This window comes from Arthrobacter sp. P1_B3, from assembly GCF_056406615.1.
In genome coordinates this window covers 1-57671 of the sequence record NZ_JBFTZV010000024.1, presented here as the reverse complement: position 1 = coordinate 57671, position 57671 = coordinate 1, and the positions used below count along the sequence as shown (strand labels likewise).

Sequence of the window (57671 nt, the reverse complement as noted above, 5' to 3'; positions counted from 1 at the left end):
TCACTGCCGACGATAACACCGGCCGGGCCGCGCTTCCCGGGCCGGCATCAATCTGGACGGACCCTTAACACCGGCCGTTGCGCGGTCTTCACCGCGAACTCATGGAGCCGCGGGCGGGGATTTCGATGTAGAGGATGGATCCGGCGGCGGGCCGCAGGTACCGGTGTTTACGGTGTCGTGCGGGCCGGTAGAGGTGTCCGAAGGGGTCCTCCACACGGGCTTGCTCCAGCCGGTCCTGGCTTGCGAGCCTTTGGTCGATCTCCTGAATGTTGGACGGGTGTGATGCAAGGCCGTCAATGTTCAGAGACCAGGCGCCCGCGGCCGGTGCTGTCCCGCGTTCCAAGCCGAGGGTTTCGAACAGGTCCGAGACCACTTCGTGACGGGTAGCGGGGTAGAAGCGCCGGAGCCGGTGCCCCTCCGGGTGCGCGTTTTGCGCGTCCAGCCACGCGTGGCGGAGCCAATGGAATTCCACCGGGCCGCGGGAGGGTCCCAGGATCAGGTGGCGGTTCGGATCCAGGGCCAGGCGGTAGGCGGTGCCGCTGCGGTCGATGATGCACGCAGCTTCCCCAACGTACTCAAAAGCCGACAGCAGATCCTGTTCGGACCCCAGATGGCGTGAATAACGTCCCGGCGCTCACTCGCCCATCTGCGTCAGCCGCCGACGCGCCGGGGCAAGGATCTGCGGTGCGGGCCGGTGTGCCGGTTGCGCTTTCGAGTTCGCCCCGCTGAGGCGTTCGCAGGGCCGGTCACTTGGATCCCGCGGAGCGCGGTGGTGGGGTCGGCACGCGTGGGAGCAAACATGCGGTGAGGTTGCGGACGGTAATGCCGGTATGTGTCGCGGGCACAAGCAGCGCGGAGGCGAGAGTATGGCCGCGTTGGCTCGGGCCGCTGGCTTTGCGGTGGCGGGTTTCGTAGGCGCGGAAGGCGGCGGCGTGGTCCTCGGGGGTGACGGCCAATGTCTCGGCCAGGGTGGTGGCGCCGATCATGGCCAGGCTGGATCCGTCTCCGAACAGGGACATGCAGGAGGCGGCGTCTCCGAGCAGCGCGACCCGGCCGCGGGACCAGGCCGGCAGCCGGACCCGGCTGACCGAGTCGAAGTACAGGTCGTCGGCGGCGCGCAGGCGCTCGAGCAGCTCAGGCAGCACGGGTGGCGCGGGTGCCGGCCAGCCGGCGTAGGCGTCGAGAGTGATCCGCTTATGGGCCTCGACGTCGCGCCGGTCGAGCCCGGGCCGGTCCGGGCCGCGAAAGATGAACGCGGCCCCCTCGCTGCCCCGCACGGGGTGCACCGTTAGTGACCGGCCCGGCGCGTTGTACATCAGGATCGTGGCCGGATCTGCCGCGAGGCGGTCGAGCGGCAGTGTGGCGACGTACAGCCCGAGGTGGCGGACGAAGTCCGCCTCCGGGCCGAACACCAGGGTGCGCACGCTCGAGTGCAGCCCGTCGGCGCCAACCACCAGGTCAAACCGGCGCGGGGCCGCGTGCTCGAAGGTGACGTCGACTCCCCCGGCGTCCTGGCGCAGCGCGGTGATCGAGTCGCCGAAGACGAACTCGGCATCGTCGCGGGCGGCATCACAGAGGATCGCCGATAGGTCGGCCCGGGGCACCTCGACCTCGCCGCGATTTGACCGGCCCAGCCTTAGCGGACCGATCCGGCGGCCGGAGGGTGTGACAAACGCGAAGCCGGTCGCGTCGGTGGCCGCGTCACGCAAACGCGGCAGGATTCCCATCCGGCCGGCCACCTGGGCGGCCCCGCGACGCACATCGACCGGGTTAACGCTGGAGCGCAGTCCCCGGGCGCGTTCGACGACCGTCGGGCGGAATCCCTCCCGGGCCAGCCAGTAAGCCAGGGTCGGGCCGGCGATACCGGCACCGCAGATCAGCACTGTGCCTAGCCCCATACCCGCCATCCTAACGATTTCGAAGTGCCCAAGAACCTGGCTCAGCCCGCGGCCACTGATGTGCGCGCCGCGGATCATCTAAGCGCCAGCCGTGGTCCGGGGCGGTGTTGAGGGCCCCGGCCGGCAAGCGTCTGGCCCCTGCACCTATGCCGGCCCCCTACCGCAACACCCTCCGACCGCTCCCCCGCCGCGAAAGACTCATCTAAATTGTTCCCGCACAGCCGCGCGCAGACGGAACCGCAAACCGCCATTTCAAGCCGCGATTTGACCGCCCACTCTCCCAGACCAGCGGCGAAGGCCTTAGAACCGTCCCGGAGAAAGAGTGGCCCGGTATCCGAAGAACATGCATGCTTATCTGCAGCGGCAACTCGCAAGTCAGTCCACTTCAGCAGCAAACTTTTTATGCGAGTCCGCCTGGTGCTGAGAGCCACTGTTCGTTCTAGAAGGAACAACGGGGCCAGCCCGCTAAGGAGGTCCTCTCGTGGGAGGAAAAGTGAGGCGGTGAGTACGTCTGGCCGGCTTCTGGGCTGGCTGCTTGGCCTTCCACCGGTTCGGTCGCCATCCGTAGGGGTGCAGCGCGATCTGGCGATCCCGGCGCGGGATGGGGTGGTGCTGTTGGCGGACCGGTATTTTCCGGTGACCGACGCCCGGGCGCCGGTGGTGTTGATCCGCACGCCGTATGGGAGGGGGTCAGCCAACATCCTCGTGTCGCGGCTGATCGCCGAGCGAGGCTACCAGGTCCTTGTCCAGAGCCTGCGCGGCACCGGCGGATCCGGCGGGACCTTCAACGGATTTGTGATGAACCGCGACGACGGCCTGGCGATCATCGAGTGGATGCGGGGCCGGGACTGGTTCCCCGGCGCGTTCGCCACGTGGGGCGCCAGCTACCTCGGGTACGCCCAATGGGACTTGGCCTCCCAGGTGATACCCGAATGGAAAGCGGCGATCCTCGACGTCGGTCCATCGGATTTTTATCACACGTTCATGTACCCCGGAGGTGTCTTCGCCCTCGGCAACGCCCTCGGATGGGCCCAACTGGTGAGCAGCATGTTTAGCCCGGACCAATCTATCCGGACCCGGACCGTGTCGGCGCTCACGGCCAAGGCCCGGTTGACGCGCGCCGCGAACCAGCTGCCGGTCAGTGGAGCGGACAGGGTCGCCACGGGTGACCGGATCGGATACTTCCAGGAATGGATCCGGCACGAGCGTTACGACGAATACTGGGCGGCAATGGATTACCGCCCCAACGCCTCGAACATGCCTCCGGTCGTGCATCTGGCCGGAGCGTGGTGGGACTTCTTCCTCCCCAACGTCCTTGCCGACTACGCAGCGCTAAGTCGCCCGGGACGATCCGTGCGGCTGTTCATCAGCTCGGCGGCTCACGGCCGGAACATGGCACTCCGGTCCTACCAGCGCGATGCGTTCGCCACGCTTGACCGCGCGCTCGGAAACCGACGCCCGTCAGAACCTGCTCTGCCGGTCAGGGTGCGGGTCACCGGCACCCGCCACTGGGCCGAACTGCCCGGCTGGCCCCCGGCGACCGGCCGTCCGGCCCGGTGGTACCTGCAGCCTGCCGGAATACTCGACATGCGGCCGGCCCCGCCCTCGCCCCCGTCCCGTTACGTCTACGACCCGGCCAACCCGACACCCGCGGCTGGCGGCAGCGTCGTCGGCTGGGGCGCCGGCAGCCAGGACAACAGGACACTCGAAGCCGGCACGGACGTCCTGACCTTCACCAGCAACCGGTTGGAAACCGATCTCGACGTCATCGGCCCCGTCACCGCGACACTGTACATCCGCTCCAGCCTCGAGCACACAGACTTCCATGCCAGGCTCTGCGACGTGGATCCGCACGGCCGGTCACTAAATCTCTGCGACGGGATCATCCGCCTGCACCCAGGAAACAACCTCCCGGACCCCGAAAGAATCCGAACCGTCCACATCCAGCTCTGGCCGACAGCCCACCGCTTCCGCAGCAGCCACCGCATCCGGCTACAGGTCTCAAGCGGCGCCCACCCGCGCTTTAACCGCAACCCCGGGACAGGCGAGCCGCTGGCCACTGCCATCGAGCTGCGCGTCGCCCATCAGGAAATACTCCACGACCCTCCGCACCCCTCTACCCTGAATCTTCAGGTCGTCCCTCACCCAGGCGGCGCAGCCCACTATTCTCATGACGGACGCCACACCCATCTGAACTGCGTCTCCGTACAAAAGGGGCAGCTGACGGCAGTCCGACGGCGGCGGGTCTCCGGCGAGGGGTCCCGCCGTCGTCGTCCATGCCCCGCAGGGCCGGCATGAAAAAGAAAAAGGAGTTTCCGATCGGAGGGTAACCTTTCGGGCTACCCCCTGCTTGGGCCTCTGCCGATGGGCGGATTACGTCACGCCGTTGAGGCTGCTGTTGCCTACCGGCACAGGCCGGGTGAAGGGAACTGCTTGGGCATAATCACTATCTGTCTCACAGAAGATAGCGGCATCAAAACCGGGACGGTTCACGGACAGGTGGGTTCGATCCCAATGCCATTTCGACAAACCACCGCCGCCTACGGGTAGCCTTGAGCCATGGCCTCATCCGCACCCACCCTCGCGACGCGCTGGGAACCCCTGCCCCCGCGAGTCATAGCGGAGCTGCTCGGGCCGTCATCGGCGCGTTGGTGGCTGTCCGGAGGGGTGGCGCTCGACCACTGGCTCGGCACTAACACTCGCGAGCACGACAATGTCGATGTCAGCACGACGATCGCCGACCTGCCCCAACTGGTGCAAGACCTGCCGGCGCCGTTTAGCGCGTGGGCTCCGTCAGGCGACGGCGTTCTCCCTTGGGCAGAGGCTGATATGGATGCCGATCTGCAGCCGATCCGTATCCATGACGACGCGACGGGCGCATGGGTACTGCAGGTCGACGTCGAGGACGGCACGGATCGCGTCTGGGTTTATCGCCGAGATCCCCGACTGCAACTGCCGTGGGATCGTGCAGTGATCGACGTCGACGGCATCCCGACCGGGGCGCCCGAGGTGCAGCTGGTCTGGAAGGCGCTGCGTCCCCGTCCGGAGGACGACGCCGACAAGGATGCGGTTCTACCGGAGCTCTCAAACGAAGCCCGCGCCTGGTGGGAGCACGCGATTCTGACGATCCACCCGCACTCGTCATGGTCGATCCATGTGCGTAGCCCGTTCGCTCCGGGTAAGGCCAGCTGGAACAGGACGAAACGCTAGCGCTCCGCTTGGACCGGCCGGCGATGGGAAGCCTGACTGTCCTGCCTGTGTCGCGTCGATGAGGTGGCCTACGATCCAGCCGATTCTCAAGAGCGAGTGGTAGCACCCTGCAGGACATGGTCGGGCCTTCTCCCAGGTCATGCTGCCAGTGCCGTGAATAACAGGTGCCTTCATTACAAGAACCTCACAATCTCGAGGTCGACTGGCGACACCGCGTCGCACCGTCCCCACCGACCTCTTCAGTTGCGCCGATGCAGCGTGAGCGGCCTGTCCGATTTTGAGACGCCCGCAGACGCTTACGACTACGACCTGTATTCATCCGCCGCAACCGCATCAAGCACCAGCGAGCGGAACCATCGCTGCGCCTGCGAGAGGCTGGCCTCGCGCCGCGTGTACAACTCCACCGGCGTGCTCTGCCCGGACCAGGGCAGCTCGGCGATGCGAAGGCCGGGAAACCAGCCGCAGAACACCCCCGCTACATGTCGAGGCAGCAGGACGACCAGATCCGTCGCCTCGAGCACGGCGGGCACGGTGCCGTATTCCTCCATGGTCAGCACGACCTGGGACATCAAGTCGTGTTCGGTCAGCGCCTGCACAGGATAGACGTGCCCGCCACGGGCGGAAACCCGCACAAAGCGCCTCCCCTCGAACATGTCAGGCCCGGTCGCGGGCAGTGGATGGGACCCGGACGACAGCGCCACGTATTCGACCGAACGCACGTGCGTCCTCCACAGCCGCGGTGTGCTGATCCGCGACACGGTCAGTGCCAGATCGATGGTGCCGCGGATTAGCCCGCCCTCGACCTCGTCTGAATCGAGCCGTTCTACCTGAATCCGCGGATCGGCGCCGACCCGCCCGAGGGCGGTCATGATCGGTGGGAGGAACGTCTGCTCGCCGATCGAGGTGAGTCCGAGGACGAGTTCGCCGCTGAATCCGGTCGGTTCGAACACGTCCGATCCCATGACGGTCGCGTCTATTTGTGCCAAGGCGTTGTGTAGGGGCCCAAACAGTTGCGTCGCCTTCGCGGTCGGCACCATGTCGTTCCCTTCGCGACGGAACAGCTCGTCGCCGAACCGCTCCCTGAGCCGCTTCAGGGAATAGCTGACCGTGGGCTGTGTCACGTGCAGTCGCCTGGCGGCGCCCGTGACGCTGCGCAGCTCGTAGAGCGTGACGAATGTCCGGAGCTGGTTGAGGTCGGTGAACGTCATCTCATAGATCCTATCTATGGCTCTGTCTTTGCATATCTATTGGATCACAGTGGCAAACACCCCTAAAGTCAGTTTGGGGCAGCACTGATTCAACGACGTGCAGCTGCTCTCGCACCGCTTACACCCAGTGACAAGGACGACACACGTGATTATCGACATCCACGGCCACTACACCACAGCTCCAACACAGCTCGGAGCCTGGCGTGACCTGCAGATCGCATTCACTGAAGGACGCGCGGACGCTCCTGACCCCGCGACCCTGCGCATCAGCAATGACGACATCCGTGAGACCATCGAGGCCAACCAGCTCAAGCTCATGAACGAGCGCGGCAGCGACGTCACCGTATTCAGCCCTCGTGCCTCGTTCATGGCGCACCACATCGGAGACCTCGCTGTGAGCGAGACCTGGGCCCGGATCTGCAACGACCTGTGCGCCCGCGTCAGCGAGCTCTATCCCGAACACTTCCTAATGGGGGCGATGCTCCCCCAGTCCCCCGGTACGGATCCCGCGACGAGCGTTGCCGAGCTTACTCGCGCCGTCGAGGAACTCGGCGCTGTCACCGTGAACCTCAACCCCGACCCGTCCGGCGGCAACTGGACGTCCCCGCCGCTGACCGATCGCTCGTGGTACCCGATATACGAGAAACTCGTCGAGTACGAGATCCCGGCGATGGTGCACGTCAGCACGTCGTGCAACCCGGCCTTCCACACGACCGGAGCGCACTACCTCAACGCCGACACCACCGCGTTCATGCAACTGCTCCAGGGCGACCTGTTCCGCGACTTCCCCGAGTTGAAGCTCGTAATCCCTCACGGCGGCGGCGCCGTTCCCTACCACTGGGGGCGCTTCCGTGGACTCGCAATGGCGCTGGGCAAGCCCGTAATCGAGGAGCACCTGCTGAACAACGTGTTCTTCGACACCTGCGTGTACCACCAGCCGGGCATCGACCTTCTCACCAAGGTCGTCCCGACCGAGAACATCCTCTTCGCGAGCGAGATGATCGGCGCCGTGCGCGACGTCGACCCGCGCAGTGGACACTACTTCGACGACACCAAGCGGTACGTCGACGCCACCACGAACCTGAACGACGCACAGCGCGCGCAGGTGTTCGAAGCCAACGCCCGCCGTGTCTACCCACGGCTTGACCGCGCCCTTACTGCGCGCGGACTCTGAGAGGACCATCAAATGCGACTGAACAACCTCGGCATCGTCCGCACCAACATCGAACGTCCGGATCCCACGGACGTCGAACGGCTTTCGCAGTTCGGCGTCGCCACTATCCACGAGGCGATGGGGCGAGTCGGGCTCCTGCGCCCCTACATCAGGCCGGCCTACACCGGCGCCAAGCTCTGTGGTCCGGCAGTGACCGTGCTGCTGCAGCCCGGTGACAACTGGATGTTCCACGTCGCGGCCGAGCAGGTGCAGGAGGGCGATGTGATCGTCGCCGGCTGCACCACCGAAAGCGAGGACGGCTTCTTCGGTGAGCTGCTCGCCACCTCGCTGACCGCCCGCGGCTGCAAGGGCTTGGTGATCGACGGTGGTGTCCGCGACGTCGCCGATCTGGAGAAGATGGATTTCCCGGTGTTCTCCCGCGCTGTCAACGCCAAGGGCACGGTCAAGGCCACCCTCGGATCGGTGAACATCCCCGTAGTGGTCGCGAACGCCGTGGTGAACCCTGGCGACGTGGTCGTGGCCGACGTCGACGGCGTCGTGGTTGTCCCGGGCGAGCTTGTCGGAGCGGTGGCAGACGCCAGCCAGAAGCGCGAGGATAACGAGGAAGCCAAACGCGTGAAGTTCCGTGAAGGCGTCTTGGGCCTGGATATCTACGGCATGCGCGAGCCTCTCGCCAAGGCCGGCCTGGAATACGTGGAGAACTGATGATGACACACGGCGATACCACCGGAGATTTCGAGAAGTCGGAGGGCTGGCTCGACTGGTATGACGGACCGAGCACACCGACGTTCCGGCTGCCAGAGGGCTCTGTAGACGCCCACTGCCACGTGTTCGGGCCGGGCGGGCAGTTCCCCTACGCACCTCAGCGCAAGTACACCCCGTGCGACGCCTCGGCGGACCAGCTGTTCGCCTTGCGAGACCAGCTGGGATTCGACCGCAACGTCATCGTACAGGCGACATGCCACGGTTCCGACAACCGGGCCCTGGTCGACGCATTGCAGCGTAGCGGAGGTCGCGCCCGCGGCGTTGCGACCGTCCGCCGTGACGTGACCGACGACCAACTCGCCGAGTTGCATGAGGCCGGGGTACGGGGCGTCCGGTTCAACTTCGTGAAACGTCTGGTCGACCGCGTGCCCACCGACTCGCTCGAGGAGATCGTGACCAAGATCGCGCCACTTGGATGGCACGTTGTGATCTACTTCGAGGCCGAGGATCTGCCCGAGCTGTACGACTTCTTTTCGTCGATCCCGACCGACTTGGTCGTCGATCACATGGGACGGCCCGACGTGACCAAGGACCCGGACGGTCCCGAGTTCGAACTGTTCCTGCGATTCATGCGTGAGAACACTAACGTGTGGACCAAGGTCTCCTGCCCTGAGCGTCTGTCCGTCACCGGCCCCCGCGCTCTCGAAGGCGAACAGCACGCCTACCGCGACGTCGTGCCCTTCGCCCGCCGCGTAGTCGAGGAGTTCCCCTCCCGCGTCCTCTGGGGAACCGACTGGCCGCACCCCAACCTCAAGGACCACATGCCCGACGACGGGCTTCTGGTCGACTACATCCCGCAGATCGCGGCGACGTCGGAACTGCAGCAGCAGCTGCTTGTCGACAATCCTCGCCGCCTCTACTGGCCCGAAGGAGTATGACATGGCACTCGACAAACCGTACAAGAACGTCCCTGGCACCACCATCTTTGATGCCGAGCAGGCCCGAAAGGGCTACAACCTAAACCAGTTCTGCATGTCGCTGATGAAACCGGAGAACCGCGAACGGTACCTGGCCGACCGCGGTGCGTACCTGGACGAGTGGCCTCTCAACCCGGTGCAGCGCCAGGCGGTGCTCGACATCGACCTCAACACCTGCATCGCCGAGGGCGGGAACATCTACTTCCTGGCCAAGATCGGCGCCACTCACGGCCTGAGCTTCCAGCAGATGGCCGGCTCGATGACGGGCATGTCTGAGGCCGCGTACCGAGACATGATGATCGGCGGTGGGCGCCGCCCGGAGGGAAACCGCCTCAAGGATCTCGACGGATGGACGCCTCCTGAGCCCGGTCAGAAGGCCGAGACGATGCGGCAGGATGCTCCGGCGCAGTACACCTCGGCACTATTCACCTCGCACGTGCCGGCGATCGGCGCGGCGATGGACCTCGGCAAGACCGAGGAGCCGTACTGGAAGAAGGTGTTCTCCGGGTATGAGTGGACGCGAAAGTGGGCCAAGGAGAACCTGCCCGACGTCGTCATCCTGGTGTACAACGACCACGCCACGGCCTTCGACTCCTCGATCATCCCGACCTTCGTACTCGGCACCGGCGCGGAGTACCCGGTCGCCGACGAGGGCTATGGCCCCCGCCCGGTGCCCGACGTCAAAGGCTATCCCGAGCTGGCCGCACACATCGCCCAGTCCGTGATCCAGGACGACTTCGACCTCACGCTCGTCAACGAGATGGTCGTAGACCACGGCCTCACGGTGCCGCTGTCGCTCGTGTATGGCGATGTCGAGGAATGGCCCGTCAGGGTCATCCCCCTCGCCGTAAACGTTGTGCAGTACCCGGTGCCGTCCGGACGTCGCTGCTACGAACTCGGGCGTGCGCTCCGCCGTGCGCTGGACAAGTGGGACGGTGAGCCGCTCAACGTACAAATTTGGGGAACCGGCGGCATGAGCCACCAGCTGCAGGGCCCACGCGCTGGCCTCATTAACGAGGAGTGGGACAACGCATTCCTGGACCACCTCATCGCCGACCCCGTGGGCCTGACAGAATGGCAGCACATGGAGTACGTCGACGAGGCCGGGTCCGAGGGCATCGAGCTCGTCGACTGGCTCATCGCGCGCGGTGCGATGGATGATCAGTTCGGAGGCGAGAGCCCCGAGGTGAACCACCGCTTTTACCACGTGCCCGCGTCGAACACCGCCGTAGGCCACCTTGTTCTCACGAACCCGACCGACTGACCGCATCCGCAACAAAGGAGCCCCCATGACTGACAAGATCCGTGTGGCCGTCGTCGGCGCCGCAGGCGCCTTCGGCATGAAACATCTCGACGGCCTGATGAACATCCCCGATGCCGAGGTGACCGTCGTCAGCGGCACGCGGCTCGAACCGACCCAGGCGGTCGCCGAGAAATACGGCGTCGCGAACGCCGTTGTCGGCCTGGACGCCGTGCTCGAGCGCGACGACGTCGACGCGGTGATCCTTGCGACGCCCACGGGGCTCCACGCGTCTCAGACCCAGGCGGTGCTCGCCGCCGGCAAGCACGTGCAGGTCGAGATTCCGCTGGCCGACTCGCTCGTGGACGCCGAGGCAGCGCTCGAGGCGGCTGAATCATCCAATCGCGTCGCAATGGTCGGCCACACCCGCCGCTTCAACCCCTCGCACCAGTTGGTACATAACCGGATCGCCTCGGGCGAGTTCCACGTGCAGCAAATGGACGTGCAGACGTACTTCTTCCGCCGCACCAACACGAACGCGAAGGGCGAGGCCCGGTCCTGGACCGACCACCTGCTGTGGCATCATGCCGCGCACACCGTCGACTTGTTCGCCTACCAGGCAGGCAAGATCGTGCAGGCGAACGCGATCCAGGGCCCGATCCACCCCGAACTCGGCATCGCGATGGACATGTCGATCCAGCTCAAGAGCGAGTCGGGCGCGATCTGTACGCTGTCGCTGTCGTTCAACAACAACGGGCCGTTCGGCACGTTCTTCCGCTACATCGGCGACACCGAGACCTACGTCGCGCGCTACGACGATCTCTACAACGGCCGTGAGGAGTCGATCGACGTGTCGCACGTCGCTGTCAGCATGAACGGTATCGAGCTGCAGGATCGTGAGTTCATCTCGGCTATCCGCGAGGGACGCGAGCCGAACTCGTCGCTTCGCCAGGTGATCGACTGCTACCGCGTGCTCGGCTCGCTTGAGAAGCAGCTGGCGTGAGGCTGCCCTCCACCGGGCTCGGCTGCATGTCGCTGAGCCACGCGTACGGCGTCCCCCCGTCGCGTGGCGAGGGGCTGGCGATGCTGCGCGCGGCTCTTGACGAAGGCATCGGGATGCTCGACACGGCGACGCTTTACGGCGGCGGCCGCAACGAGGAACTTGTCGGTGCCGCGATCGCGGGGCGCCGCGACGAGGTGTTCCTGGCGAGCAAATGCGGGATGGCGTCCGTCGACGGCGTGAAAGTCATCGATGGACGCCCCGATACGCTGCGCGCACAGGTCGATGCTTCGCTGAGCCGGCTCGGTGTCGACTACATCGACCTGTACTACCTGCACCGTTGGGACAAGAAGGTGCCGATCGGCGACAGCGTCGGCGCGCTGGCCGAGATGGTCGCCGCGGGCAAGATCGGCGCAATCGGCCTGTCCGAGGTGTCGGTGGCGCGGCTGCGCGAGGCGCAGGCAATCACCCCTATCGCGGCTGTGCAGAACGAGTACTCGCTGTGGAGCCGCAATGCCGAGCTTGGCATGCTCGACGCCACTCGCGAGGACGGCGTGACTCTGGTTGCGTTTTCCCCGGTGGCACGGGGCTTCCTGGCCGATGCGATCAAGGACCCGGGCGAGATGGCCCCGAACGACATCCGCCGCAGCATGCCGCGCTTCCAGCCCGAGCACTGGGGTGCGAATGCGGCACTGCTGGACTTCTGGMGAGAGCTGGCCGCGGAGGCCGGTTGCACGCCCGCACAGCTCGCACTGGCCTGGCTGCTCTCCCGCGGCGATCACGTTCTGCCGATCCCGGGAACAACGAGCGTCGCGCACCTGCGCGAGAACATGGCGGCGGTCGGCATCTCTGTCGACGGCGCGCTGCTGGCGCGGGCCGGCGAGCTGATTGGCACGGCCACCATCTCTGGCGCGCGCTATGCACCGGCATCTGCCGCCGAAGTCGACGCCGAGACCTTCGAGGATGCCGCATGAGGGCGATCTCGTCGATGGCCACCCGCCACGTTCTCGCCGACCTCGCTGAAGCTGCCGCCGCGGCGGGGCTACCGCTTCTGCAGCTCGAATCCGTCGGCGGAGTGGACGCCGCCCAGCGGGTTACCGTCGGCGAGCCGTTCGACCTTGTGTTCCTCGCCGTGGACGCTCTCCAACGCCTCGCTGCCGAGCGGCACGTCGATCCGGCATCCATCGCCCCGATCGTCCTGTCGGAGGTAGCCGTAGGCGTGCCCACACGCAGCCCCGATGCAGCCAAACGTCCCGAAGGCACGGCCTTTGCGAATGCCGATGAGCTTCGCAGCGCCCTGCGCACGGCATCCCGCATCGGATACTCCACCGGTCCGAGCGGAACCGAACTGTTGCTAATGATCGACCACTGGGGCATGACCGATGAGGTCCGCGACCGGCTGGTGCAGGCCCGTCCAGGCGTGCCCGTGGCGCGCCTGCTCGCCGAGGGCGAGGTCGATCTCGGCCTGCAGCAGCTCAGCGAGTTGGTCGGGCAGCCCGGCGTGCGCATCCTCGGCGTCCTCCCCGCCGACTGCGCGATCAGCACGGTCTTCGCGGGTGCTGTCGCGACATCCTCCAGCGACGCGGCTCGTGCTGCGGAGGTGTTGGCATTCTTCCGCTCCGACCTCGCGGCATCCATCAAGTCGTCGCACAGTTTTCGCGCGCCCTGAGGCCCTGCCGTGACGGATTGACCGATACGGGTCCTGCAGACGTTTAGACCGATGCGAGGCGCACAGACGACCGTGGAGAACGAACGGGCGAAGCGCGGTCCTGTCCACCTCGCGCCGGGGTCCTCGGCGAGCTGGTGACCTGCCAGAATGTCCCTTTGACGCCGCGCCTCACGGGCGCGGCGATGTCCGAGCTCTTCCCGCGGCTTCGGAGTCGCGCATAACGTGGTCATGTCCCGTAAGGTGGAACCGCTTCGCTCTTGTCAGCCAGATTTGGCGGAGGTTACCGGCTACTCGTTCGCACCGGCGCTCTATGTCCGACATTGCCTCTCAGCGCCAACAGCACCGAAGGCGCCTCGTGCGACAGGGCCGATGCTGCAACCGGCTTCGATTGGAGGGACCTTGTGAGCAGGCCCGCTCTTCGGCCTATCGAGACCTGCCGCTTTGGGCGCTCCCTGTTGACTGAATGTGGCGCTGTCCTTGGGATTATTCCTCCGTCATGGCCTGGGCGATGGACGTAAGACGGGCAGTCCGCGTCGACGTCGTGGATATCCGATGTCGTACCGGAAAGGCTTTCTCTGCCTAGATGAGTGAGTCCGTATTCGTTTAGTGGTCGTAGGCGATGAGTGAGCGTTTGCGGGGTGCGTCGATGTGCCAGTTGTGCCAGATGCCGGCGGCGAGTGCGAAGAGTCTGGCCGCGACTCTGGCATAGACTCCGGCGAGGGCCCGTCCGCCGTGCTGTTCAAGGGTGAGTTGGCCTTTGAGGGTGTCGAAGACGGATTCGATCCATTGCCGGATGCCGCCGAAGTTCCCGAAGCGGGGCTTCTCGTCTTTGCGGTCCGGGCGGATCAGGTGCGCGCCGAGGTCCTCGGTGATGAACCGTTCGAACTCCCGGCCGGCGAAGCCTTTGTCGCCCGCCTGGCTCAACGAGCTTGGTGGGGGTCCTGGACCGGTGGACAAATCATGAGGAAGACAGCGTTCGCACGCGTCAGGTGGGCGACGAGTCACGCCGGTTCAGGACCTTTACCATCATTACCGTGGGCGAGAGGCTACCGTGGTGGTGAGGCTGTTCAGTCCTTGCCGACGCCGACGCCGACGGCGTCAGCGTGCTCCGGCACGTTGCACGCTTGCGCACGCGAAGCTTCTTCTCGGGTTCGCTGAGGCCGGCCGAGCGCAGTTCGTCGGCGGTCCAGCCAGTGTTCCAGAAACGCACTCATCACCGCAGCCCAGCCCGACCCGACGACAGCCGGCACCCGCTGAGGGGTGCCGGCTGTCGTCGGGTCGGCCTGGGGATGCCGGGCCGCGGGGTTCCGAGAGTGCGGTGCGGCTCAGGCCGGATCCGCGGGGGTCGCCACCTCGGGCTGGGGATCCGAGAGGGTCTTCGGGACCGTGTCCTCGAACTGCGGGAGGCGGTTCAGGTACTCCACCACCGAATCCGTGGACTCCACGTCACCGAACTTGTTGTCGATGTCGTAGAGGTTCCACTGCACGACGCCCGGGACGCGGTCGCCGATGGTCTCCCGGGGGATGATCGGGCGGAAGCCCTTCGCGATCGCGTCCTCGACGGTGTGGCGCACGCACCCGGCCGCGGTCGCACCGGTCACGATCAGGGTGTCGATGCGGTTGGAGGTCAGGAAGAGCTCCAGGTTCGTCCCCGGGAACGCCGAGGCGCGATTCTTCTCGATCACGACCTCGCCGGGCGCAGGCGCAATGCGGTCGTCGATCTGCGCCCAGTAGGAATCCGCCGGAAGGGTCTCCGTGGGGATCTTCGAGTACCACAGACCCATGTCGTTCGTCCCGGAGGTGGCGTCGCGGTTGCGATACACGTTCGTGGTGTAGAAGACCGGGACGCCCTTGGCGCGCGCGGCCTCGTTGATCCGCTGGACGTTCGGGATGATCTCCTCCATGCCCGGGCAGCTGAACGGGTGGCCCGGACGGGTCCAAGCGTTCGCGAGGTCGATGTGGATGACGGCGGGGCGGTTGCCGTAGCCGATCCGACGCTTGAATCCTCGCTCGTTGTAGATGCCCGTGCCTGCTTCGAACGCCTCCTCCAGCACTGCTGCAAGACGGGCTTCGATGTCGTTGGACGTCTCTGTCTCTGTTGTCATGGTTCTCTCCACTCTCTCGGCTGTTGTGTTTCTACGGTAGCAACGAGGTTGCTGTAGTGGATACTGTAGCGCACGAACCGGCACAGCACCAGAGGTGCCCGGAGTCCGCATCTCCACCGCACCAACTTTCGATAGGGCGAGCATCGGCGAGTGCGTCACTCCGGCAGCCCGGCGAGGGTCCGGTTCGCGGCCGCGGCGGCACTGCTGACCACGATCCGGGCGCGATCAGCAGTGCCTGCCCGGGGGCCGCCCGCCGACCCCAGCTGCACGGGCTGAGGCGTCCGCAGTTTTCCCGGCGGAAACATTCGTGCCACGCGATGACAACATCCCCCGGTTTCTCTGATGAGGCTCCCATTGCTCCACGAGCAACATCGTCGGCCCGCCTGGTCAGGTATATCGGGTGGATAGAGCGCACAGTAGGCCTATGTGCGTTGCTCCTGTTGTGACTATGTTGCTAGCAAAGCAGCCCCTTCGGGACAAGGCAAAGGCAGGGAAGCCTGCCGAAACTCGGATGTAGTCTGAGCGGAACACTTTGAAGGCCCGCCAAGGCGGGCTTTCTGTTCGTTAATCTCACGTCCGCAGTATGGAACTGACAACCTCAGTGAGGCGGGTACAGTTTGCGGCATATGATGGCCCCAAAGAGTGGCGGGATAGTCACGTAGCGCGAAAGGATGAAGGTGGCAGGCAGGCCGAGGCAGGACAACGGGCAGGTCCAAGGAGCTGCGGCGTCACTGTTGAATGGTCTTGCTGTACTGGAAGCCTTTTCCGTTCAAAGTCCGGTTCTTGGTGTGACTGAGGTTGCTCAGCGTGTTGGCCTCCACAAGAGCACGGTCTCACGCATCCTTAGCGGTCTAACAGAAGCTGGATATGTCCAGCGGGATGAGGAGACGGGACGGTATCGGCTCGGGCTGGGCCTCCTCGCGTTATCCGCCCCTTTGCTGGCGGATCTGGATGTCCGCCGTGCTGCGGTTCCGTATTTGGAGAGGTTAACCGAAAGCACCCAAGAGACCAGCGCTATCTCGGTCTGGAATGGTCACGAGGCCATCGTCGTGGAGCAGGTTGCCAGCCCGAATCAGGTCAAACACACTGCCACCATCGGAACCCGGTACAACAAATTCGAGAGCTCTTCGGTGCKGGTTTTCCTGGCGGAGCTGGCGCCGGCTCTCGCGACCGAACTGATCGAATCCGGGCAGATACTACGCACGGCAGGAGATGGTTTGCCGTTGGACCACACCGCCCACCTGCAGGAAGTCGCCCGGCAGGCATACGCCGTTAACGACGGTTCGACTACGGAGGAGGAGTTTGGGGTCTCCGCTCCGGTTCGGGATTACCGGGGCAAGGTGGTTGGGTGCATCACTGCATCCGCCCCCCGTTCCCGTGTGCACAAGCACGCCACCAAGGATGCTCTGGTTCAAGCCGTACAACAGGCTGCCTCGGAAGTATCCACCCGCTTGGGCTGGGCGGCCTCGCTTCCGGGGTGATTCATCCACGCGGCTAGGCGAACGTCAGCAACATCGTGTATTCGACCGCATTCAGATCGAGACGCTTGACCGCGCTGTCGCACTTGGAAAAAGTCTTCCGAGAGGGAGCAGCTGCCAACTTCGAGGGGGTGGCCCTGCTTGAGGTTCCGTCGGTCCCTGCTCTGGCAAACCATCGAGGATCACGACTCGCAGGCCCATCGGCTCCTGCTCGGATCAGCCAACAGCGCCGTCAGCGACCTGGATCTGTTTCCCCGGCAGGCTGCCCAACCGTGTAGACACCCGCGCCGCGGCCTCTAGCACGGCATCGCGCAGGATCGACTGACTCTGCATGTACTGCACTCGGGATCTGGGCGCGCTGGCTGTGATGCAGCCGACGACTTCGCCCCGGTAGTCCCGCACAGGAGCGGACACGCCGTATTCCTCGTAAGTGGTCTCGCCGTCGTTGACGGCGAAGCCGTCGTCCCGCACGCCGACGAGCTGTTCGTGGGCCGGGTCTTCGAGACCGAGGTAGCCCTCCCGCAGGACCGTACGGTCGGCAAGCAGACGGTCGGTCTCCTCGGGCGGCAGTTCGGCGAGGAACACGCGGACTGAGGAACTGGCGAACTTGTTGTAGCGCGTGCCGATCGCCGCGCTGTGCTTGACCTGGTGGGTGGAAGCCGTTTGTTCCACGACAATCGCGTTGCTGCCGTTCCAAACGGCGATCGCGGCCGTTTCGCCGGTGGCCTGTGTGACCTCTTCGAGGTGGGGCAGGGCGGCACGGCGGACGCTAAGCTCGGCCAGCAGTGGTCCGGCCAGGCCGATCATCCCGAGCCCGAGGCGGTATCGCCCTGTTTCCTCGTCGCGCTGCACGTAGCCGGCTTCGTCCAGGCCGCTAAGCATCCGGGAGACCGTGCTCTTGTGCAGGCCAACGAGCTCGGAGATCTCCGTGACGCCCAGGAGGGAACGCTTGGCGACGGAGAAGGCTTCGAGCACGGTAAGACCGTTGAGCAGCGATGCTGCCGCCCCTTGCGGTTTGTCAGTGGTTGTTTGTGGGTCAAGCATGGGTTCTCCCTCTCCAGGCGCTACGCGCAGTCACCGTAGCCATCGTACGGTGTGCCCATCCAACCTCTCTCGTCGGAGGACAAATCATACCTGTCCCGGCACGCCGCAGTGCGGCCCAGGAGATCCGGGGCCGCGCTGTGGCATTGAGGGTCAGATCAGGCGACGGCAGCCCTGGCGACCGGGATCGCCGAGGTCGGGACGGTATCAGCGAAGTCGGGCAGGTTGTTCAGGTACTGGATGACGTTCTCCAGCGGCTMCACGTCGCCGAACTTGGAGTCCATATCGAACAGGTTCCACGCCACGACTCCTGGCACGCGGTCGCCCACGGCCTCCTTGACGATGATCGGGCGGAAGCCCTCGGCGATCGCGTCCTCCCCCCTCCCCACCTTGCTTGGCAGAGCCTTGCCGAATCCTTCCGCAAGCTGCTCTCCAACACTTTGGGAGGCGCACGTCCCCTGACGCAAAAGGGGAAGTCCCAAGAAATGAACGTCAAAAGCATTGCGCGTTGTTCATAAAGGAACTAAATTGCTTTCTAAGCAACGATGTGAGCTACCGCACATCGGATTGCGGGACCGGACCCCCGGCCCAGCGGACTAGCTCCAATCCCGGGTGAATCCGGGCCCGGCCGAGAGGCCCCCGTCTTTACCTTCAACCCAGTCCTGAACCAAACTTTCGAAAGGACCCCCTTATGAAGCGCATCGGAGTAGACGTCGGCGGTACATTCACCGACTTGTATTTCTCGGACGACGACCAGCGCATCGCCGTTGTGGAGAAGGTTCCCTCCACCCCGCACGATCCGTCTGAGGCCGTGATCAACGGCATCATAAAGCTCTGCGCGAAGGCCGGTGTGTCGCTTTCGGAGATCGACCAGCTGGTGCACGGAACCACTGTCGCCACCAACACCGCGCTGACGCACACGGGTGCGGAGGTCGGGATGATCACCACCGAGGGTTTCAGGGACATCCTGCACATCGCCCGTCACAAGAAGCCGTACAACTTCTCCCTCCAGCAGGATCTGCCCTGGCAGACCAAGCCCCTGATCAAGCGCCGCCACAGGCTCACCGTCAAGGAGCGCATCACCGCACCGAACGGCGAGGTCCTGGTTCCCCTGGACGAGGACGAGGTCCGTGAGCGCGTGCACGAGCTGAAGGCGGCCGGAGTCGAAGCCATCGCCGTCTGCCTGCTGCACTCGTATCTGAATCCCGCCCACGAGCAGCGGATCGGGGAAATCGTCGCGGAGGAGTTCCCTGAGGCCTACCTGTCCCTTTCCAGCGAGATCGTGCCCCTGTACCGGGAGTATGAGCGGTTTTCCACCACGGCGCTGAATGCCTATGTCGGGCCCCGGGTCTCCCGTTACCTCTACCGCCTGCAGGAGCAGGCAGAAGGATTGGGTTACAAGCGGGAGATCCTGCTGATGCAGTCGTCCGGCGGTATGGTCCCGATCAAGGAAGCCGCCAAGCGGCCCGTCACACTGATGATGTCCGGACCGGTCGGCGGCCTGATCGGCGGCATGTGGGCCGGTCGTCAGTCCGGCTTCGAGAACGTGGTCACTCTGGACATTGGGGGGACCTCAGCGGACATCGGTGTGGCCTACCAGGGTGAACTGCGCATGCGCCACCTGCTGGACACCAAGATCGGCGACCACCAGGCAATGGTCCCGATGGTGGACATCGACACCATCGGCGCAGGCGGCGGCTCCATCGCCTACGTCGACGCCGGCGGGGTCTTCCGCGTCGGTCCGCAGTCTGCCGGCGCCGTCCCGGGCCCGGTCTGCTACGGCCGCGGCGGGACGGAGCCGACATCAACTGACGCCCAGATGCTGCTGGGGCGCATGCGTCCTGACCGCGTCCTGGCAGGCTCAGGCATGGATCTGGATCTCGATGGCGCCCGAAAGGCCATGGAAGGTCTGGCGGAAAAACTCAACATGTCCGTGGACCAGGCCGCCCTCGGCGCGCTGCAGATCCAGAAGTTCGGCATGACCCAGGCGATCGAGCAGAACTCCGTACGCCGCGGCTACGATCCACGTGACTTCACCCTCGTCGCGGCAGGCGGCGCCGGCGCACTGTTCGCCTGCGAGATCGCCGCGGAGCTGGAGGTCCCGAAGGTGCTGATCCCGGCCCACCCGGGCATCATGGCTGCGACCGGCCTGCTGGCTACCGACGAGAAGTATGAGTTCGTCGCCACGAGGCGGTTCACGTTCGCCAGCGCGGACCCCGCCGCCATCCAGGGCTCCTATGAGCAACTGGAGCGCGAGGCCAACGCCCAACTCGATGCCGAGGATGTGCCAGCCGGACGCCGCAAGCTCGAATGGCTCGCCGACGCGCGCTACGAGGGCCAGGGGTACGAGATCCGCTTCACTGCGCCCGCCGGACCGGTTAACCAGGCCTGGCTGGAAAAGGCCGAGGCAGCCTTCCACGACGCCCACTTCGAGGAGTACGGGCACCGCTTCAAGAACGGCACTGTGGAAGTCATCAACATCCGCGTGGAGGCCAGCGCCCTGATGGATGACCTGCCCACGCCGGAAGCGATCAAGTCCGGTTCCCTCGATGACGCCCTGGTGGAAACCCGCCCGGTGACCTTCGAACAGGATGGCAAGCCGGTCACCTTGGACACCGGCTTCTACGACCGCGACAGGATGGGCGTGGGAATCACCTTCACCGGCCCCGCCATCATCGAGCAGTACGACTCCACCACAGTTATTCCTCCGGGATTCTCCGGAGCGGTGGACGCAGCCGGCAACCTCGTCATCGACTGCCCGGCCGCCACCCAGAGCGCCGAGAAACTGGCCACCCCGATCCTGATGCGCGTGATCGGCGGCGCCCTGAACTCCGCAGCCAAGGAAATGGCATCGGTGCTCTTCCGCATGGCCTACTCCTCGATCATCCGTGAGTCCGAGGACCTCGGTGCAGGGCTCTTCGACAAGGACGGCAACGTGCTGGCCGAGTCCGACTCCACGCCAATGTTCATGGGCTCGATGCCCAAGATCGTCAAGGGTGTGATCTCGGTCCTCGGCGACGACATCCACGACGGTGACATCATCCTGCACAACGATCCGTACCTCGGCGCCACGCACTCCCCCGACGTCGCGATCATCGAACCGATCTTCCACGACGGGGAACTCGTCGGCTTCGCCGGCGCCTCGGGCCAGCTGATCGACAACGGCGGTGCGTACTCCGGACTGATGGTGGACATCCAGGACATCCAGTCCGAAGGCACCATCTTCCGGGCAGTGAAGATTTCCGAGAAGGGCGTCCGCCAGGAATCGCTGATCCGGCACATCCTCAACAACACCCGGACACCCACCTCCAACGAGGGCGACTTCCAGGCGATGATCGCCGCCTGCGAGCTGGCCAAGTCCCGCTATACCGCCCTCATCGAGCGGTACGGCTTCGGCGCGGTCCGCGAAGCCGGCCAGAGCTGGATCGACTACTCGGAGCGGATGCTGCGCCAGGAGATCGCCAAGATCCCCGACGGCGTCTACGAGACCGAGGTCGGCTACCTGGACGACGACGGCCGCAACTACGGCAAGAAGCTGCCGATCGTCGTGAAGGTGATCATCGAGGGTGACGAGATCACCTACGACCTCACCGGATCCTCCGAACAGGTGCCCACCGCCTACAACTGCGCATTCGAGGGCACGACGGTCTCGGCATTCACGTTCATCACCCGGATGATATTCCTGGACGAGGTCGCCTTCCCCGTGTTCGTGCCCCAAAACGAGGGCATGCTCAAGCCGCTGAAGGTCATCGCCCCGGAGGGCACCATCTTCAACCCCACGTACCCGGCCGCAACCTTCTCGCGGTTCTCCCAGGTACAGCGGGCCGTCGACCTGGCCCTGCGGGCCCTCGCCCCCGTCATCCCCGAGCGCGTCACCGCCGGCAACTCCGCCCACATCCACTTCATCTCCTACTCCGGATGGGACGAGAAACAGGGCGAGTACTGGGTCTACCTCGAGGTCAACGAGGGCTCCTACGGCGCCCGCGCCACCAGCGACGGGCCGGACTCCGTAGACAACCTCATCGCCAACACCCGCAACAACCCGATCGAGGAGCTCGAGTGGCGGTTCCCGATGCGCACCGACCGCTACGAACTGCGCTCCGAGCCGGCGGCCGCCGGTGAATTCCGCGGCGGCATCGGCATCGTCCGGGAGAACACCTTCCTGACCGACACCGCGATCACCTGCGAGGGTGAACGCCACGAGTCGGACGTGCCATGGGGCGCCTTCGGCGGCCATGACGGCCTCAACGGCTCGCTCGTGAAGAACGTCGGCCGGGCGGGCGAGGAGTCCTGGCCGTCCAAGGTCACCGGACGTCAACTGCTGGCCGGTGACTCCCTGCAGATCACCGTGCCCAGCGGTGGTGGCTTCGGTGACCCGCACAAGCGGGACCCGCTGAAGGTCCTCGAGGACGTGCTGGACGGCTTCACGACCGCCGAGGCGGCCGCCCGTGACTACGGTGTGGTCCTCAAGGAGGTCAGCGGCCAACTCACGGTCGATCTGAGGTCAACCGCCGAACGCCGCGAGGTTTTGGTCGCCGAGCTCAGTTCCGCAACCTAAGCCAGTAAACGCAGTAAAAGGGGCGGCCTGGAGCCAGTTATTGACGCTGGTCTCCAGGCCGCCCCCTTCGTTCCCTACTGATCACACCCCCACCATCCCCGTGAATTAGGAACCGTTATGACCACTGCCCCAACCTTTCAATTTGTCGAGTCTGATGTCACGCCCAAGGACGTCCGGCTGGCCACCTGGATTTGCTTCTTCGCCTGGACCTTCGCCGTCTATGACTTCGTCCTGTTCGGCAACCTCCTGCCGGTGCTGGCCGCAGACCTCGGCTTGAGCGCGGCCCAGTCCACGGGGATCAATACCTGGGTGACCGCCGGCACTGCACTCGTGGCCTTCGGGATCGGCCCGATCGTCGACCGGATCGGCCGCCGCAAGGGCATCCTGATCGCCGTCGTCGGTGCCGCCGTCGCCTCACTGCTGACCGCCACTGTCGGCTGGGTTGTGGGCATCGCTGCCGGCCTGGGACTCGTCTTCCTGGTCCTCGTGCGTTCACTGGCCGGCCTCGGCTACGCCGAACAGGCCATCAACGCGGCCTACCTCAACGAGATGTTCGCCCACAACAGCGATCCCGCCAAGGCCCGCCGCCGCGGTCTCATCTACTCACTCGTCCAATCCGGCTGGCCGGTCGGCTCCGTACTTGCTGCCGGGTCCGTCTACCTGCTGTTCCCCATCGGCGGGTGGGCGCTCTGCTTCGCCGTCGCCGCCCTCCCCGCCGTCTTCATCGTCATCGCCGGACGCTGGCTCAAGGAGAGCCCCCAATTCGCCCACCGTCACCAGATCGACAAGATGATCAAGGACGGCCGGATCGAAGAGGCGCAGCAGCTCGGAAGCAAATACGGAATCGACGTCTCGGAGAAGGCCAGCCCACTCGTCTCGGTCTTCCGCGGAGAGTCGCTGAGGTCCACCCTGACGATCGGCGGAGCCTTCCTCCTGAACTGGCTCGGCGTCCTTGCATTCGCGATCCTCGGCACGTCGCTGCTTACCGCACCGGACGGCAAGAACATCGAGTTCGACAACGCGCTGCTGGTACTCATCATCTCCAATGCAACGGCCTTCGCCGGCTACCTGTTCCACGGCTGGCTCGGCGACCGGATCGGGCGCCGCAACGCGATCGGAATCGGCTGGATCCTGTGTTCCGCCTCCTTCTTCACCATGCTCCAGGCACCGAACGGGAACTTCCCGCTCATCATCGGGCTGTACAGCGCCGGGCTGTTCTTCCTCATCGGCCCCTTCTCCGCCCTGCTGTTCTTCACCGGCGAAAGCTTCCCCGTCCACACCCGGGCAACCGGAAGCTCCATCATCAACGCCTCCGGCCAGGTCGGAGCGATCATCGGCGGCCTGCTGATCACCGCCGCCCTCGCCGCCGGCGCCGGCTGGATCAACGCCACCCTATGGTGGGGCGTCCTCCCCATCCTGGCCTCCGGCCTGCTCATCTTCGCCGCCCGGAACGTCGACCCCAGCAACGTCCGCCAGGACTGACAGGGACGAACCCGCACCACAAACACCATCCGCACGGCGGGAACTCCCTGAACACCAGAGAGCTCCCGCCGTGCCTATGACTTTAATAAGGCAGGTTCCCTTATCGGGTGGACCACCTAACGGCGAGGTCCTCACCGCCCTCAAGCACTGGCGCTGACACCGCCTGATCCATGAATGCACCCCCGTCATCTACCGGTCCAGCGGGTTTGCTGCTGCACCGTTTCCCCGCCTGGGTGAGCAGGAGGTGGCATGCCGAGGTTGCCGAAGAGGGCTGACGGGCCGCTCGTTCCGCTAAGCTTCCTTGCGCAGCTTGGCCTGCTCCACCAGCTCGGTCATCCACGGCCGGTGCCCGCGGTGATGCCCCGACGCGTGCCGATAGCGGCTATCACGCAACGCGGAAGTGATCCGAAGGGGCCCATAGGTGGGCAGCATGGACGCTGCAACCGGGACGGGCAGGCGGTGACTCTGGGACAGCTTCAGCTCTGAGCTTGCTGGGTTTGGAAGATCCTGTCGCTGACACTATTGCCAAAACTATGGAACCGGCTTCCGTTGCCGTTGACCGTGCCGTCCAGGACGTTGAAGCTCCGTCCGGCAACCTGGCCTCGCTAGGACGTCCACTCTCCTCCCCAGCCCTGTCCACAACTGGCAACGTCAGGTCCGGAGGAAAACTAATTCATCGACGACGGCACCTTCTGCCCAGGATTCCAGTTCCTCCCGGCGGACAGCTCCGCCCGACGGCAGTTGAGCTCTTTGAACGCGCGATGGAACTGAAGATCCCGCACAACCACTTCACGGTCTGGATGGTCATCCCGCCCCGGGAACCAGGCGGATCTTGGCCCGTTGTTGCGAGAGTGGTTCAGTCGTTCAGATGGCACTCTTCAGCTACGGGGCGGGGATCCTGCTCGATTTCGTCGTACCGGGTAGTTTCAGCTTCAATGGCTACATGCCTCCCGTCTGGTCATTGCGCCAAAGCCTTCCCTCTGACGCATCATGGATTGCCGAGCTCCGCGCTCAAGTCATGCGTCCCGATCTCGAGCGCCTCGGACGCTGGGATCCGGTGCGCGTCAGACAGCGCTTCCTCACGGGCTTTCACCCGGCGCATACGTTTGTTATCGACGTCGGAGCCTCCGCGGCGGGTGTCATTGCTGTCCGCCCCGAATCGGATGAGAAATGGATCGAACACTTCTATCTGGCCCCCGAGTATCAAGGGCAGGGTCTGGGGAGCGCGGTGCTGCGCCACGTATTGGAGGCGAAGCGCGATCACCGGCCTTTCCGGCTCAACGTCCTCCAAGGCAGCCCGGCGAGACGCCTCTACGAACGCACCGGATTCGTCCACGAGCACGAGGATTCGATCGATGTCTTCCTCGTCGCCGAAACGGACCGGAAGGTCGTGCCCAGGAGAACCCGCTCCCGCTGAACGACCCGCTTATTGGACAGGCCAATGGTCAAGCAAACTCTCCGCAGTCCCCCGGAATTAGTGCCTCCGCCGCCTGCCGCGGGGATGCCGGCCGCCGGTCAGTGGCCGGTGCGCATCCGGTCACGTGCGCACCTCACAACGGCGGACAAGTCCAGCCCGTAGGTCGGCCCGTCGCCGGAACCGTACTCCTCTAGGCGGGCCGCACCGCGCTCGAGGAGCCGGATCGCACCAATGCTGTTCCCCCGGGCGGCGTGGGTGAGCCCGACGCAGATCTGGGCGAGACCTTGCCAAAGGTTGCGTTCTTCGGCCGGCCCGGCTTTCCACCGGGCCTCGAGTACCTCATGAGCGGCGAAGGGCCGGCCTGCCTCCACCAGACTCCGGGCCGCAACCAACGTCTCCGCCGGCGGCAGCGGCTCCTCCGAGACCGGCTCGACGCCAACGCTCCCGTACGCCAGCGGCCGGCCAAGAGCGTCACGCGGCCGGGCCTGCCGCGGGCGCCTTGCAGCATCCCGATCCCTGTCACCCGTCATTGCCGTCTCCGCCCTGAGCGTGCCCGGAGCCTACCGACCTTCATACGCCCAATCCTAAGACCCGGCCCTTCGAACATCCGCTCCGCCGCTAGGATGCCGTCGGGACAGCGGCCGCGAGAGAAGAAATGATCACTGCTGGTCGCAAGCGGCGCAATCTGGCATGCCGACCCGCGAAGGTACGTCAACTGGATCGTTTCACGGCGCTCGATTGGTGCCTGGGCCGATCGGGTGACGGCGTCCTCATCAGATGAACAGGAACTTGGGAGAGCGCGCACCATGAGCAACGAATGAACAGCCCCCGACGTTGCAGTGGACGTCCGGTTCACCCTGGCCGGTACACCCCTGACCGTCCGGCATAACGGCCAGGGGCTGGAAACCTGCGAGTGGCTCCCGACGCCTCACTGGCCCCACGGCGCGCTGGCGTTGCTGTTGCCACGGAATTTTCCAAAGAGGATCCTCAATGTCATAGGACTCCACGGTGTACGTCAAGACCGAAGCCATGACCATTGTCAGCACCGTAGACACGATCCCAGCGGTGAAGGGTTTGACTATGGCCGCCAGCACGCTCGAAATAGGGCGGACTGCTTTCGGGAGACAGGCATGGGCGAATGCGTTTGCCGAGCTGTCAGCCGCAGACCGTGGCGTGCGGTTGGAACCCGATGATCTCGAATTGCTCGCCACGTCAGCCTACTTGATAGGCAGGGACGACGTCGGCGAACAGGTCCTGGCACGCGCGCACCGAGAGCGATTGCGTCGTGCGGATCGCTCCGGCGCAGCCCGGTGCGGGGTTTGGCTCGCAATACACCTCGTGCTGGGCGGCGAGAACGCCCGGGCCGGGGCCTGGCTCGCGCGCGCCCGCCGATTGCTCGACGACGTCGGACATGACTGTGCCGAGCAGGGATACGTCCTAGTGTTGGCCGGACTCGAAAGCCTGGCGGAGGGCAACGTACCAACTGCGCGCGCCACGTTCAGCCTTGCCGCTGACTCAGGCGACCGCTTCCGTGACCCCGATCTGATGGCGCTGGCCCGGCTCGGGCTCGCGCAGTCCCTGGTAGGTGCGCGTGAAACGACCCGGGCCGTAGAGTTGCTGGACGAAATTATCGTCCCTGTCACTGCCGGGGAAGTGTCCCCAGTCGCTGCCGGAATCGTATATTGCGCCGTGATCGAGGCGTGTTTTGACGTGTTCGACCTGCCTCGGGCGCAGGACTGGACGGCGGCTCTCAGCCGCTGGTGCGCGGCCCAACCGGATTTGGTCCCGTACAGAGGGCAGTGCCAAGTGCACCGGGCCCAGATCCTGCAACTCCATGGTGCCTGGACGGATGCCGTGATTGCCGTACAGGCCGCCTGCAGGCGGCTGGCCGACCCGCCGGACCAGCCCGCACTCGGCGCAGCGTACTACCAACTGGGCGAACTGCATCGCCTGTGCGGCGAATATGCAAAGGCCGAGGCGGCCTACTTGCATGCCAGCCGATGGGTGCGGGACCCGCAGCCAGGACTCGCGCTGCTTCGGCTTGTCCAAGGGCAAATCGAGGCGGCTGCCGCGGCCATTCGCCGGTCGCTTAGCGAAGCAGGGAACAGTGTGGACCGCGCCAAGCTGCTCGGCCCTTGTGTCGATATTATGCTCGCGGCAGGTGATGTGCCGGCCGCCCGGGCGGCGACCGACGAACTCCAGGGAATCGCGGAGGGATTCGGCGGGTCGTGGCTAGGCGCGCAGGCGGCGCAGGCCTCTGGAGCCGTACTCGTCGCAGAGGGGCATTCGCAGTCTGCAATGGCGGCGTTGCGCCGCGCCTGGACGGACTGGCAGGAACTCGACGCACCATATGAAGCGGCCCGTGTCCGGGTCCTGATGGGACTGGCATGCAGCGGCCTCGGAGACGAACACTCGGCGGAAATGGAGTTCGACGCCGCCCGGTGGGTGTTTCAAGAGCTGGGCGCCCTGCCGGATGTGGCCAGGATAGACACGTTGCAGCCAGGAGTTGGCCACGGGAGCGAAATCCCGCTGACGGTCCGCGAGAGGGAGGTGCTGCGCCTGGTCGCGAGCGGGCAAACGAACCGGGCGATTGCTGCCGACTTGTTCCTGAGCGAGCGGACAGTGGCACGCCACGTCAGCAACATTTTCACCAAGCTAGACCTATCATCACGCTCTCAAGCTACTGCCTTCGCCTACGAGCATGGACTCATTCAGGGCGGTAAGCCCGTGGCCTGAATTACCGGGTGCGGAATTGGGCAATTCTACCGATGCGCCGCGTGGCCACCGCTGCCTAATCTCGTGTGCACAAGCAGCAGCGACACAAGCCTGAATGGAGCGAAACAATGTCAAGGCACCTGGTGGAAAGGGAGTCCAACGGCGGGCGAACCGTGATCGCCGGACTCGACGGCGGCGCGGTTCACCTGAAGGACGACCAACTGGAGGGACTGGCCTCCGGCATTGGACGGCCGCTCCTGCGGCCCGGCGTTGACGGCTGGGCGGCAGCGGTCATGCTGTGGAACGCCGATGTGGCCAAGGCCCCCGCGCTGGTGGTCCAGGCCGCGTCTGCACAGGACGTCGCGGCTGCCGTCTCCTTTGCCCGGGACAACCGCCTGCTGCTCAGCATCAAGGGCGGCGGCCACAATATCGCCGGAACAGCCGTGGCCGAAGGTGGATTGATGCTCGACATGTCCGGAATGAACGCCGTCAGCGTCGATCCGGAAGCCCGGCTCGCACGGGTCGGTCCGGGATGTCTGCTGCAGGACGTGGACCGGGCCACACAGGAATACGGGTTGGCGACCGTGCTTGGCTTCATCTCCGAGGTTGGCGTCGCAGGACTGGCCCTCGGTGGCGGCCTCGGCTATCTGACCCGCCGATTCGGCTGGACGGTCGACAATTTGGAAGAGGTCGAAATCGTTACAGCTGACGGTCAGATCCGCACCGCCAACCGTGCCGAAAACGCCGACCTGTTTTGGGGGGTGCGCGGAGCCGGGGCCAACCTCGGAGTCGTCACCCGCTTCACGTTCCGGCTGCATGCCGTCGGCCCAATCGTGTTCGGGGGCTTCATCGCCTGGCCCTCCGAGCGGACAGATGAGATCCTCCGCGCCTACCGGACAATGACGGGCGACGCGCCCCGGGAGCTTGCCGTGTGGCTGCTCCTCATGCAGGCGCCACCGGAGCCGTTCATCCCGCTGGAGTGGCAGGGCAGGAAGATCTGTGCCATGACCGTCTGCTACACCGGTGAGCTTGACCGCGTCGACGAGGTGCTCGCGCCGATCCGCGCGCTCGGCAAACCCATCGTGGACCTGCTTTGCGAGCAGCCGTATACCCAGATCCAGTCCTACCTCGACGACGGTGAGCCCAAGGGCCTGCACTATTACTGGAAGACCGAGTTCGTCGCCGCTCTCAGCGACGGGCTCCTCGCGACCGTCGTGGACCAGTTCGCCGAGTGTCCGGTCCCGGGCGCGGAGCTGGGGTTCCTCCACCTCGGCGGAGCGCTCAACGAACGCGCCGAGGACGACGGCGCGGTCGGGAACCGGAACGCGCAGTATGTGCTCGGCGTCAACGGCATGTGGGAGCCGAACGAGCCCCGGGCGGACGCGTACCGCCAGTGGATCCGCGACGCCTGGCAGCGGCAGCGCCCCTTCGCGACCGGCCGCACTTACATCAACTTCCAGACCGCAGACGACAGCCAGGAGCGTGTCCGCGCGAGCTACGGCGCAAACTACGCGCGGCTCGTGGACATCAAACGCAGATATGACCCGGGAAACCAGTTCCGGGTGAACCGCAACGTCGTACCCACAGCCGTTCCGGAAAGCGGATGACGGGCGGGGCGCTGGTCATGCGCGGCGGCAGTGTGGCCCGCGGTGGAAATCAACTGCCTGCTGCCGGCTAGGGCGAGCCCCGCTACGCCCGCGGGGCCGCCATGGGTCGAAAGCCGCGATTTGGCATACAACCAGGCCACGACTCCGGCATCGCCCAAAGGTCGATGCGGACGTTGTCGGGAGGACTTCGTCCAACAATCGCACTCACCACGCCGCTTCTTCATGCAGTCGCGTCAGGGCGTACGGCCCCCGCACCAGTCGGAGGTCCACCGCCGCCCCGTAAGCCGGTCCGCCACCACAACATATCCTGCCCGTTCCCCCCACCGCGAAAAATCCCATTCAGATACCGGGCTCACAAGTTGGCGCGTGCCCCGCCCGGGCCTGCGCGAAGCCTCGCCGCGGTCAGTGATGGCGCCACGCCTGTCATCACCAAACTCGACAGGCTCGCCCGATCCCTCCCGGAACACCTGCGCCTAACGGGTCGGACCAAGTTGACCTGAGCCGCCCCTGAGCCGTCGTCAGCGGCCCCGAATCGGACAGGGAGACAGCCCTATCCCCGGAACGGCGCGTTCCCCTTCTGGAGGGCTATCGGACGAGCGGGAATTCGTCAGCGCCGCAATCCACGAGTGTTTCGGCGATGGCCTGATCGAGGGGTGTTCCCTCTTCGGTCAGCGGACGTCCATCGGGGCGGCCGTACATGTACACGTTCTCCATGCTGACCAGACGGGCGCCGGTGCCTTCGGCGGCGGCCAGTACCCCGGACTGCAGGGCTTAGAACTGTGTGTTCCACTCAGGGTATGGCGGGTTCAGGGTCTGATAAACGACGGCGCCCCGCGGGCTGCTTCGGCGGCGAATGCGGTATCGCTGGCGTCCCCGGCGGCAACTTCCACGTCGTTGGGACCGCGTGCTCGTCCTGACCGGTTCACGAGCCGGACGGTCCGGCCGCGGCTCCGGAGGGCGTCGTACGTGGCGAGCCCGATGGCTTCGGTACCGAAGATGACGTGCAGTCCCGTGCTCACGCTGCTGCTACCCCGGCCGTCTCGCCGGGGCGCYGTTCCACGGCGGGCCGGCGAGACCACGATGCTGACGCCGAGTGCAGCCACCCACAACCCCCAGCCGGTGCTGCCGAGGAGGCCCGCAAGGTCCCAGACGGGGAAGCCCGGGAGTGCGGTGGCAATGATGTCGCCCTGATTCAGCAGGTAGATCATGCTGACGGCGAGTCCGACGGCACCGAGCCAGCGCGGAAGGACCCCGCTGCGCAGGATGATCACGCAGAGTGTGACCGACCACGCGATGACAAGCAACTGACCCAGATGCTCCCCCGGCAGCGCTCCGCCGAACTGATGTTGGGCGGTCCAGGCGGCGTCCACGGCCGCCCGTGTCGTGGCGTCGCCGCTGACATAGGAGCCGGCCAGGGGCGGAACGACGAACACCCAACGCAGGAATCCTATGAGAGACAGCAGCACCGAGGCGGCACCTGCGTACGTGGCGACCCGCAGGACCGGATCCTGGCGGAGGCCGAGCGCCGCGGGCAGTAGCAGAACCGGTACGGCAAGGAGCCCGTACGCCCAGGCCGTCGCAAACCAGATCCAGACCAACCTGGGACCGTCGGCTGCGAATGCCGCCAGCACCACGCTGGCCGGCTCCCGCAGGATGTCCGGCCAGTCAAACGTTACCGAACGTGTGGTGGCTGCCGCGGCGAACGCGAGGGCGCACACAACGAACAATCCGCCCGTCACCCAGCGAAGGTTCCTGTCCGAGTACGTGAATGTCACGACGGTCAATGTTCAACATCCAGTTTCCGGCCGGGCATAAGTCAGTCCAGTATTTCCATCTGGAAGCCGCCGCCGCGGCGCCGGACCCTGGTGCGCGGATACACCTCCAGGGGCACGTCACCGAGTTGTTCGGTTGACGCCGAGGCGTACATCCACACACATTGGCCGGGTGGACATAGAGGAAGCCGCATTCAACGCAGGCCCCATCATCCTGCCTCCGCCGGCATCACGGTAGCTCTGCGCCGGGACGCTGACAAGGACACGGCACACCTCGGCCAATTGGCTCCGCCCTCGCGCACCCCCCGCTGCCGCCGTCCCGAAAATCGGCAAGTCGGCGGTGTTCCCCGGGGCACTCTGGAAGGCCTGCCTTTCAGGGCTGTGTTGCGTCGAAGAAACGCTCGTCCGGTCCGGTTGCCGTGATCTGGCCTGCCCGGGACCGGATAAAATCGCGGTCTTCCTGTGAGAGCGTAATCTCGCCGTGCTGGTCACAGTCGGCGCTTCCGCCGGTCGCCTCACAGATGGTGGCCACCATCGTGCGCGGGAGGATCAGGCATCCCGGGTTGTCGACCAGCCATTGCCGCGTTTCGGGCCTGAGCCTGTGCCAGTTGTCCTTGACGATCATCTCCATCGATGCTGCCTTCCTGTGGTGGCCACGGCCGAAGCGCCAGGTCCGGGTAGTGGATCGTGCTCAGCCTACGCCCCGCGATCGGAGAATGACACGGCGCTCGGAGCTGAATGGTCGCATGGAGGGAACGGACTTACCGGCACGTACAGAGGCTGATCCTCGAGCGTGGAAGCTTGAATGCAGTGGCGGCCACGATGACTCCGGCGCCGAATTCAACAGCCACCTCAGAGGTGGCGGAGGAAGGGCGCGCGGCTCGAATAGGCGCTCTAAATGGACAGCCTGACCTATGCAGTGCGGGCAGCGCGAATGCTCAACCGAGGTAACCCCGCCGATTCCGCAGGCCGCGCCAATCGCCACGACCTGTGTCTCAATCGGCGGCTGAGCGAACGACACACCACTCGTTGCCTTCCGGATCCTGCAAGACCTGGAATGTGCCCACTGAATCGGCATGGATTGCGCCAACCATTACAGCGCCAAGGGCTACCGCCGCAGCGGCAGCGCCAGGCACGTCATCCACGTGCACATCTATATGGAGGCGGTTCTTCACCTGCTTCGTCTCGGGCACGCGCTGGAAGGCTAATCGCGTCCATCCCGGCGGATCGATGAACGACCATTCATTGCTTCGATGCACGGGAGTTCCGCCAAGGACAGTGGCCCAGAACTCAGCGAGTGTGGCTGGATCTTGGCAATCCACCACTACCTCGTCAACGCTTCCAATCATTTTCGGAGCATACCTGAGCAACGCGTCCGCCGGTGTCCGACCCACAAACGACCAAGTCCGAAGCCGAAAGTGTGGACAACGAACACACCCCCAAAATTGTCCTTCTGAGCACGCCGAACGCCTCCCGCGCTCCCCATTGAGGGGCGCGGTTCTCCTTTGACCTGGCAAGAGTGGGGACTTCCCATACGGGTTCACGCCGTCCAAGTTTCTAGGGCACGGCACCCCGCAATCAACGGAGCTTTCAACGACTGGGAAGCCGAACTGACAACGAACAACTCCATGGCCACGACACCTCCTTCGCGCAGCCCATGAGCTCCCGCCGGGCTCTTTGCCGGGACCTGCTGCGGTGCCAGTTCCGGGTGGTGCAGGTCCCAGGCGGGGCGTTCGGGCTCACCGTTTCCCGCATGCCGGTCCCCCATCGCGACATCCTCGGCCCGCACTGGCTCTGCGAGAAAACCCGACACAGTTGCTGGGACCCTTGATTCTCGTACATCCCGCCCGCAATACTGTCCCGCTCTACTTGGACAATCGCGATAGTTGCACCTGCCCGCGCAGATCTCCGGCTACGCCCGGGTCTCCACCAACCAACAAGACCTAACAACGCAGCGCAAGGCACTTACGAGTCTGGGCGTCCTCGAGGGCCTAATCAATGGTGACCACGGCGTGACCGGAGAACGGGAACGGCCGGGACTGAACGAAGCCCTGGCGGCCGTCCGGGCCGGCGGCACCCTGATCGTCACCAAACTCGATAGGTTCGCCCGGCCCCTACCCGATGCTCGAGAACATCATCGAGGACAGGAGTTCCGGCCGCCGACAGGGACGATCATGAGAATTTGATCCCAAGTCACAGCAAGTCATGCAGTTTCCAAGCGCTCCCAGCCATGAAGGTGTACCCAGCAACACCGCTGTCCACGTCAAAAGAAGGAGCCGCCAGACCGCAACGGCCACCAACAAAAATGGGCCCCGGGGCCCATAAAGGAGATTTGTACACATTCAGAGGACCACAAGCCCCTGAACAGTGAAAACACGTGCCCGAGGTGGGACTCGAACCGCATTCCCTCCCACGCAAACACTGGACTCCCCCGGAAACATGCGGAATCCGACCCGAACCGACCTAGGTACGACCCAGTCCGACGGCCAAAGTGTGCACTTTGAGCACACCACTTTCTTCACGGACACGAATGTCCCGCTATGGCAAATGCGCCCCGTCCGACCAACCGGGCAACCGTCTCAGTCGTCCTGTCCGTCCCCTTGCGACATCCAGTAATCATTGATCGCCTGAATGGCCTGCTCTTTCGTCATCCCGGCAACATCTCGTTCATCTATTCCAACAGTGTGGGTGAGTTGCCAGACCAGCGCTAGGGGAATAGCCGAAGTGCGAGGGGCTGCCATTCCGCGGCCAGGCAGTACTCCGTCATCGACACATGCCCAAAACTCATCCTCACTGACCTCAAGCTGGTCTTGGAGAATATGGTTCCATGTCGAATTCGAATACATTGTTCGATCCACCGGGCGGGATATCCGGGTCCGCAGGATCCGACCATCTTGCAGAATCAACCGGTAGGTCGCGTGATGACGCACTGGTTTCCCGCGGGCATTCGTCACCAACTCCCAGCGCTCGGTTAGACAGAACTTCTCATGGTCGTCCCGTCCGCCTACGCGTCGGACGCTCATGCCACCGAGCCGGTGAGCCAGGCGGTCAATTGCTCATCGGTGGACAGGTCAATGAGCTGAACCAAGGCCCAGTTCTCGCGGTGATTGGGCGCCGCGTGCAAATGGTCCTCCCAATCCTCCGCGTAGTCTCGCAAAGCATCGACAAAGTCCGCCAGGGCTTCACTCAGCTCCGTGGCCTCAGCGGCAAAAGGCTGCCCTGGCATGAAGACAGCCCATGCTCCGTCTTCACTCACGACCTGGACATTGGCGACGACCGTCAATTCCAGATATCGGCGCAGGCTCTCGCCATTGACGACGGCGGCCGTGGCCCGGTCGGGCCGCCGTATTGTGGACAGTCCTCCCCGCTCGCTGAAATCCAGGATCATCTTCAACGAATCCCGCGCCTGGGTAAACCCGTAGACATGTCCACCGACCGTGTCGTGTGTGGGGGTGCTCATACATCAATCATCCGTACGTACACCAGGTACGTCAAGTACGCAGTCCTTCTCTTCCGACCCATAGTCGTCGAGGAGGACCATTTGGCGGCTTGTGCCGTCGCAAGGTCACCGAAGACTGTTCCTGCGGGGATGACGGCCTCACGTGCTTGATAGTTTCCGCGGATCAGTGAACCCGAGCGAGACGTACCCCGGCGCCCGCTTGTTCAGTGAAGCTGCCAGCACCGGAGTGGACTCGTCATGGTAGTCGTGAACGGTCGCGATCGTTTTTCCTGGGTATGGTCGGATAACTCGGCCAGCGTATTGGACCAGCCTGCCCTTGAAGGAAATGGGTGCCGCAAGGAACAAGGTATCCAGCTTCGGACAATCAAAGCCCTCGCCAATATACGAGCCGGTTCCCAGTACCAGCAGCGGCTGTGCGTCATCGGAGTTGGAAAGATGGTCGACGGCGGCATGCCGTTCCTTTGCGTTCATTGCGCCGGTGAAGGCCACCGGCTTCAGACCAGATGCCTCGAACCGGGACCTGAAGGAATCAAGATGGGCTTTCCAGGTCGTCAGTAAGAGGATTCGCGAGTTGTGTTCGTAAGCCGCCATGACGTCGTCGTAGATTTGCTGCAGGCGATCCTCGTTGGCGATCAAGTCCTTGTAAATGGCGGACATCCCGCCAGGCCCGCTGGGGTCAGCGCCGCCATTGTAAGCGTAGGACGTCCGATGCAACTTCAAAGCCAGCGTCGGCTCGGCAATCTCCTGCGAGTGGCGTGGCAGCTGCTGCGGAGCAGGGGGCGAAATGGTGTGCGTGATCTTGCCGAGCTGGTGGTAGATCAGCGAGTCCAGTTTGTCCCGCCGGTACGGTGTAGCCGTCAGCCCCAACCAGTACCGCGCAGGGATCTCGTTCATGACGTGGCTGAACGCCGCGGCGGGGACATGGTGGCACTCATCCACGATGACAAAACCGTACCCGGCGGTCAGCTCGGCAACGTTGTTGCGCCGCGCAAGCGTTGGCAAAAGCGCGACGTCGATGAGTCCCGTTGTCCTTGCACGCCCGCCACCTATTTGGCCGCACTTTTCGTCCATGAACTCGTGTATGCGGCTACGCCATTGGTCAGCCAGGGCCTTGCGGTCAACCAGGACCAGTGTGGATACGCCACGACGCGCAATGGCCGCACAGGCGATGACCGTTTTGCCGGTACCTGGCGGAGCCACCAAAATGCCTTGCTCCGTGGCAGTAGCGGCATCCATTGCGCCTAGTTGCTCCCCGCGGAGACGGGCCGTGAACTCGAAACTGTGAGCAGTGCCGACCGCGCGTTGATCATCAATTCGCAGTGTGCTGCCACTCGATTCGACCAGTTGATGCAATAGGGACAGCAACCCGCGAGGCAATATAAGGTCGCCATCAAGGGTTTCGTCGTAGTTGCGTAGAAAGCGCGGAATGTTCCAGGTCGACCGGCGCTGGCGTTGACGTTCGTAAAACTCTGGGTTCGGCATCGATGCGGCATGCTTGACTGCCGAAATCATGGCTGGCCCCAGGTCCGCGGCTTTGATGGTCAGGCGTGAGGCGAAGACTGTGCGGACGATGAGCGCAGGGCGAGGAACGATCTTGGACGATCGGGGCAGTTCGAGCCGGCGAACCTCGTGACCCAGCTTAACGGCAGGCAGCCTTCGGATGTGTGTGGTGACTTCCCGGTCCGAGAGCCGGTCCAGGCTGGACAGGTACGCCCATTGGTCCTCATACGGTTCCAGGGTCGTAGTATCCAGGAACAATGTGGTGCCGTGCTGGCGGCGTCTTCCGTTCAGCGGTGCAGCAATCAGGTTGCCCAGGCCTTTGCCCGAGTGGATGTCCTGGGATGGAAAAAGCCTGTCGTAACTGGCCAGGCTCATGCTGCCGCGCAATCCCATGGCCTCGTGGATCAGACCAGTGCCCAGCTGGCGTGCGGTTGACGCCGGGATGGCCGTGCTGAAAAAGATCCAGGCATGGGCGCCGCGCCCAGATTGGGACACTTCCAGCGCCGCCGGAATACCGCGGAAGCGTGCAGCCTTGACGTACGCCAAAGCATCCAGCATTGCTGCGCCGCCATCAAAATCCGCCGCTACCCACCAACAGGTGTCCTGTTCAGTCAGGGGATACAGGCCAATGTGCTGTAGCCCGCGCAGATGATCAGCAACGACCCCCGGAGTGAGGGCCAGATAGCTGGCACCGGCCATGTTCGCACCCTTACGCCAGCCACCGGCGACCGCGGGAACCCAACCGGAACGGCCATCTCGCGGATTTTCCCACCGGAGCGCGTAGACATCGCTGCGTGCCCGGAACAAGTCCTGGAAGAAGCGGACTTTTTCCACCGGAGACGAATCCATACTCACCGGGCCACGGTGCATAACGGCGGGAATGACCGGCTGGTCCCGATGCGGAGCTCTTGACTCGGACTCGGTGAGTTCCAACAGTTTCCGCAGCCTGTCATTGTCGCGACGCAGCTCCTCGAGGTCACGCCTCAGGGCGTTGTCTGCCGCATCAGAGAGGCCCGGCAATGCAGTTTGCCCAGCACCTGCAGGGATGTCTTCACTCACAATTTCCATTGTGGGCGGAGGAACCCAGAAGTCCGAAACTTACTGTGAAATGCGTGCGGCCGTAGGCGTCTCCGGCGGCGAACGGCTCGAGCGGGACCAGGCACCTGGGTGGACGAACTAATGCCTGGAATCGATCAGACCGCCGGGTAAGAACCCACTCATGCAATCATGTCGAAAACCGGGCATGCAGTGATGGACAGGTATGACTGATCACCCAGACCGGCACGGCCACGGAGAAAGGACCCACGTGCCGCACACCCTTCATGCTGCGGACGGGCCCGACGCAATCCGCGGCTCCACGACCCGGGTCCTGCCCGCGCCCACAGATAGCCGTCTCAGCCATGAAGCGCCAGGACTAAAGCCAGTCATGTTATGTCGCGGACGTGGCTGCATGAACTCGTGTCAGCAAAAGTAGGCACGGAGGGAGTCACCGATGAGCCACGGCATCATCTGGACACGGGTGTGGACATTTTACACACCCCCTTTGGCCGGACAAACATGCGCCAGCCTCTCCCCCCAAGCCCTAAGAATCAGCGAATCGAGGCCAAGCATCTGGAAAATATTTGGCGCAGGTCATGTCATCACCACAATCTCACGGCGTGAATAGGTACAAGACCAACCACGCCAACCAGAGGTGGTCAGAAAGGAGACACCATTTGACCCCACACCCCAGCAAGGGGACGGCCTACCGGCCAGGGGCCCTGACCCCGCCACCACGCAACCGAACAGGCCACCGCGGCGGCCAGGCAACAGCCCGCACCAAGCGTCAGAGGGACCCGGGCAGGGTCAATGTCCACACGTTAGAGCAAAAACCCCCTCTGACGAGGAGGAATGTTGTGCCCGAGGTGGAACTCGAACCGGGTTCCAGCCCTTGGAAACCCGCCACTCCCCCGTAAACATCCGCAATCCGGCCCGATCCGGCACCGGTACGACCCGATCCGAAGCCCAGGGTGTGGACACTGTCCACACCCCCTTTTTCTGCCTCACGGCAGTAGCACCGGAGCAGGAGAGGACACCCCAGCCGTCGCTCGGCTCCCTGCCTTTCCCGCTCCAAGACCACGGGTCAGCGGCGACAGCCCGCGCCCAATCATCGTCTTCGTCTGCTTCAAGAATCGTAATCACGGCCATCTACCTCCTTTCCGTCATCTCATGGCGGAACCGGCAAAAACCGACATGACGACCCCGTTACATTTATTGGGTCCCCGACCCATTATTGATCTCTCAACGCTGGCTCGAAGCTGTTTCTCATTGGCGGTGATACCCCCGCCGCAATTCCGGCTCAACGACGGGCAGCTGACTCAGGCAGCGGAGGTTCTTGGTCAAGTTATGGAACGGGCGACAGCTGATGGTGCCGTGGCGCGGCTGCAGGCTTCTATGAGGACGCCGACGGCGCGTTCCAACGCTGCTGCTTCGAAGGTCATGGAGGGGTGGTGCAGCCCGGGTCGGACGTTTGCGCCGACGGCAAGCATGGCAGCCTGGAGCGCGGGGTTCCTTTGAGTGTAGAAGTGGAAGTCATCCGATCCTGAGGTCACAATTCCGGACTGCAGGTGATCGCTGCCTAATGTCGCGGTGATGGCAGATGCGAGGGCATCTTCAGCTTTGATTCCGATGATGGCCGCGGGCACGGCGTCCCGGAAGTCGAGGTTGATTTCCGAGCCGGTTAAGGCGGCCACTGACCGGCACACCCCGACGAGGCCCGTGTGGAGCGTCGACATAGCCTCATTTGTTTGGGCTCGGAGGTCCACACCGAAGGTGCCGCTGCCCGGGATGACGTTGAGGTTCCCTCCACCAGCCTGCAGCAGGGTCATCTTGGCGGAGCTGGGGACCTGCGGATCGACTTTGAGACGCTTGAGCCCTGCCGAAATTTCGAGTGCCACCTCTACGGCGTTAGCCCCGAGGTGCGGTCTTGCCCCGTGGTGGTCATCTCCTGTGATCGTGCCGTACGCAAAGAGGCATGCACCATGCGAGATGGACGGGGCCAGGAAGGGGGACGGAAGTTCACTTTGCGGGCGCAGGTGAACACCGAACAGGTACTCCAGGCCGTCCGTCACGCCGAGGGCTGCCACGAGGTCTGCCCCGTTGCCGAGTTCCTCGGCTGGTTGGAAGATGGCGCGCACTGCGCATTTCAGCTGTTCTGCCTGTTCTGCCAGTTCGAGCATCACGGTAGCGACAACTGCCATGTTCGCGTCGTGCCCGCAGGAGTGGACGACTGCGGTTTTTCCCGCTACTTCCTGCACCAGGGCGTCCATGTCTGCCCTGAGGCCGATGCGCGGCGTGCCTTGTCCAACATCGGCGGTGAAGCCGGGAATGGTCCCGAACTTGCCGATGGTCAATCCTGCAGTTCCCAGCAGTTCGGCCAGGTACTCCGAGGTGCCGTACTCCTTCATGCTGGGTTCGGGGTGGTTGTGCAAGTGCGTCCATATTTCCTGAAGACGACGACGGCGCGTCTCTTCGCGGGTCACCGGCTGATTTCGCATTCGCTCACGGTCAGTTCCGCCAGAACGTCCCGGTCGACGTCGATGCCCAGGCCCGGTCCCTCTGTGATGTGCACTTCGGGCAGGACGTACTGGAGGTTCCCGGGTTCCTTGGTGAATTTCATGGGGCCGGAGAGCTCGGTGGAGACGATGTTGGGGTGGCTGAGGGCGAGATGGAATCCGGCGGCGGAGGCGACGCTGGTTTCCAGCATGGAGCCGATCTGGACTTTCAGGCCGCCGAGTTCAGCCTGGGTGGCCAGGCGGTGACAGGGGGTGATGCCGCCGCTTTTCATGAGTTTGAGGTTCACCATGTCCACTGATCGGTCTTGGACGAATCGGGCCAGGTCGCCGGCGTGGACTACGGACTCGTCGGCCATGAGACAAGTGCTGGTGTCCTGGCGGAGGAGCTTGAAGCCATCGATATCATCGGCAGGATCGGCTGTTCCACCCAGTCAATCCGGTAGGGCTCCAGGGCGCGGATCATTGCCCGTGCTGTGACTGGATCGGACCAGCCCTGGTTGGCGTCCACGCGGATGGCCAGGTCGTCGTTGATCGCTGACCGGACAGCGCGCACCCGTTCAATGTCCAGGCCGTCGTCGCCGCCCAGTTTCATCTTCAGGTGGCGGTAGCCTTGGCTTCGGGCCTGGGCTGCCTGCTCAGCGAGGACCCCTGGTGGAAGGATACTCAGGACCTTCGCGATGGTGGGTTGTTCGGGCCGGCGTCCGCCCAACAGCGCGTAGATCGGCCGGCCGGCAGCTTTTCCGACCAAGTCCCAGCAGGCGATGTCGACAGCCGCTTTCGCGGCACCGCAGCCCTTGAGTGCGCGGTTTAGTTGCTGGTGGACTGCCGTGATGTCGCGTGGGTCCAGTCCCAGGATCGCTGGGATGAGTTCGGTCTTGAGTGCCTCGACCACTCCCCCGGGTGTCTCTCCGGTGATGTGTCCGTCCGGGACACTTTCGCCGTAGCCGATCGTTCCGTCGTCGGTTTCGAGGGCCAGGATGATGCTCGGCATTGAGTCATAGGTGGCATAGGAGACCACAAAGGGTTCCAGCAAGGGAACATCGATGAGGGTGATGGTGGCGCGGGAAATTTTCATTGAGGGCTCACTGTTCGTGGGATGTGGACGCCGCTGGTGCGCCGGGTTTTTAGGGACCGGATGCTTACATGACGCTTTCGAGGAAGGCGATAGTCCGCGGGTTTTGCGGGTTGTCCAGCACGTCGGCGGGGGCGCCRGATTCCACCACAACGCCGCCGTCCATGAAGACCACGCTGTCCGCGGCGCCGCGGGCGAAGCCGATCTCGTGGGTGACGACGATCATGGTCATCCCGTCAGCGGCCAGGGTGCGCATCACGTCCAGGACGTCGCCGACCAGTTCCGGATCAAGGGCGCTGGTGGGCTCATCGAACAGGAGGAGCTGCGGATCCATCGCCAGGGCCCGGGCGATGGCAACCCGCTGCTGTTGCCCGCCGGAGAGTTGCGCGGGATAGGCCTTTGCCAGGTGCGCGAGGCCGACACGGTCCAGTAGCTCCATTCCCCGCTTGATGGCATGTTGCTTCGGTACTTTCTTGACCCCTACGGGGGCTGCCCAGATGTTTTCCAGGGCGGTCATGTGGGGGAAGAGGTTGAAGCGCTGGAACACCATTCCGATGCCGCTGCGTTGCTTTGCCACTTCGCGGGGGTTCATTTCGAAGATCCGGTCCTGGCGCTGCGCGTAGCCGACCAGTTCGCCTCCCACGGAGATCCTGCCGCCGTCGATCCGTTCCAGGTGGTTGATGCAGCGCAGGAAGGTGGACTTGCCGGAGCCGGACGGGCCGAGGAGGCACATGACTTCGCCGGCATTGACAGAGAGAGAAATGCCTTTCAGCACTTCGACTCCGCCGTAGTGCTTACGGACGTTGGTGGCGACCAGGAGCGGCCGGGCGGGCGCGGGGTGTTCCTGATGCCGGGGGAAGGCCAGTGCCTCGGTCATGGCTGGGGTCCTTTCGATACGGCGTGGATCGGGGTTTTGCGCAGGGCGGCCCGGATCCTGCCGAGGGGGGTGGGGCTTTGCTGGCGGGCGTTGCCCCTGCCGTAGTGGCGTTCCAGGTAGTACTGGGGAACGGATAGCACCGAGGTGAGGAAGAGGTACCAGCAGCTGACCACTACTAGCAGCTCCACCTGCCGCAGGTTCTGGGAGGAGATCTGGGTGGCCACCGTGTAAAGCTCCAGCACCGCGATGACGGAGAGCAGCGACGTGTTTTTCAGCATCGAGATCGTCTCGTTGCCCATCGGCGGAATGATGACCCGCATCGCTTGCGGGAGCACCACCCTGAAGAGGGTGAAGGCCGGGGACATACCCAGGGACGAAGCGGCTTCATGCTGTCCGGTGTCCACGGAGAGCATGCCGCCCCGGATGATCTCGGCCGAGTATGCGGCCTGGTTCAGGGTCATGGCCAGGAGACCGGCGGTGAACGCAGGCACCAGCGTGTTGGTGTCCACGGAAAATACGGTGAAGTCGGTAAAGGGAACGCCGAGAGAGATCTGCGCATAGAGCAGCCCCAGATAGCCCCAAAAAACGACCTGGATCAGCAGCGGTGTACCCCGGAAGACCCAGACGTAGAACCAGGCGAAAGCATTCATCACGGGATTCTTGGAAAGCCGCATGACTGCCAGCAGGACACCCAAGATGGTGGATACCACCATGGAGACTACGGTCAGCATAAGTGTGAGGCCTACGCCGCCGAGGATCCGCGGGTGAAAAAGGTAGCTACTGATCGTCCGGTGGTCGATGTTGGGGTTGGCCCACAGGGAAGATGCCAGAGCTGCGAAGCTGATGCCCAGCAATGCTGCTCCTACCCAGCGCCAGGGGTGTCGAAGTGGAACGGCCACGACGTCATCTGAACCGGAGCCGTCGGTGGAGTGCGGGCCTGCCTGTGCCGGTCCTTCCCGCCGCGGCGCTATTGTGGTGCCCTGTTTCATGGTTTGGTTCCCCCCAGGTTCAGTCCGGCTTCCTTGACGCTGTAGTCGGAGAGGTCGTACTTGGCCAGGATGCTGCCATACGTGCCGTCGGCGATGAGCGCCTGGAGGGCTGTCAGCAGGGCTTTGGAAAGTTCCGCATCCTTTTTCAGCACACCGATTCCGGTATGGACGGGATTGTATCCGGCCGGGTTAGCCGGGTCTTTTACGAGGTCAAAGATCTTGCCGTCACCGGCTGTCTTGGCGGCATACGCCGCCACTGCCGAGTCCACGACGTCGGCGGAGGCTTTCCCTGAACGGACCGCAGTCTGCACGTCCGTCTCCAGCGGGAGTTCCGAAACGCGGATCGGGCTGGATCCCTTGTCTTTGCACTGCTGGTCGTAGCTGCGCAGAATTTCGGCCTGAACGGTTGCCTTCTGCACTGCGACGTCCTTGTCGCATAGGTCAAGGGCTGTGGTGATGTTCTTCGGATTGCCCTCGGGGACAAGAATGGAGAATCCCGCGTGGAAGTAGTCAACGAAATCCAGGGATTCCTGCCGCTCGGGGGTGTCGTTCATCCCCGACATGATGATGTCGTTCTTGCCCGACTGCAGTGAGGGGATGATGCTGTCGAACGCCTGGGTCTGCAGCTCAAGCTTCACCCCGAGCTTCGCACCCAGGGCCTGGGCCAGGTCGAAGTCCAGACCGGTAAGTTGCTGATTTTCATCGAACATCTCCATGGGTGGATACGGGATGTCCGAGGCCACTTTAATTACTCCGGCGGCCTTGTAACGTTCGGGAAGGGCGGCTGCGGCGGCGGGGTCGACATCGGCTGCGGAGATAGTCTTCACCTCCGCGGCCGAAGTTGATCCTGCCCCGCACGCCGTTAGTCCTGAGGCGAGGGCCAGCCCGGCAGCGGCGAAGACTGTTCGGGCTTTGACTGCACGATAATTGGTACGCATTGGTGCTCCTTTGGGGTGGGTTATGCCTGGTCGGTTGTGGTCAGCCGGTACCAGCCGCTGCGTGTCACGCCGGAGGCCATATAGCCGGAGGCAAGGGCGGGTTCCAGGATCCCGCGGAGCATGCTCCGCCACTGGCTGGCCTGTTCTGGGGCCGCGGCCCTCATCGCGACAATGTCCCGGGGTGCCCGGCACCAGATCGTGCCTTCCGCTTCAAGGAGAACTGGCTGTTGATCCGGCCCGTACTCCAGCACGTTTCCCACGGCGGCAGCGCTCGGTTCCAAATCCTGAATTAGGCCGTGGCTGGCGTCGATGCTTCGCGCCGACGACAGCGGCCAGACTGCGACCAGCCGGTCGCTCTCGTCATTGGCGTTGATCTCGTCCTGCATCTCGCCATAGAAGTTTTGGGCATATTCGGACGCCACTGCCCCGAGCTTGGTCAGGTTGAAGCGGGCGTTCCTGCTGACCAGCGGGTCGAAAGTCCACGTCATCGATTCGATGCCCCGTGCCAGCGACCAGGCCCGCTGGTGCTGTTTCAGGGCAAAGCCGACGCCTTTGTCGCCGGTACCGGGCAGGACCCCGGCGATCAGCGAGTAAGTCGCGCTCCCGCCGGGTGAGACAATCCCGACAGCTGCCCCGCAAAGTTGTCCTCCCGGATCGTAGGCGGCGGAAACGTTGCACCCTGCATGCGAAATACTGCGCAACAGGTCGAACGGTATAGGAGCTCCGTGGGGGGACATGCCCCAGATCGCGATGAGTAGCCCTTCGACGTCCCGGAGCTGGTCGCGGTCATGCTCATCCACCACCAGGACGCCGGCTTTGGCTGCTGCTGCTGTTGCTGCCTCTGCGGCCTGTCGGGCGAGCGGTTCCGCTTCAAGTGAAAGTGACATGCGTCAACTATCTGCTGGGCCCCGGGCCGCTGGCTTCGGTGCAGACCACGACATTTCATGCGAAGTCTTGTGCTCCGCCACAAGAGGGATTAGCTTTTCCCTCGTGGCAACTTCTTCCGGCACCCCAGACAGCATCACTCTCCACGGGCTCCTGCGGCTACTGGCAAGCCCGGCAGTGGCGCTCCGCTCCCACGGCACGCCGCCGGAGCTTTCCCTGACCAGCCCTGCGTTTTACGATCCCCACACTCCGTTGGAGGGGTTGCCGGGTGCGATCCTTCTGGGCATTGGACTTCACCCTGCCGAACCAGCAACAGCCGGCGTTGTCCGCAGCGCGGCCACGGCAGGCTTTGGCGCGCTGGTCATCAAGCAGTATTCCCAGGATCTGGGGCATATCATCGCCGTCGCCGATCAGTCGGGTATCGCCCTCCTCGTGGTCGATGACGAGATGGGGTGGCGCCAGTTGGATGCGCTCCTGGACTCGGCGCTCACTGCCTCAGCCGAAGCCGGAAACTCGTTGTCCACGCTGGGCGTTGGCGACCTGTTCGCGTTGGCCAACGCCATCGCCGCCATGGTTGGCGGCGCCACGGCCATTGAGAATCTCCAGGAACAGGTGCTCGCCTACTCGACCCTCGCCCACCAGCCGATCGATGAGGACCGGCGTCAGGGCATCCTGGGACGCCAGGTTCCCTACCTTCCGGAGAACGCGGGCCAGTATGCCTCTGTTTTCCGCTCCCACGGCGCGGTCCGCATCGAGGGGGTCCGTCCGGCCCTCGACCGGCTGGCCATTGCAGTCCGGGCAGGCAAAGAGCCGCTCGGCTCTATCTGGGTTGTTGACCCGAACGGTGACCTGGACGTGGTCGCGGAACAGGCGTTGGAACGGGCTGCCGATATCGCAGCCCTTCATATGCTGCGAGCACGCAGTGCCTACGACCTGGCCCGCCAACAGCGCGCGGAGCTTCTCCGCAGACTCCTAGAAGGTGGCGACGACGCGGCACTCATCGCGGAACAGCTGGGACTTCGGAACTCCGGGCCGTTTGCGGTCATCGCTTTCCAACCGGACATCGGGCAGGCGGCGGAGATGACACTGGTCCGGCTCCTGGACCTTGTCACCACGCAGTGCGAAGCCCACCGTCGAGGGGCGCATTGCGTGCTGGTGGGAACCACCATCTATGCCCTTTTCGCGGACGTCGACCCTGCCTCGTCTGGACCCGTCGAAGCCCTGGCCCGACGGCTCACCGAGCGCTCCCGCGTATCCCTTGCGGTTGACCTGCGAATAGCGGCCGGGTCTGCTGTCCCTGCTGCGTCGGACATCGGCCGGTCGAGGCACGAGGCAGACCTGGTCCTGCTCATGCTCGCTTCCGGTCAGAGCTCAATCACCTATGCGAGTGCGCACGACGTCCGCAGCCGCCTGACGCTGCTCGAACTGGCCGCCCATTTCCGCAAGACACCTCACCTCACATCGGCAGCCGCCGAAGAGATCATGGAATACGACGCCGGCTCAGGAACAGAGTACGCAAAAACGCTGCGGACCTACCTTGACTGTTCCCGGGACTCCGCCCGGACCGCCGCTGGATTGTCTTTGCACCAAAACACGCTCCGGTACCGCCTCAAACGGTTACGCGAACTGTTCAACATCGACCTGGACCAGTCTGAGGACACACTCGTGCTCTGGCTAAGCCTTCATGTTCTGGAATTCAATTAACCACACCGGGGTGAGTGACCCGGATGCAGTGCGAATTGGCTGTGTCGGTTCGCACTCGTGGACGGACCGCACATCGGGAACTACCGCGATGCGGACTCCGCCAGGAGAGGGTACCTGGCGGAGTCCGGGAACCTACCCGGAGCCCGCAAGGCGCCGGGGATCCAGGTTTCCGTGCGGGGCCGACCCGCTGCAGGCGGACGTCGATGACCTGGAAGGATCCATGAGGGGGCATCCCTGACCTAAGATCCAACCGGGGACAAGGCGCCCAAAAGGCCGAAGAGGTCCTTCGGGTCTTCCGGGTCGGCGACGAGGTCAATGTCTACGAAGAAGTCCGACCCGTCGACGGCGTCTCGGACGTATCGCAAGGCCGCGAAATCCTCAATGGCGAAGCCGACGGAGTCAAAAATCGTGATCTGTTCCGAGCTGGTGCGCCCCGGTGCCTTGTCGCTCAAGACTTGCCAGAATTCAGTAACGGCGAAGTCGGCGGGCATTTGCTGGATCTCGCCTTCAATCCGCGTCTGCGGTGTGAACTCCACGAAAACGTCGCCGAGTCCCAGGATGACCGCGTCGAGTTCGGTTTTTCCGGGGCAGTCCCCGCCGATGGCATTGAGGTGGACGCCGGGGGCAATGAGGTCGGCCGTCAGGATGGTGGCGTTGGCCTTGTCAGCGGTACAGGTCGTGATGACGTCCGTTCCCTGCACGGCGTCGGCGGCCGAGGACGCAACCGTGATCTTGAACCCCAGCGGGGTGAGGTTGCGGACAAACTTGTGCGTCGCGGCCGGATCAGTGTCCCACACCCTGAGCGTGGTAATTCCGAGGGCAGCCCGGAAGGCTAGGGCCTGGAACTCAGACTGGCTGCCGGTTCCGATCATGGCCATGCTTGCGGAGCCGGGGCGGGCGAGATGCTTCGCGACCATACCCGAGGTCGCCGCAGTACGCAGGGCTGTCAGTAAGGTCATCTCCGCCAGGAAGGTGGGATATCCATTGTGGACGTCCGCCAGGACGCCGAACGCAGTCACTGTCTGGAAACCACGGGCCGGATTGGACGGGTGCCCGTTGACGTACTTGAAGCCATAGGTCTCGTGGTCGCTCGTGGGCATCAGTTCGATGACCCCGAACGGGGTATGGCTGGCCATGCGGGGACTCTTGTCAAAAGACGCCCAGCGGCGGAAATCGTCTTCGAGGTAAACGATCATCTCCGAGATGATCGTCTCCACTCCCCGGCCGGCAGCCCATCGCACCATGTTGTGAACATCGACAAAACGCGTCATTTGCGTCACCCTTTTCCATCTCGACAGCTAATGCCCTCACGTTATGCGGCGTCGATATGCGGCCACAATGACCGAATAGCTCGCTAATCGCCAAAAATGTGCGCAGAATGTCAGGCCGTTCTGCGCACTTCGCCGGTCTTCGATCGTCGACTGCAGCGGCGGCCTTGGAGCACTATCTGAGTACGGAACTGAGCAAAAGGCTGGTCTCGCTGTTGACGATGCCGTCGACTGCGCGGATCCTGCCCAGCACGTTGTCGAACCCGCCGAGGTTTTCGGTGGCCAGCTCCGCCACAAGGTCCCATCCGCCGTTGGTGGTGTGCAGTGCCCGAATTTCGGGGAACCCCCTGAGCTCTCGGATCACCTTGTTGGCCGACCTCCCCTCAACAGCGATCAGGGTGATGGCGTGGATCTCAAGCGGGTCCACTTCGTCACGGACCCTGGCAGTGAAGCCAACGATGGTTCCCGAAGTGAGAAGGCGATCGAGCCTGCTGTTCACGGTTGCCCGGGCAACGCCGAGCTTACGGGCGAGGCTGGCCACAGACGCCCGTCCGTCCTCGCGCAGGGCCGAAAGGAGCTGCCGGTCAATATCTGTAAGGGCTGTCATGTACAGAATGTACAACAAGCGTCAGCATAATGATCTTCCCCGCCACCTAACTAAAGCCTTGCCAAGTACGCTGAGGAAGACGTGCACCGCAGTGGAATCTGCTCGGAAAATCAGCGACAGGGAGCCGAGAAGGTCTTGGGGCAGGCCTCGATAGGGACGTTCTGGCGTTTTTCGCCCGGAGCTACCGAGCAAACCAGCAAGGTTTGCAGTTGCCGCTCCCATGGTGTGAACTCAGTCATGCCGTTGCAGGTGCTCCCGGTCATGAACGAGGAAGCAGCAACATTGCTGCCCAGGCAAGCAAAGGAGCCGCCCAGCCGTAACGCCGGCCAACAAAAAGGCCCCCGAAAGGGCCCATCAGTGAACAGTTTGTGCACACTCAGCGGCCCACTCCCCCATGGCTCGTTCATCTGCCTGTCCGGGATCATCCGCCCAATGTTCCAGTAAAGCCCGATCATGGCGGTATTCACCACGCGCTGCGCCCGCTGTTGAGCTTCGCGGACGAGCCCTTCAGGGTCGTGAGAGCAGCGGCATAGTCTCCCGGGAGTTCCGGTTCAAGCTGGGTCATGGCTCCACCCTAGTTGGAGGTTCCAACGTTCCATTCCCAATTGTCCAGACACCGTCTGGACAATTGACGCTGTACCGGGGCCGCCTGCGGATCGGGACGAACCGGCGACTTCCCCGCCTGCCAAGTCCTTCGACGCCCCCAGCGTTTGCCGAGCGGGCGGACGGCGTGGCCGCGGCTTACCGGCAGGCCGCGGGATTGACCGTGTCTGACCTCAGGCGTCGGGGTCATGGCCAAGGACGCGGAGCAGGTCACGGGTTGGTCAAGCCGGGTTATCCACGGCTGGAAATTGGGAGCGTTGGGGTAGCTCCCCGGCAGCCGCAGCGGTGGATGACCCATGAGGATTATCCACCGCCGTGGGCAGCTGAAACGCTGCTGCGCACTCGGTCAGACCTGAACTTCAACCCGCGAATTACATCCGTCTTTCACGAGTCGTGGAAGGGCTACGGTCCAGGGTCCGTCGTCGACGCCTTGAGTCGACGGTATTGACGGAAAACAGCAGCTAGCCCCACAAGGGCCATGCCCAACCCAGCCGCTAGCAGGTATCCAAGGTTGAGGTTGAGTGCCATCACTGAGGAAACTAATCGGCCAGGCAACTGTGCGATATGCCTGTTCTTCAGACTGGAGGTATGCACTTTGCCCAATGACCGCAAAGCGTCGCGTGGATACTGTGAAGTGAATCACTCGAAAGGAATGCATGTCATGTCCACATCCGAAACAGGGCACGATGACTACCCCATCACCAGGGTTCCCGCAACGGAGCGGAAGCACTGGTTCGGCATCGCCGTCCAACGCTTTGGCCAGACTTCTGACCTGAGCCAGTTTCTTCTCGGGGCAACTTTTGGCTTCGGGATGACGTTCTGGGACGCCTTTTGGGCGTTTACCGTTGGCGCGTTGATCGTCGAAGCACTCATGATTTTCGTCGGCATCGCCGGCATGCGCCAAGGCCTCACAACGTCCATGCTCGCCCGCTGGACAGGCTTCGGCCGCGGCGGCGCGTCGGTCCTCGGCTTAGCCATCTGCATCAGCCTTATCGGCTGGTTCGGCATCCAGTCAGGGATTTCCGGAGCCGGGTTGAACCAGATCGCCCCTGAAATTCCCACCTGGGCCTGGTCGCTGGCTTTTGGCCTGGTGGTGACCCTGATCGTAGTCCGCGGCTTTGAATCCATGCAGTGGCTGGCCAACATCACCGTGCCGTTGTTCATGATCCTGATCGCTTGGGCGGCATGGGCCGAGCTGAGCAACCATTCCATCAGCCAGCTCATCAACGAGGCTCCTCCTGGCGCCACCCTTGATTTCGTCACCGCTACCACCATCGTCGCTGGAAGCGCCGTTCTCGGGGCGGTCATCACGCCCGACATGACCCGCTACAACAGGACCGCTGGCGACGTCGTCAAGCAGACCGTCGTCGGCATGACGCTAGGCAACTACACCATCGGCATGATCGGCGTGCTGCTGGCCCACGCCGTAAAGTCGGCGGATGTCACCCAGATCATCTTCTCCTCGGTGGGCTGGATCGGCATCCTGATCATCGTCCTGGGCACCTCCAAGATCAACGACTGGAACCTCTACAGTGCAGGCCTCGGCGTGGTGTCCTTCTTCAACAGCGCCATGAACAGGCGCCTGAACCGTGGGCACGTCACGCTTCTTCTGGGGGTTGTGGGAACCGTGCTGGCAGCGATCGGCATCCTGGACAAATTCATCGACATCCTCATGGTGCTGGGCGTCGTCTTCCCGCCGGTAGCCGGCATCATCATGGCCGAGTACTTCGTCATCAAGAAGTGGCGGCCCCTACTGGAAGCCAGCCGGGATTCGGGCCTTCCGCCAGCCGAATCGCCCAACTGGATCCCGGCCACGTTCGTCATCTGGGCGATCTCAGCGGCCCTGGGCTACTTCGTCACCTTCGGACTCCCGGCCCTTAACTCCCTCGCCGCGGCGTTCATCCTCTACATCATCGCCGGCAAGCTGAACCTCCTGCGGTCCTACGGCGACAACCAACCCACAAACGAAACCACCACACAGGAAGAATCGGTAACCGCACCATGAGTAGCCTGAGAATCGGCATTGACGTCGGCGGCACCAACACGGACGCTGTGCTGCTGGACGGCGGGCAGGTGCTCGCGTCCACCAAAGTCCCCACCACTAAGGACGTCACCAGCGGCATCACCCAGGTGCTCACCGCGCTGAAGGACCTGAACGGCTTCCGCCCGGACCACGTCCGCGGCGTGATGATCGGAACCACTCATTTCATCAACGCCCTCATTGAGGCACGTGACCTCTGCCCAACAGCGGCGATCCGGCTGGGGCTTCCCGCCACGGCGTCCCTGCCGCCCTTCACGGACTGGCCCGATGCCCTCACCGCCGCCGTCAAAGGCCGCGCTTACATGGCCCACGGTGGACACGAGTTCGACGGACGCGCCATCAGCCCCTTCGACGCCGACGAAATCCGGCGCCACGCAGCAGACATCGCCGCCCACGGCATCCGCTCTGTGGCAGTGTCCAGCGTTTTCTCGCCCGTCAACGACGAATTTGAGCAGCGCACACTCTCCATCCTTCGAGAGGAGCTTGGCCCGGAGTTCCCTGTCTCCTTGTCCCACGAAATCGGCAGGGTGGGCCTCCTGGAGCGGGAGAATGCGACCATCGTCAACGCCTCCCTCGCTGAAATGGCGAACCGTATTGTTGACGGACTCGCCAAGGCTGTCCTCGAGCAGGGCATCACCGCGCCGTTGTACGTCAGCCAGAACGACGGCACGCTCATGGACATCGAATACACACGCCGTTACCCGGTGGCCACGTTCGCTTCAGGTCCCACCAACTCCATGCGCGGCGCAGCAGCCCTCTCCGGATTCTCCGACTGCCTGATCGTGGACATCGGCGGCACCACCACGGACGTTGGTGTCCTGGTCAACGGCTTCCCCCGAGAGTCCAGCACCCACGTCAGGCTCGCAGGACTCCGGACCAACTTCCGGATGCCGGATGTACTCTCGGCAGGTCTCGGCGGCGGGTCCCGGGTCCGGACCGATCAAGGAACTGTGGGCCCGGACTCGGTGGGCTACCGCTTGACCGACGAGTCGCTCGTCTTCGGCGGGTCCGCCCTGACGGCGACTGACATCGCGGTCCGCAGTGGACGGGCCGACGTCGGAGACGCATCTTTGGTGAGCCACATCAGTGACGCTGTGGTCCGGTCAGCCTTGGAACAGATCGACGGGACCATTGCGGACATTGCCGACCGGATCCGCACGTCGTCGGCACCCTTGCCGGTTGTCGCCGTCGGCGGTGGATCCATCCTGCTGGCAGACAAACTGCAGGGTCTGGGCACAATTCACAGGCCCGGGAACTTCGACGTCGCCAACGCGTACGGCGCCGCCATCGCCCAGATCAGCGGTGAGGTGGACCGGGTGTCCTACATCGCGGACAGTGATCAAAAGCGCGCCATGGAATCCGCGCGGCAGGAAGCCGTGGACCGTGCCGTTGCTGCCGGCGCCAGCCCGGACACGGTGTCGATCGTTGAGCAGGAAGCCATCCCGATCCCCTACCTTCCCGGAAACGCCATGCGCGTTCGGATCAAGGCAGCCGGCAACCTCACGTTAGGAAAGTGAAATGACCCTGGAAGTGACACACGTCCGAAAGCTGACGCGCATCACGGTAGACGACATTGACTCGCTGGCCCGCGGCGCCGCCATCCTCGGCACGGGCGGCGGCGGCGATCCCTACGTTGGCGGGCTCTTGGCCCGCAAAGCGATCGAGGAGTACGGGCCGGTTGAACTCGTCTCCGTCGAAGACTTGGCCGACGACGCGTTCATTGTTCCGATCGCGGCGATCGGTGCGCCCACGGTATCCGTCGAGAAGCTGGATACCGTGGAGAACCTGTCCCTGACCATCAAGAAGCTCGCGGCAACACTGAACAGGGTGGCAACCCACACGGCGTGCCTGGAGATCGGCGGTTCAAACTCCATGCTGCCCATCGTCGCGGCCGCGCAGCTGGGGATTCCGCTGATCGATGGCGACCTGATCGGACGGGCATTCCCGGAAATCCAGATGGGCATGGCGCCGTTGTACGGAATTCAGGCGTCGCCCATGGCCTTGGCCGACGAGAAGGGCAACTCGCTGGTCATCGAAGCCATCGACTCGTTCTGGGGCGAACGCTTTGCCCGGCAGGCTTCCATCGAAATGGGATGCAATGCCTTCAACAGCACGTACGCCATGACCGGCGCGCAGGCCCGCGAGAGCTTCGTGGCCGGTTCGATGTCCTTCGCCATCACCATTGGAGACGCAGTTGCGAACGCGCAGCACAACAACCTCAACCCCTGTGACGTGTTGGCGGAAACGCTCCGTGGCCGCATTGTCCACCTCGGAAAGGTAACCGACCTCCAGCGTCAGACAACGGGCGGTTTCGCCAAGGGACAGGCCACGATCGAAGGCATGGGCGCCGACGCAGGCTCGATACTGTCGCTGCACTTTCAGAACGAACACCTCCTCGCCACCAAGGACGGCACCGTAGTCACCACCACTCCGGACCTCATCATCGTGGTGGACGCGGAGTCCGCCGAGCCAATCACCACGGAGAACCTGCGGTACGGGCAGCGCGTCTGCGTCCTGACTGGGCCCAGCGACCCCCGATGGCACACCACTGAAGGCCTGGAACTGGCCGGTCCCGGGTACTTCGGCTACGGCGTCCCTTCGCACCGATGGGACGGGACGCCGGAAGAGCACACCGAGTCCATCGAGCGCTACCGCGTCTGACCGCCATCGACCATCTGCCCATCCGCCGCGCCTCCGACGAAATGTGGGCGGCGCGGCGGTGGCATCATGGGACAGTAGCCAGACCTTCCTCGCGTAGAGGCGGGCATCGAGGAGAACCGGAGTAGCAGAATGATTCCCCCGATCCCGCTGTTGTCCGTCACGAATCACGTCCCGGCGGGAGTGATCGAGAGCGTCGTGGAGTCCGGTGACAGGACGGTATCTTCGCTGGTGGCCTTGACCGGCTCTCTCGCCGAGGTCAATCGCCAAGTCCGCGAACAGCGGAACCTCGAGGGCGATTCGCTGAACCTTCGGGACTGCGTTCTGCTCCCCTTGGAACCCCTTCCGTCCGGCGTGTCGTGGGACGTTGAGGCGCTGTTGGCGCTGGCGTCTTATGCCGGCGTCGTGGCCCTTGCAGTAAAACTGCCGAACGACGACGGCGCGTTGCCGCCCAACGTCAAACGGCTCGCCGAACGCTTGGGGCTCGTCGTGCTGGCAGTCCACAACACCTGGCAATTCGGCACGGCCGCCCAAGAATTGCTGTCCGGCGCCGCCCACCTTCAGGGTCTGCTGATCTCCCGCGTAGCATCCGAATGCCGAATCCCGTACGGATCCCTCACCCACCTGCTGTCCCGTCTGGGTGTCGCGATCGGACACCAGGTCACGCTGGTGGATCCTTCCGGAGAGCTGATTTCCGCTGAGCCGCCGGGCCATGAGCCCGCACCACAGCCGGAGGTCGAGCTGGCTGCGTTGACGGAAATCCTGGCACCAGTCCATAGTGAACAGGAGAACAGCCCGCGGCTCAGGGTGGTCCTCGCTCCGACATGGGACRAGGAACAGGCAGCAATCCGCGCGGCCTTGGAAGTGGCGGCCATCGCGGTTTCAGAGCTGCTTTCCCGGCAGCGGTTGGAGAGGGAACGCGATGCCCGGCACCGGATTGCCTTGTTGGGACAGCTGATCGATAACGCTGGCGACGTCAGTCCTTCGTTCAGGGCCAGGGCGTTGGAGCTGGGCTGGACCTTGGACGGCTATCACATGGCCTTCCGTGTGATCATCCGCCAACCCGTGGATTTGGTGGCCCGGAAACCGGATCTGGACCGCGCTCTGATGCGCGAAAAGATCGAGGCTACCACGGTTGAGCAGTCTGACGGCTGGGCAGGGTGGATCTCCTTCCCGTCCAAGCCGGACCCGGCCGAGGTCAGCCGCGCAAGCAGTGCGCTGCGCAGGGCCCAGCGGGTGCTCGCCGCAACCATCTCCACCCAATTCGGCGTGGGCCGCATGCAAGCGCAGCCGGAAGGGATCGTCAGCTCTCTCGAGGAAGCCAACGACGCCGCCCGCATCGCTGGGGCAAGGGAAAACTCCGGCTACTTCGTCCACGTGGACCGCTTGGATATGGCCCAGTTGCTGCTGATCTGGACCCGCACGGATACGTTCCGGCCTGCCGCCCGAGAACTCCTGGCCCCACTCCTCAAAGCTGGCCCTGAACTCCTGCAGACCCTCACCACTTTCCTGGACTGCGAATCGTCGCTGACTGAGACGGCGGCGATCCTCAACGTCCACCGCAACACTGTCAGCGACCGCATCAGGCGGATCCAGTCGCTCATCGCCATCAATTTAGAGGATCCGGAGGCACGGCTGGCGCTGCAACTGGCGTGCCGGAGTCTGCTGATGGACAAATACGAATAGGACGGTGACACCTTCGCAGAGGCTCATAGGGCAAGGGCGGATTCGTGGCTAAGTAGACGACCTCCATTCGCCCGATGATGGTAAGCCGGCTGGTGGACCCCACCCAAGGACGCATGACCGGAGAAACGGCGACCGGACGTCAATGGAGCATTGGCCAGCTCGCTACGGTGTCCGGAGTCACGGCCCTGGAGCGCCACAGGCACAGCACACCAGCGGCGTGCCCCGCCGTCCACGACAGGGCCCGGAATTGGAACGAACTCGGCTCTGTGCTCCACCGCTGGGAACACACCGAACTCAACGCCAATCTCCCCCAAACCACCGCCGGCCGGGGCTCTGGTGGGGCCCGATCAACCCGTACGCGAAGCGCAGGTTGACGTAATATCCGCTACCGGTGCTGCACGGCGGACTCACAGACTGCGGTAGTGACAGACTTCCCGCCTGACGACAGGACCGCCCATTTTCTGCCCCCGCAGCACTTCGCGGCCAGTAGCGTAGCGCTCCGCCGAAACAGCGGTTTGCAACTCTTGTAGGTGCCGGTACGCCGGTCGCCATCTGGGCTGCTGCATTAGGAGATGCGCTCTAGCTCCTTCTCGCGATGCGTGAGGGATAATACTCTCCATGACCAGCAGGGAGCTCGGTAAGGGGGAAGCCGAAAAGCCGGCCACGCGTACAGCGGCACATGCCGACGCAGCCATCACGCTGCCGGAAGCCATGACCGGCAGGGCAAGCCCAGCGAAAGCGGCGGTCGGCGACAAGCCGGTCTTCGCATATATCGCCAGCCTGCCACAGCCGCAGCGGGTCATCGCCGAAACGGTCGACGCGCTGGCGGCAAAAACACTACCCAACCTCCAGCGCTCCGTGAAGTGGGGCATGTCGTACTACGGCGTCGGCGACGGGTGGTGCTTCAGCTGCGGCGGCTTTGCCGGCCACGTCAAGCTCATGTTCATCAATGGTGTGGCGCTCGATCCCGTACCACCAGTGACGCCGGTGGGGATGGGCAAGTCGACGCGGGGTGTGGAGCTCGAATCCATAGAGGACATCGACGAACATCAGATCGCGGCGTGGATGAAACAAGTCGCGTCCGTGCCGGGTGTTGGGGGCAAGAAGCGTTGAACCCGAGGCTTGCTGCAGAGGCAAACGGTCGCCGGGAACGCATGACACGTGAGGCGATGCCAGGCACAGCCCTTTCGCAGCCACTTCCCCCACCCAATATCGAAGGCCGATAACGGATCATACGTCGAGTGGGGACATTGAAGAAAATGCTCCTAGTGCTGCGGGACCAGGAGCTGACCGCTCCCGGTGACGTGATTGTCCGCATGGTCGCGGTGCTTGAAAGGCATGTCCGTTTCCATGTGGTCGGCTCCCCCGAAGTCGTCATTGGAAACTCTGAACTACGGGGCTTGCCGCCTGAGCTTCGTGCGCAAAATATCGGCCACGCGACGACAGTACAAAGGCCTATGCTTTTCTTATGGCACAAAGAGTCGTAACCCTTTTGTAGGATGACTTCGACGGATCCAAGGCAAGTGAGACAATTTCGTTTGCTCTTGACGGCGTCGAATATGCAATCGATCTCAATGATGCTCATGCAAGCGAACTGCGTGAAGTATTCAGCCGTTTTACCAAAGCAGCCCGGAAGACCGGCGGGCGTGCCCGGCGGGCCCGTCCCGGTTCCTCCAATGCCCGCGACGTCCGGCTGTGGGCGGCCGACCAAGGCCTGCAGGTCAACACCCGCGGCCGTATCCAGGCTGACCTCATGGAAAAGTACGAAGCCGCGCATTAAGGGCAGTACCAAACCAGATAGATTCGGAGTTCAACCGGCTGATGTCGGCTGGATCAAGCGCATAAATCCATCTGAGCGCCGCTCAAATACAACGAGATCAGAACTTGCTCAGGTTCTGACCCCGATTTGTTTGATGCGGGTCCGGCTACTTCGTCTGCGCAGTCCACTGGTAGATGGTTTCGCGTCTGATGCCGCATTCGCGGGCAACGCCGGTCTTATGCACCCCCGCGCCGGCCCCGTTTCCGAAGCTCGCCCGCTTGGTCGGGCGAGAGCGAATTCGTGCGTCCGCGGTAGGCTCCGCGGGCCTTGGCCAGAACGATCCCTCATGCTGGCATACACCAACCAGGGCCCACTGTCACACATCCCCGGCGGCTTCCCGCAACGCGGAGCCGGCGTCAGCCAGTGCGTCCCCGCTGGCGTGAAGCCCGCGGATGGGGATAGGGCCTCGGGCAAGAAGGACGACCGGCCCGCCTGGCCGCCGGCCTCAAGGCCCTGCGTGGCGGCGAAGAGTCGCGACGCGAGGTCTCCGGAAACTCATCAGGCTGAGCTCCGGGTCGGTCGAATCCTCGCGGGTTCAGGAATCGTCGTCCTTTTCCGCAGTCGCGTCCCTCCGGTTCCATGCGCCGAAAGGTGCCGGGCGGGAGGGCCTCCAGGTGGCCGCACCCCACGGACGGCAACCATGGCCCACGCCCCGATCAGCACGCCGATAACCACGACGAAAACACCGACGGTGAACCAGCCCTCCCGACCGAAGATCATCAGCGCAACACCCGCCAGAGACAGGCCCTTCGCC

At 64.1% G+C, this 57671-nt stretch carries 44 protein-coding genes and 3 pseudogenes; 23 read left to right on the top strand and 24 right to left on the bottom strand.

Annotated features, from left to right (window positions below):
* Positions 1-88: 88 nt before the first annotated feature.
* Positions 89-472, bottom strand: a complete 384-nt coding sequence (locus AC1D2F_RS19725) for a hypothetical protein (protein WP_364746217.1) — start codon at positions 470-472, stop codon at positions 89-91.
* A gap of 274 nt (positions 473-746) precedes the next feature.
* Positions 747-1898 (bottom strand): FAD-dependent monooxygenase, encoded by a 1152-nt coding sequence (locus AC1D2F_RS19720; protein WP_364746214.1) that lies wholly within the window; start codon positions 1896-1898, stop codon positions 747-749.
* 501 nt (positions 1899-2399) lie between these two features.
* Between AC1D2F_RS19720 and AC1D2F_RS19715 the strand changes: the two genes are divergently transcribed.
* Positions 2400-4196, top strand: a complete 1797-nt coding sequence (locus AC1D2F_RS19715; RefSeq protein ID WP_229994305.1) for a CocE/NonD family hydrolase — start codon at positions 2400-2402, stop codon at positions 4194-4196.
* 261 nt (positions 4197-4457) lie between these two features.
* A complete protein-coding gene (locus AC1D2F_RS19710) occupies positions 4458-5108 on the top strand; it encodes a nucleotidyltransferase domain-containing protein (RefSeq protein WP_229994304.1) in 651 nt (216 codons plus the stop codon).
* Between the two features lie 302 nt (positions 5109-5410).
* On the opposite strand, the gene AC1D2F_RS19705 is transcribed toward AC1D2F_RS19710, so the two are convergent.
* Positions 5411-6316: a LysR family transcriptional regulator gene (locus tag AC1D2F_RS19705; RefSeq protein ID WP_229994303.1), complete on the bottom strand. Its 906-nt coding sequence runs from the start codon at positions 6314-6316 to the stop codon at positions 5411-5413.
* A gap of 145 nt (positions 6317-6461) precedes the next feature.
* Between AC1D2F_RS19705 and AC1D2F_RS19700 the strand changes: the two genes are divergently transcribed.
* Genes AC1D2F_RS19700 through AC1D2F_RS19670 form a run of 7 tightly spaced genes read left to right on the top strand, consistent with a single transcriptional unit; the run spans position 6462 to position 13081 of the window.
* Positions 6462-7490, top strand: coding sequence for an amidohydrolase family protein (locus AC1D2F_RS19700; RefSeq protein WP_229994302.1), 1029 nt, complete (start codon positions 6462-6464; stop codon positions 7488-7490).
* A 12-nt stretch (positions 7491-7502) separates the two neighbouring features.
* Complete coding sequence (gene ligK / locus AC1D2F_RS19695; protein WP_229994301.1) at positions 7503-8195, top strand: 4-carboxy-4-hydroxy-2-oxoadipate aldolase/oxaloacetate decarboxylase; 693 nt, start codon at positions 7503-7505, stop codon at positions 8193-8195.
* On the top strand, positions 8195-9133 hold the full coding sequence (locus AC1D2F_RS19690; protein ID WP_476967528.1) for an amidohydrolase family protein: 939 nt from the start codon (positions 8195-8197) through the stop codon (positions 9131-9133). The genes ligK and AC1D2F_RS19690 overlap by 1 nt, the downstream gene beginning before the upstream one ends.
* Before the next feature lies 1 nt (position 9134).
* A complete protein-coding gene (locus AC1D2F_RS19685; RefSeq protein WP_229994299.1) occupies positions 9135-10436 on the top strand; it encodes a protocatechuate 4,5-dioxygenase subunit alpha/beta in 1302 nt (433 codons plus the stop codon).
* Between the two features lie 25 nt (positions 10437-10461).
* Complete coding sequence (locus AC1D2F_RS19680) at positions 10462-11415, top strand: Gfo/Idh/MocA family oxidoreductase (RefSeq protein ID WP_229994298.1); 954 nt, start codon at positions 10462-10464, stop codon at positions 11413-11415.
* Positions 11412-12386 carry an aldo/keto reductase gene (locus tag AC1D2F_RS19675; protein ID WP_229994297.1) on the top strand — a complete coding sequence of 325 codons (975 nt, stop codon included), beginning with the start codon at positions 11412-11414 and terminating at the stop codon, positions 12384-12386. Before AC1D2F_RS19680 ends, AC1D2F_RS19675 begins: the two co-directional genes overlap by 4 nt.
* The gene (locus AC1D2F_RS19670) at positions 12383-13081 is read left to right on the top strand and encodes a substrate-binding domain-containing protein (RefSeq protein ID WP_229994296.1); all 699 of its coding nucleotides are present in this window, start codon (positions 12383-12385) and stop codon (positions 13079-13081) included. Before AC1D2F_RS19675 ends, AC1D2F_RS19670 begins: the two co-directional genes overlap by 4 nt.
* Before the next feature lie 603 nt (positions 13082-13684).
* On the opposite strand, the pseudogene AC1D2F_RS19665 reads toward AC1D2F_RS19670, so the two are convergent.
* Together AC1D2F_RS19665 and AC1D2F_RS19660 are read right to left on the bottom strand one after the other, a co-directional pair.
* A pseudogene (locus AC1D2F_RS19665) lies at positions 13685-13990 on the bottom strand (IS982 family transposase); the annotation flags it as partial.
* A 416-nt stretch (positions 13991-14406) separates the two neighbouring features.
* The gene (locus AC1D2F_RS19660; protein ID WP_229994295.1) at positions 14407-15186 is read right to left on the bottom strand and encodes an N-carbamoylsarcosine amidohydrolase; all 780 of its coding nucleotides are present in this window, start codon (positions 15184-15186) and stop codon (positions 14407-14409) included.
* A gap of 734 nt (positions 15187-15920) precedes the next feature.
* On the opposite strand from AC1D2F_RS19660, the gene AC1D2F_RS19655 reads away from it, so the two are divergent.
* A complete protein-coding gene (locus AC1D2F_RS19655; RefSeq protein ID WP_476967527.1) occupies positions 15921-16667 on the top strand; it encodes an IclR family transcriptional regulator in 747 nt (248 codons plus the stop codon).
* A 213-nt stretch (positions 16668-16880) separates the two neighbouring features.
* Here the strand turns inward: AC1D2F_RS19655 and AC1D2F_RS19650 are convergent, their stop codons facing one another.
* Positions 16881-17708 carry an IclR family transcriptional regulator gene (locus tag AC1D2F_RS19650; RefSeq protein ID WP_229994293.1) on the bottom strand — a complete coding sequence of 276 codons (828 nt, stop codon included), beginning with the start codon at positions 17706-17708 and terminating at the stop codon, positions 16881-16883.
* Between the two features lie 155 nt (positions 17709-17863).
* The gene (locus AC1D2F_RS19645) at positions 17864-18094 is read right to left on the bottom strand and encodes a hypothetical protein (protein ID WP_476967526.1); all 231 of its coding nucleotides are present in this window, start codon (positions 18092-18094) and stop codon (positions 17864-17866) included.
* Positions 18095-18396: 302 nt separating this feature from the next.
* On the opposite strand from AC1D2F_RS19645, the gene AC1D2F_RS19640 reads away from it, so the two are divergent.
* The 3 genes from AC1D2F_RS19640 to AC1D2F_RS19630 all read left to right on the top strand — a co-directional run bounded on the left by AC1D2F_RS19640 (position 18397) and on the right by AC1D2F_RS19630 (position 25162).
* The gene (locus AC1D2F_RS19640; RefSeq protein ID WP_364746201.1) at positions 18397-22263 is read left to right on the top strand and encodes a hydantoinase B/oxoprolinase family protein; all 3867 of its coding nucleotides are present in this window, start codon (positions 18397-18399) and stop codon (positions 22261-22263) included.
* Positions 22264-22380: 117 nt separating this feature from the next.
* Entirely contained in the window at positions 22381-23745 is a 1365-nt protein-coding gene (locus AC1D2F_RS19635) for an MFS transporter (RefSeq protein WP_229994290.1), read from the top strand.
* 943 nt (positions 23746-24688) lie between these two features.
* Positions 24689-25162, top strand: coding sequence for a GNAT family N-acetyltransferase (locus AC1D2F_RS19630; protein WP_229994315.1), 474 nt, complete (start codon positions 24689-24691; stop codon positions 25160-25162).
* 98 nt (positions 25163-25260) lie between these two features.
* Here the strand turns inward: AC1D2F_RS19630 and AC1D2F_RS19625 are convergent, their stop codons facing one another.
* Positions 25261-25692, bottom strand: coding sequence for a DUF309 domain-containing protein (locus AC1D2F_RS19625; protein WP_229994289.1), 432 nt, complete (start codon positions 25690-25692; stop codon positions 25261-25263).
* 478 nt (positions 25693-26170) lie between these two features.
* Here AC1D2F_RS19625 and AC1D2F_RS19620 point away from each other — a divergent pair, with 478 nt between their 5' ends.
* Positions 26171-27898, top strand: a complete 1728-nt coding sequence (locus AC1D2F_RS19620; protein WP_364746196.1) for a helix-turn-helix transcriptional regulator — start codon at positions 26171-26173, stop codon at positions 27896-27898.
* A gap of 107 nt (positions 27899-28005) precedes the next feature.
* Positions 28006-29484 carry an FAD-binding oxidoreductase gene (locus AC1D2F_RS19615; RefSeq protein WP_364746193.1) on the top strand — a complete coding sequence of 493 codons (1479 nt, stop codon included), beginning with the start codon at positions 28006-28008 and terminating at the stop codon, positions 29482-29484.
* Positions 29485-30069: 585 nt separating this feature from the next.
* On the opposite strand, the gene AC1D2F_RS19610 is transcribed toward AC1D2F_RS19615, so the two are convergent.
* The 4 genes from AC1D2F_RS19610 to AC1D2F_RS19595 all read right to left on the bottom strand — a co-directional run bounded on the left by AC1D2F_RS19610 (position 30070) and on the right by AC1D2F_RS19595 (position 32605).
* Entirely contained in the window at positions 30070-30198 is a 129-nt protein-coding gene (locus tag AC1D2F_RS19610; protein WP_476967525.1) for a hypothetical protein, read from the bottom strand.
* A gap of 92 nt (positions 30199-30290) precedes the next feature.
* A complete protein-coding gene (locus AC1D2F_RS19605; RefSeq protein WP_229996171.1) occupies positions 30291-31259 on the bottom strand; it encodes a DUF4386 domain-containing protein in 969 nt (322 codons plus the stop codon).
* A 370-nt stretch (positions 31260-31629) separates the two neighbouring features.
* A complete protein-coding gene (locus AC1D2F_RS19600) occupies positions 31630-31887 on the bottom strand; it encodes a hypothetical protein (protein WP_229996170.1) in 258 nt (85 codons plus the stop codon).
* Between the two features lie 364 nt (positions 31888-32251).
* A complete protein-coding gene (locus AC1D2F_RS19595; RefSeq protein WP_229996169.1) occupies positions 32252-32605 on the bottom strand; it encodes a VOC family protein in 354 nt (117 codons plus the stop codon).
* 543 nt (positions 32606-33148) lie between these two features.
* Between AC1D2F_RS19595 and AC1D2F_RS19590 the strand changes: the two are divergent.
* A pseudogene (locus AC1D2F_RS19590) lies at positions 33149-33388 on the top strand (recombinase family protein); the annotation flags it as partial.
* Between the two features lie 447 nt (positions 33389-33835).
* On the opposite strand, the gene AC1D2F_RS19585 reads toward AC1D2F_RS19590, so the two are convergent.
* The 10 genes from AC1D2F_RS19585 to AC1D2F_RS19540 form a co-directional block, all read right to left on the bottom strand.
* Positions 33836-34102 (bottom strand): hypothetical protein, encoded by a 267-nt coding sequence (locus AC1D2F_RS19585; RefSeq protein ID WP_476967524.1) that lies wholly within the window; start codon positions 34100-34102, stop codon positions 33836-33838.
* Between the two features lie 173 nt (positions 34103-34275).
* Positions 34276-34716, bottom strand: coding sequence for a hypothetical protein (locus tag AC1D2F_RS19580; RefSeq protein ID WP_229996133.1), 441 nt, complete (start codon positions 34714-34716; stop codon positions 34276-34278).
* 138 nt (positions 34717-34854) lie between these two features.
* On the bottom strand, positions 34855-37275 hold the full coding sequence (locus tag AC1D2F_RS19575) for a DEAD/DEAH box helicase (RefSeq protein WP_229996134.1): 2421 nt from the start codon (positions 37273-37275) through the stop codon (positions 34855-34857).
* 1319 nt (positions 37276-38594) lie between these two features.
* Positions 38595-39752, bottom strand: coding sequence for an amidohydrolase (locus AC1D2F_RS19570; protein WP_364744612.1), 1158 nt, complete (start codon positions 39750-39752; stop codon positions 38595-38597).
* Complete coding sequence (locus AC1D2F_RS19565) at positions 39734-40126, bottom strand: enolase C-terminal domain-like protein (protein ID WP_476967523.1); 393 nt, start codon at positions 40124-40126, stop codon at positions 39734-39736. The genes AC1D2F_RS19570 and AC1D2F_RS19565 overlap by 19 nt, the downstream gene beginning before the upstream one ends.
* Positions 40108-40845 (bottom strand): mandelate racemase/muconate lactonizing enzyme family protein, encoded by a 738-nt coding sequence (locus AC1D2F_RS19560; RefSeq protein WP_476967522.1) that lies wholly within the window; start codon positions 40843-40845, stop codon positions 40108-40110. Before AC1D2F_RS19560 ends, AC1D2F_RS19565 begins: the two co-directional genes overlap by 19 nt.
* 64 nt (positions 40846-40909) lie before the next feature.
* Positions 40910-41719: an amino acid ABC transporter ATP-binding protein gene (locus tag AC1D2F_RS19555; protein ID WP_229995359.1), complete on the bottom strand. Its 810-nt coding sequence runs from the start codon at positions 41717-41719 to the stop codon at positions 40910-40912.
* Positions 41716-42708 (bottom strand): amino acid ABC transporter permease, encoded by a 993-nt coding sequence (locus AC1D2F_RS19550; protein ID WP_229995360.1) that lies wholly within the window; start codon positions 42706-42708, stop codon positions 41716-41718. The genes AC1D2F_RS19555 and AC1D2F_RS19550 overlap by 4 nt, the downstream gene beginning before the upstream one ends.
* The gene (locus AC1D2F_RS19545; protein WP_229995361.1) at positions 42705-43646 is read right to left on the bottom strand and encodes an ABC transporter substrate-binding protein; all 942 of its coding nucleotides are present in this window, start codon (positions 43644-43646) and stop codon (positions 42705-42707) included. Before AC1D2F_RS19545 ends, AC1D2F_RS19550 begins: the two co-directional genes overlap by 4 nt.
* A gap of 20 nt (positions 43647-43666) precedes the next feature.
* A complete protein-coding gene (locus tag AC1D2F_RS19540; protein ID WP_229995362.1) occupies positions 43667-44533 on the bottom strand; it encodes a hypothetical protein in 867 nt (288 codons plus the stop codon).
* 103 nt (positions 44534-44636) lie between these two features.
* On the opposite strand from AC1D2F_RS19540, the gene AC1D2F_RS19535 reads away from it, so the two are divergent.
* A complete protein-coding gene (locus AC1D2F_RS19535; RefSeq protein WP_476967521.1) occupies positions 44637-46235 on the top strand; it encodes a PucR family transcriptional regulator in 1599 nt (532 codons plus the stop codon).
* A 239-nt stretch (positions 46236-46474) separates the two neighbouring features.
* Here the strand turns inward: AC1D2F_RS19535 and AC1D2F_RS19530 are convergent, their stop codons facing one another.
* Both AC1D2F_RS19530 and AC1D2F_RS19525 read right to left on the bottom strand, forming a co-directional pair.
* Entirely contained in the window at positions 46475-47506 is a 1032-nt protein-coding gene (locus AC1D2F_RS19530) for an ornithine cyclodeaminase (RefSeq protein ID WP_229995364.1), read from the bottom strand.
* 172 nt (positions 47507-47678) lie between these two features.
* Positions 47679-48110, bottom strand: coding sequence for an Lrp/AsnC family transcriptional regulator (locus AC1D2F_RS19525; RefSeq protein ID WP_229995365.1), 432 nt, complete (start codon positions 48108-48110; stop codon positions 47679-47681).
* 1264 nt (positions 48111-49374) lie between these two features.
* Here AC1D2F_RS19525 and AC1D2F_RS19520 point away from each other — a divergent pair.
* The 6 genes and pseudogenes from AC1D2F_RS19520 to AC1D2F_RS19495 all read left to right on the top strand — a co-directional run.
* Positions 49375-50718: a purine-cytosine permease family protein gene (locus AC1D2F_RS19520; protein WP_476967520.1), complete on the top strand. Its 1344-nt coding sequence runs from the start codon at positions 49375-49377 to the stop codon at positions 50716-50718.
* The gene (locus AC1D2F_RS19515; RefSeq protein ID WP_229995368.1) at positions 50715-52271 is read left to right on the top strand and encodes a hydantoinase/oxoprolinase family protein; all 1557 of its coding nucleotides are present in this window, start codon (positions 50715-50717) and stop codon (positions 52269-52271) included. The genes AC1D2F_RS19520 and AC1D2F_RS19515 overlap by 4 nt, the downstream gene beginning before the upstream one ends.
* Before the next feature lies 1 nt (position 52272).
* Positions 52273-53415 carry a DUF917 domain-containing protein gene (locus AC1D2F_RS19510; protein ID WP_229995369.1) on the top strand — a complete coding sequence of 381 codons (1143 nt, stop codon included), beginning with the start codon at positions 52273-52275 and terminating at the stop codon, positions 53413-53415.
* A 129-nt stretch (positions 53416-53544) separates the two neighbouring features.
* Complete coding sequence (locus AC1D2F_RS19505) at positions 53545-55098, top strand: PucR family transcriptional regulator (protein WP_476967519.1); 1554 nt, start codon at positions 53545-53547, stop codon at positions 55096-55098.
* A 618-nt stretch (positions 55099-55716) separates the two neighbouring features.
* A complete protein-coding gene (locus AC1D2F_RS19500; RefSeq protein ID WP_229995371.1) occupies positions 55717-56211 on the top strand; it encodes a DUF1801 domain-containing protein in 495 nt (164 codons plus the stop codon).
* Between the two features lie 397 nt (positions 56212-56608).
* A pseudogene (locus AC1D2F_RS19495) lies at positions 56609-56878 on the top strand (histone-like nucleoid-structuring protein Lsr2); the annotation flags it as partial.
* Positions 56879-57671: the final 793 nt, after the last annotated feature.

What these genes read in the sequence shown, in the direction of transcription:
- AC1D2F_RS19720 (WP_364746214.1), bottom strand. Translation starts at nt 1,898, where the DNA reads ATGGGGCTAGGCACAGTGCTGATCTGCGGTGCCGGTATCGCCGGCCCG.
- AC1D2F_RS19710 (WP_229994304.1), top strand. Translation starts at nt 4,458, where the DNA reads ATGGCCTCATCCGCACCCACCCTCGCGACGCGCTGGGAACCCCTGCCC.
- AC1D2F_RS19705 (WP_229994303.1), bottom strand. Translation starts at nt 6,316, where the DNA reads ATGACGTTCACCGACCTCAACCAGCTCCGGACATTCGTCACGCTCTAC.
- ligK (WP_229994301.1), top strand. Translation starts at nt 7,503, where the DNA reads ATGCGACTGAACAACCTCGGCATCGTCCGCACCAACATCGAACGTCCG.
- AC1D2F_RS19690 (WP_476967528.1), top strand. Translation starts at nt 8,195, where the DNA reads ATGATGACACACGGCGATACCACCGGAGATTTCGAGAAGTCGGAGGGC.
- AC1D2F_RS19685 (WP_229994299.1), top strand. Translation starts at nt 9,135, where the DNA reads ATGGCACTCGACAAACCGTACAAGAACGTCCCTGGCACCACCATCTTT.
- AC1D2F_RS19680 (WP_229994298.1), top strand. Translation starts at nt 10,462, where the DNA reads ATGACTGACAAGATCCGTGTGGCCGTCGTCGGCGCCGCAGGCGCCTTC.
- AC1D2F_RS19670 (WP_229994296.1), top strand. Translation starts at nt 12,383, where the DNA reads ATGAGGGCGATCTCGTCGATGGCCACCCGCCACGTTCTCGCCGACCTC.
- AC1D2F_RS19660 (WP_229994295.1), bottom strand. Translation starts at nt 15,186, where the DNA reads ATGACAACAGAGACAGAGACGTCCAACGACATCGAAGCCCGTCTTGCA.
- AC1D2F_RS19650 (WP_229994293.1), bottom strand. Translation starts at nt 17,708, where the DNA reads ATGCTTGACCCACAAACAACCACTGACAAACCGCAAGGGGCGGCAGCA.
- AC1D2F_RS19640 (WP_364746201.1), top strand. Translation starts at nt 18,397, where the DNA reads ATGAAGCGCATCGGAGTAGACGTCGGCGGTACATTCACCGACTTGTAT.
- AC1D2F_RS19635 (WP_229994290.1), top strand. Translation starts at nt 22,381, where the DNA reads ATGACCACTGCCCCAACCTTTCAATTTGTCGAGTCTGATGTCACGCCC.
- AC1D2F_RS19630 (WP_229994315.1), top strand. Translation starts at nt 24,689, where the DNA reads ATGCCTCCCGTCTGGTCATTGCGCCAAAGCCTTCCCTCTGACGCATCA.
- AC1D2F_RS19625 (WP_229994289.1), bottom strand. Translation starts at nt 25,692, where the DNA reads ATGACGGGTGACAGGGATCGGGATGCTGCAAGGCGCCCGCGGCAGGCC.
- AC1D2F_RS19615 (WP_364746193.1), top strand. Translation starts at nt 28,006, where the DNA reads ATGTCAAGGCACCTGGTGGAAAGGGAGTCCAACGGCGGGCGAACCGTG.
- AC1D2F_RS19610 (WP_476967525.1), bottom strand. Translation starts at nt 30,198, where the DNA reads ATGGAGAACGTGTACATGTACGGCCGCCCCGATGGACGTCCGCTGACC.
- AC1D2F_RS19600 (WP_229996170.1), bottom strand. Translation starts at nt 31,887, where the DNA reads ATGGAGATGATCGTCAAGGACAACTGGCACAGGCTCAGGCCCGAAACG.
- AC1D2F_RS19595 (WP_229996169.1), bottom strand. Translation starts at nt 32,605, where the DNA reads ATGATTGGAAGCGTTGACGAGGTAGTGGTGGATTGCCAAGATCCAGCC.
- AC1D2F_RS19585 (WP_476967524.1), bottom strand. Translation starts at nt 34,102, where the DNA reads ATGTATTCGAATTCGACATGGAACCATATTCTCCAAGACCAGCTTGAG.
- AC1D2F_RS19580 (WP_229996133.1), bottom strand. Translation starts at nt 34,716, where the DNA reads ATGAGCACCCCCACACACGACACGGTCGGTGGACATGTCTACGGGTTT.
- AC1D2F_RS19570 (WP_364744612.1), bottom strand. Translation starts at nt 39,752, where the DNA reads ATGCGAAATCAGCCGGTGACCCGCGAAGAGACGCGCCGTCGTCGTCTT.
- AC1D2F_RS19565 (WP_476967523.1), bottom strand. Translation starts at nt 40,126, where the DNA reads ATGGCCGACGAGTCCGTAGTCCACGCCGGCGACCTGGCCCGATTCGTC.
- AC1D2F_RS19560 (WP_476967522.1), bottom strand. Translation starts at nt 40,845, where the DNA reads ATGAAAATTTCCCGCGCCACCATCACCCTCATCGATGTTCCCTTGCTG.
- AC1D2F_RS19550 (WP_229995360.1), bottom strand. Translation starts at nt 42,708, where the DNA reads ATGAAACAGGGCACCACAATAGCGCCGCGGCGGGAAGGACCGGCACAG.
- AC1D2F_RS19545 (WP_229995361.1), bottom strand. Translation starts at nt 43,646, where the DNA reads ATGCGTACCAATTATCGTGCAGTCAAAGCCCGAACAGTCTTCGCCGCT.
- AC1D2F_RS19540 (WP_229995362.1), bottom strand. Translation starts at nt 44,533, where the DNA reads ATGTCACTTTCACTTGAAGCGGAACCGCTCGCCCGACAGGCCGCAGAG.
- AC1D2F_RS19530 (WP_229995364.1), bottom strand. Translation starts at nt 47,506, where the DNA reads ATGACGCGTTTTGTCGATGTTCACAACATGGTGCGATGGGCTGCCGGC.
- AC1D2F_RS19525 (WP_229995365.1), bottom strand. Translation starts at nt 48,110, where the DNA reads ATGACAGCCCTTACAGATATTGACCGGCAGCTCCTTTCGGCCCTGCGC.
- AC1D2F_RS19520 (WP_476967520.1), top strand. Translation starts at nt 49,375, where the DNA reads ATGTCCACATCCGAAACAGGGCACGATGACTACCCCATCACCAGGGTT.
- AC1D2F_RS19515 (WP_229995368.1), top strand. Translation starts at nt 50,715, where the DNA reads ATGAGTAGCCTGAGAATCGGCATTGACGTCGGCGGCACCAACACGGAC.
- AC1D2F_RS19510 (WP_229995369.1), top strand. Translation starts at nt 52,273, where the DNA reads ATGACCCTGGAAGTGACACACGTCCGAAAGCTGACGCGCATCACGGTA.
- AC1D2F_RS19500 (WP_229995371.1), top strand. Translation starts at nt 55,717, where the DNA reads ATGACCAGCAGGGAGCTCGGTAAGGGGGAAGCCGAAAAGCCGGCCACG.